Here is a 57,671-nt window from a genome sequence, read left to right as displayed (position 1 = left end):
GCTCAGGCGACGCCTCGGCTGTATGAATTTGCGTAAGCAGACGCAAGCCGAACGTTAAGAACAATAACAAACAAAATGCCCAAACGATGAAATGACGATTCGCAACAATACTCATGACAACACCTCTTCCTAATCTGATGATGGTCATTCGCTACGATATAGGATAGATTGTACACATGAGCACCTGAAAAACGTGTCAAACGGTCTGCAAGGATCGCTTGTTTATTTGTCGCTACGGAACATTTCTTGTCCCAAATTGGTAAAAACGAATGATTTCGATGATTTTTTTTCGCGAAGAAGGTGAAGAAACGTAAAAACGCCCGCTTAACGGACATGGATTCCGTCATGCGGGCGTTCTTATGATCTAACGTCTGGCAATCACTTGCCCGGGCAGCTCGCCGGTTATTTCACCGTCCTTGAGAACGAAGCGGCCGTCCACCAAAACATGATGGATGCCTTCCGGCGCAACCCTCGGGTCCGAGAAGGTAGCGTCGCTTTTTACCGTTTCCGGGTTAAACACGACGAGATCGGCAGGCCTTCCGGCAGCTACGAGGCCTCGATCGCGAAGCCGGAAGCGCTCTGCGGGATACCCCGTCATTTTGTAAACTGCCTGCTCGAGGCTAAGCCATCCCTGTTCTCTGACGAAGGTGCCAAGCACTCGCGGGTATGTACCGTAGCCCCTCGGGTGGGGAGCCCCTTCGGCAAAAATACCGTCTGTCGAAACCATATGCAGGCGATGTTGATAGGTTGATTGAAGGAATTGCTCCCGCTCCGGCGCCCAATGATAAATGAAGAGCGCCTGCAAATCAGACTGCAGCAGCATGTCGCAAATCAATTCCGGCAGCGAGAGTCCGGTCTTCACCACGATGTCGCTAAGCAGCATGCCGACGAACGGCTTGTAGGCTTCCGCCTTCACCGATGCACAGCGCAGCTGCCCAGGCGGGAACGCGCGGCTCAAATGATCCGCCATTTGGGCTCTTTCCTTGCCGCTGGCGAGTCTGGCCTTAACCTGCTCCGGCGAACCTGCTTGCGCCCAAGCCGGCAAATAGTACAGCAGATGCGTACATCCTGCCGTGTAAGGATACATATCGAAGGAAAGATCGATGCCTTCGGCCTCGCCTCTGCGCAGGTTTTCCGCTTGAACGGAATCGACGGTAAAATGGGAAATATGAACCGGCAGCCGGGCTTGCCTGCCTATTTCCAGCGTTTCTTCGGTACCGTAAAGCAGCGGTCCCGTATTGCCCCGTTGGTGGGCGACATATATTCCGTCATATTCGTGCGTGACCTTAGAAAGCTCTACGAGCTCGTTCAGGTCGGCGTGCACAGTCGGCTCGTATTCAAGCCCCGTACAGAATGCCACAGCACCGGCTTCCATCCATTCCCGGACGTAACCTTTCATTTGGTTAAGCTGCTTCTCGCCTGCTACAGCAGTCGACCATCCCATCGCCGCCGCACGGATAGCGCCATGCGGGACCTGAAGAGCTACATGGCTCGGAATGCGGTCTTTGAACAAGGAGACGAAATCGCCGACCGTTTCACCGCCCCAATCGGCAGCGGTATCCCCATAGAAAACTTCCAAATAACTTCGCATTTCCTCCCGCATTTGACCAGTCAAATGGCACCATGAAAATCCGTCGGGCGCGATCAGCTGCGTCGTAACGCCCTGACGAATCCCGGCAAAACGGTCGAGGCCTCCGACAAGCTCTTTCTCCGAGTGGACGTGCACATCTATAAAACCCGGCGCAATACAGCAGCCGTCTGCATTCAGCGTTATTCCCGCGGTAACGCCGGAAGTGTCCCCGACTAGAGTCATTATTCCGCGGTCGATTGCGACGTTTCCTTTATAGCCGGAACGGCCGCTGCCGTCAATGATCGTCCCGTTTTCGATCAAGATTTCGCATTCCAAAGCCCTTCCTCCTCAGCAAACGACCGCCATTACTTTGCTTTTACCGCGATCGCATCAATCTCGACCAGCAAATCGTAATTTAAATCGCAATAAATTGTCGTACGCGCTGGAAACGGAGCTTGAAAAAAACTGTCATACACACGATTGAACTCATTATATAAAGCCCGATCCGATAAATACACCTGAACTTTGACGATATGGGCCAAATCCAAACCCGCAGCCGTAAGAACCTCGCGGATGTTTTCCATCGTTTGAACCGTTTGCGACTCTATATCTTCACCGACGATTTTCCCGTCTTTAATGCCACCCTGGCCAGAAACAAAAACGTACGATTCCGTTTCAATACCCGAAGAAAATGGCTTATCCAACTTCACACCTGTACAAATTTCCTGTTTCATTACACACCTCCGGATATTCGGAATATTTTTAGTGAAAAGCAGCTGTTAGGTCAGCTTTCGCCCCCCTCGTTCATTTGTTTCGTGATATGCAGCAGCCATTCGCTGAGCGCGCTCACGATGGCGTCCAAATATTTGGCTCCTTTGTCTGCCGTAGCCAGATTTGCAGCATCCGTGTACCCGTCATAGCCCGTAAGCTCTTTATGTCTGCCGATGAAAGCGCCGGGAGGCCCCGAATTGATCCACGGCCTTTGAATATGCGTATCCGTAATATGTTCATGTTTAACGAGCTCGGGCGCAATCGCCATAATAAGCGACGTTTCGAAGCCTCCGGCGTGACCTGGAACCATGCCTACCTCGCTCGCCTGAACTTCCTGAAGCGCCTCTGCAGCCACGCTCCAATAAGAAGCGGAAGCCGTCCAGACCGGATGCTTGACTGCAATGTCCGACGTAATTTGGTGCATGATTTTTTCATTGCCGCCATGACCGTTGACGAAAATGATTTTGGTAAAGCCGCAGGTTACAAGACTTTCCGCGATATCGTTCAGCATGTGCAGATAAGTGGACGAGGTAAAGGAAATCGTCCCGCTGAAACGAAGATGATGCTCCGAGCAGCCGACCGTAAAAACCGGGGTAACCAGCATCGGCGTTTGCTCATTTGCGCGGCTGACTGCGCCATAAATGACATGTTCCCCGATCAGGCTATCCGTAAAAACAGGCAAATGCGGACCGTGCTGCTCCGTTGCCGCCAGCGGTATGATAACAGGGCAGCCTGATGCTGCAAGACGTGCGACTTCTTCACGCGTATGGTGGTGAAATAAATATTCCTTCATCTATATACTCCTTTATCCGATGACTTCTTTTTTCTAATAATGAATACGAAGTGCCAGCGTTTCCAGCTTCTTATGTTCATGCAAGGCATCCATCACATAGTTGATCAAGCCGCTGGACATAAGAACCCGCTCGGCCGGGAACGGCTCCGTGCCGCTAATGACGAAATCTTCAACGATGCGGGTTAGCGTTTCAAAATGGCCGAAGGGCCGCGCGAGTTCGCTGAAGCTGATCGCCGATACGACTTCACCATGCCCGTCCCGGAAGGCAAACCGCCATTGTTCGGAAACGGTATTTTGCTGAAACACGTAACCTTTCGTTCCGTCTTCGTAATCGACGATGAATAACCACGGCGTTTCTCCGCGCTCGCGAGGGTGGACATTGCCGCTATCCTCTTTCACGATATTCAAAGAACTCAAGAGCAGATCTTCCGGCCATTCCTTCCTGTCCATCGCTTCCCACACTTCTTCGCCCTCCAGCGCGCTAACCGAGCGTACGCCCGTTTCGCCGCCTGCGCGTTTCTCCGCGAGAGACTGAAGCAGCTCCAAACCGTGGTAACCGTATGCTTCAACAATCGTCGAGTAGCTTAGGACCAAAATCTCTTTTGCATCCTTAAGTTTGTTTACATCAAACGCCGGGACATACGGAGCATGAGGGATCGACGATCCGCCCAGGAAAGGAATGTCGCGTTTTCTCAACTCCTCATACATCCAGACCGTATCTTCAATTTGATAAGCGAAGTGTTTATCCGAGAAAATCGGGATACGCAGCTCCAGCTCGTCAAGCGATTTCAACGTTTCTTCCAGCAATCTTCTTCGCGGATAATGCTTGCGCCCTTTTTCGTCTTCCGGATAGTCGCCGTGCTCGCCGATGATGACGACACCGTCCAATCCGCCCTGCTCATGAGCATAACGAATCGTTTCTTCGATTGTCGAATAAATCGGAATGCGATTGCGCTCCGCCGCTTCTCTGCTCATATCGTTATCCGGTACTTGATCCGTATATAATGAAGCAACTTGAATCCGCGGCTTATAATCGAAATCGCCGAGCAAACGACCCAATATGACATCGGCATGAGAATTGAACCTATATTCCGTTACGATAACGGCTACCCGCTTGGCTCTTGATGCAGCCTGCGTTTCTGACATGTGAATGTTTCCTCCTCGGATGCGAGTCGTTTAATTACAAGCGGTCGGGCGATACCCAGATGCCCCCGGTAGCCGGATACAAGGAGCCGGTTACGTAAGATGCGGCATCGGACAAGAGGAATGCGGCAACCTCATTAATCTCTCGTGCTGAACCGCTTCTGCCGACAAGCGAATCCGCCTTCATGGTTTCGTTATGCTCCTGCGACATGTTGGCGAGCACTTCTTCGGATTTGAAATCGCCGGGGACGACCGTATTGGCGCGAATGCCATATTTCGCATACTCGACCGCGACGACGCGAGTCAGATGCTCCACTCCCGCTTTACCCGCACCGTAAGCGGCATTATGCTTCCTCGCATAAGAGCCTAGAACGGAAGATACGTTTACAATCGAACCGCCTTGCGACTTTATCATCAGTTCGGCTGCATATTTCGACACGAGAAACGTACTGGTCAACGTGCCCCGGATCGAACCCTCCCAATCCTCTAGCGACTGCTTGGCAATCAGCTCGTAATTGTTTACATATGTCGTATGGTAGCAGCCGTTAAGTCTGCCGAACGCCTGATCGGTTTGACGCATCAGATTTTGTACTTGATCTTCCTTCGTCATATTCGCTTGAATATAGATGAGACGATCGGAACCGTACTGCTCTTTCAGGTTTTGGAAATCCCGGAAATCGCCTTCGGGACGGATGTCGCAAGCCGCGACGAAAGCCCCCCGCTCGAGAAACATTTTGGTTGCATCGCTTCCCGCCGCTCCTTGCGCGCCGGTAATGACTATGACTTTATTCTCCAGTTGTAAGGTCACTGACCCTTTCGCCTCCAGATGACTAATTTACTGCAGCTTTACCCTTTGACGCCGCCTAACGTAGCGCCCTCGGAAATTTGACGCTGGAATATAATGTACAGAACGATCGTCGGCAGCATCGCAATCGTTACGCCGGCGAATAGTGTAACCCAGTCGGCTTTGTACTGCATAAGCTGGTTGGCGTTATACATCGCAACCCCGATCGTATACTTCGCCTGATCGCCGAGATAGATGAACGGCCCAAGGAACGCATTGTACAGTCCCAAAAATTTGAAGATCGCTACCGTAACGATACCGGGCGTCGATAACGGAACAATGATCCGCAAAAACACTTGCATAAGCGACGCGCCGTCCATATAGGCGCTTTCCTCCAGCTCTTTAGGCAGCGACTGCATAAACCCTCCAAGCAGCATGAGGAAGAATACGCTTTCTCCCAAACTGTCGAGGATGATCAGACCGGTCAGACTGTTCGTCAAATGCAGATCGCGCATCAATACGTACTGCGGCACGAGCGCGTTGATCCCCGGCAAGAAGAGCGAAATCATAATCGTCGACCAGATCAGCGTTCTCCCGCGCCATTGAAGACGGGTTAACGCGTATGCGTTCAACGTCGTCAGGAAGGTGCCTAAGAGCAAGCTGACCCCGACGAAGTAAAGCGTGTTTAAGGCAGTAGGACCGAGATTATAGGATTTCCAGGCAGTTTTATAGTTGACCCACATTAATTTTTTCGGCAGCGCCCACACGTTTGCGAAAAATTCCTTGTTCGTCTTTAGCGACTCGAGAATGATCCACAGAAGCGGCACTAAAATGGAAAGCGCCCATATAAACAAGAGAATACGCCAAACCAAATCAACCCAGGTACGCTTGTTGTTTTCCATGCGTTACCCCCTCCCCGATTGCTCCTTGATTAGAATTCGATTTCATCCCTCTTGCTGAACTTATCGATAATCATTTTGGCAACGACCATGATGACGAACAAGAACATGCCGATTGCCGACGCATAACCGTAATTGTGAGAGTTTTTACCGAATGCCATGTTGAACATATAAGAACCGATAACTTCCGTCGATCCCGAAGGACCGCCATTGGTCATAATCAGAATCAGCTCGAAGCCCTTAAACGCGCCCAGAACCAAGAATAAAGCGCTGACGCGTATAACGGGATTGATGAGCGGCATCGTAATTTTGAACAATCGCTGCATATGAGTGGCCCCGTCCAATATGGCCGACTCGTATAACGAAGCGGGGATCCCCTTCATCGCATTCATGAAAATAATGATGTAAAGGCCTACGCCGCTCCATATGGAGACCGGCAGGATCGCCCATAAAGCAGTCCTCGTATCGCCCAGCCAGTAGAAGTTATTCGTCTCGATGCCGAACAGTTTAAGAAAAGCGTTCAGCATGCCGTACTCCCCGTCGTATATAAATCTCCAAAGCAGCGCGACCACGACAATGGCAAGTACGTTCGGCAGGAAAAACAATACTTTATAAAAGGCAGATTCCAAATATCCTTTGTTATTTAGCAAGTAAGCAAGAAATACCGAAATATATATGGTAAGGATCGGAACCGTAATCATCAAGATCAGGTTATGATAAAGCGATGTCCAAACGAAATTGTCTTTGAACATATAAATGTAATTATCCAGTCCCACAAACTTCGAAGCGCTTATTCCGTTCCATTCCAAGAGAGAATAATAAACGGACAAAATGTTTGGATACAAAGTAAACAGCAAATATCCGAGAAAGCTTGGGCCGATCGCAAAAAAAATAAATATGCGTTTCTGGACCTTGTTTTTGCGGAGAAGTCCGCCGCTCCCTGCCGTATTCACTCCCGGTTGAGCCATGTAATGTCCTCCCTTCACCCTGACGGGATATATGCAAGAGGGAAGGCGCATACCTTCCCTCCGCATGCTATCTTACCTTATTTCTTTGTTGAGTCGATCGCTTCTTTCAAGAGCTTTTCCGCTTCTTCAAGCACCGCTCCCGAATCTTTCTTGCCGGTAGCCATATCGATAATCGAGTCCTGGAGCAATTTCGTCGCTCTCGCCGCAGACGGATGAGAGAAGCTTACGTCTTGTACGGTTGTGCCGTATTGCGATTTGTTGTTTTTAGCGAATTCCAGCACCGCTCTTGGCGCCGATTGTAGCTGCTCCAAGTTTTTCGGATCGTCGGCGAAGTCTTTACGGATCGGCGAAATGCCGAATTTGCCGTTGAACGCTTGGATTTCGTTCGTCATCAAGAACAAGTTGAATTCTTTCGCCCATTTCTTGACGTTTTCAGGCTTGTTCTTCCAGATCATCATGCTGCCTGCGCCAATTCCGTTTTCGATCCAGATTTTGTCGTTCGGCGAATCGCCGAAAGGAATCGACATGAAGCCCCATTTAAAGCCGTCCGGAATCGAATCCTTCATCTCGTTCTCCACCCAGTCGCCGGTTGCCGCCATTGCCGCCTTGCCTTGCAGCAGCTGCATTTGCGATTGCGTATGGTTAATCGCCGCTACGCCGTCCGGGTAAGCTCCCATCTTGCCCAATTCCGTAATTCTATTCCACATTTCCTTATATTCCGTCGATGTGTAGAAAGGCTGTTTGAACGATCTGTAATCTTTCGTAAATTGGTCAAGCGTCCCTTTCTTCTCGGCCATTTCAAACATTTTGATTCGGAATCCGAAGTAGATGTAATCCGGGTAAACGCCTGGATACGTAATCGGAATGATGCCTTTGGCTTTAATATCCGACACCAGCTTCTTGAACTCATCCCATGTTTTCGGATTTTGATTCCAGCCGTTCTTTTCGAAGAGCGTCTTGTCATAGAATAATCCGAGTGCGTACGCGCCCATCGGGATCTGATAAAACTTCCCGTCGATTTTCGCCGAATATTCCATCGTGTTCGGCAGAACGACATCCTTCAGCTTAACGCCCTTCTTATCCGGAACTTCACGCTCCCAAAGATCCGTCAGTTCTTCGAACAAACCTTCCTTCTGGGCAATCGTTCCCGCGTCGCCGTTAAACGACGGCGAGATGATGTCGAACATATCGTTGTCGTTTTTTGCCGCCATCTTCGTTCCAATAAGATCTCGAATAACCGGGGAAGAGGTTACTTCGAACTTGACGTTAGGATATTTTGCCGTAAATTTCTTGATGGCGTTGTCCGCCCACTCACGGCCGTACCCGTTCTCCCAATACCCCCACTTGATCGTTACTTTTTCCGTCTTGGAAAGCCCGTTCTCTGGATAGACATCGCTCTTGTTGTCGCTAGGTGCGGAGCTTGGCGCCGCGCTAGCCGCTTTCGTAGGTGATGGAGATGATGAACCACTACCGCCGCCCGAACAACCGATTACTGCTGCCATTGGTAATACTGCTGCCATAAGACCCGCGACCGACTTTGCTGTTTTCTTCATCTGTGTTCTCCTCCTCTTTTTGAAAACGCATACAACACTGCTTGGAAACGCATACAACACTTTGACTGACTGTGATACCTTACTTCTTGTAAAGCACCCCTCATTCATTCACTCTTCAGATGTCTTAGCAACTTGTTGTTACCCACATAGTAACTTGTCGAACCGTCGTTGTCTAGATATTTTTTTCAGTATGTGAATATTTTTTATATACATGAATGTTTTTCGGGAGATTTCGAGCTTTTTCGGTAAATAAAAAGCCGATGTATTTGCCCACACCGGCTTGCCAAAAAAAACTAATTATGTCCGTATACGCGATAACTCAACTCTTTGCTTCCTTGCAAAACAAGCTCCTTCGCTTTTGCCCATACTTCTTCCGTCTTGCGGAAATCGGGAATCGAAACGCTGATCGAAGCGATAACGCTGCCGGCAAGGTTGTAAATCGGGCCGGAAACGCAGCTCACCCCTTCGACGGACTCGCCCCTGTTGTATGCAGCTCCTTCAATGCGTATCGTCTCCAGCTCGCGCAGCAATTCCGTAACCGTTCGAATCGTTTTTCCTGTCAATGGCTGCAACTCCTCATTCGGGTAAATTTTCTTGATTACCGCTTCAGGATAGCTGCTTAAAATCATTTTGCCCGACGCAGAGGCGTACAAAGGCAGCGTTTGAGCCAGTTGAATTGCAAAACGACGCGGATCAGGCGGATTTTTCTGGGAAAGATAAACCAACTGGTCGCCGCCCCGAATGCCGAGCATGACTCCTTCGTTCAAGTCCTCGGCAATCTTTTGCCCTACTTTCTCGAATTCCATCGTCAATCCGGTATTTCTCATATATTTATTACGGATTTCGAATATTTTGTTCCCGATGCTGAACATTTTGCCAGACTTATCGGTTTCAAGAAATTCGCGTGAAAGCATATTCTGCAAAATCAGATAAGTGCTGCTGGGCGGCATTTCCAATATCTTGGAAATCTCAGACAAGCTGTATTCTTCTCGCTCGCTGGTAAACAGCTCCAATATTTCCATTACCCGATCCGCAGATTTCACCCTCGGCGAATGATTGGCCATTTTCGCACATTCCTCCCGATTGCTCCATTGCATGATGAGACCACTATACATTATCCGACGAGAACCTGTCTACGCCGCAATTCCATTTATCAGTCAAATTATTTATAAAAGTCCGCCATTCGACACAATCCGGCAAATCTGCAAATGCATTCGCAGCGTTCATTCCATCGCACATAAATGTAATAATTATACATATTTTCCCCATTCGAAACAATCCCTTTTTTTTGTTTTCAGGGTATACTACTGTTGGTTACGTTCCATTACAATCCCGCTTTAACATTCGATGTATGTAATTTTTCATTTTCATTTCATTTTTATCTTCCTCTAATGATTTTCATGATTTTCATTCGGTAATCGACCAATTGTAAAATAAACGCTTTTGTTGCAAAAAAGCCGATTGGCCCCGTCAACGGGCTCCAATCGGCTTCGGCAAACATCGAATTATTTTTTTGCACCCGTATAAATGTGGATGGCATCTCTCAGAAACTGTGCCGTCCCCGGCTGTTTAGCGTCATAATAGGACCGGAATCTTTCGTCATCCACATACATTTGCGCAAGACCCGCATGAGCTTCCTTCGTGTATTGGCTCCAGTAAAACGTCAGCCATTGCTTATGCAGATCCGCTGCTTTCTGTGCAAGTTCGCCGGCAGGATCACCTGTTGCATATGCTTCGGATAACGCGGCGATTACTTCGTCAGCCAAACGCGTTACCTCTTCATGCTCTTCTTTCGACATGTTTTTCAGCTTGGCATTCGATTCGTCCACCGTTTGGTCGCCGTATTTCCCGCGTATTTCCTTGCCGTATTTTTTCTCGTTATCGTCGATCATTTTTTGCTTGAATCCTTCGAATTTTTCTTTATCGGTCATCGTAATTCTCCCTTCGCTCTCGGCTATCGTTTTTTCCACATTGGCAATAAGCAGGTCCAACTGCTTTCGTTTGTCGAGGAGTTGTTCGCGATGCTCCAGCAGAGCTCCGGCTCCGTCAAAGTTTGGGGCGCTGACAATATTTTTGATGTTGTCCAAGCTGATCCCGAGTTCTCTGTAAAACAATATTTGCTGCAGCATGCTTACCTCCGCTTGACCGTAAATCCGGTACCCCGACGAGCTCGTTCTTGCCGGCTTCAGAATGCCGATCTCATCGTAATACCGAAGCGTTCTGGTACTCACGCCCGCCAATCGCCCCAGCTTCTGTACGGTGTATTCCATGTCTTCGCCTCCTGACACATTTAGGTTACACCTTTCCGTAACGTCAAAGTCAACACTATTTTCAAAGAAAACAATATCGTAAATCCGATTGTTCGTGTCGCGTTTTCAGATGTACGGAATCAAGACATGGTTAGGCAAACCTGTCATTCTGAACAAAAGCAGCAAATTGGTTGCATTGTCCTAGTACAAACTTCGACCGAACGCCATATGATGTATTACGTAAGAGTCCTCCTGCAGGGAGGTGATGCAAAATGACATTTACGCTCACAGACTGGATGCTTTACTCTATGTATGTCGTACTCGGACTCATGGCACTCGACTTCTTGCTCGGCCTTTATAAGTCGCTTAAAGCCGGCAATTTCTCGAGCGCGTTGATTCTGAACTACCTGAAAGATCTGTTACATTACGTCTTGCCTCTGTTCCTTCTGGCCAATCTCATGTATCTTGACTCCACCGGCTTTCTGGTATTGACAGGTTATTATATCGGCGCGTTCGGCGTTGCCCTCAAATATGTGTACGATTTAAAAAACAAATTGTAATTCTCTCCATTCGCTAAATAGCCAAGGACCGTAGGGGTTTCCCCGACCGGTCTTTTTTTATTTTCCGTGAGCGCCTCCATGTCCATAACACTTCCCGATTCTGCAGAAAAAAATAATCTCGCAACCGGCATAACCTGCATCTGATTCGGATCGCAGCTTTATTCCGCAGCTGGTAATCCTAAGGCTCGGCCGCATGTATTTCATTTTTGCGAATATCCTTTTATATCGGCAAATTTCAGGATGGAGATGGAACTCATGGAAATGCGCAAGCAATCCTTTATCCGGGGAACGGTCGTTTTAACTTCGGCTGCCTTTTTCACTAGGGCGCTGGGGTTTATAAACGGCATCTTGTTGGCCCGAATGCTTGGCAAAGAAGGCATCGGACTGCTTATGACCGCCCACCCGCTTCTGCCTTTATTCATTACGCTGACCGAGCTCGGGCTGCCTGCAGCCATTTCCAAGCTTGTGTCGGAGGCGGAGACACAAAACAATCCGGCGCGCGTCAGAAAAATTTTGGTCGTTTCGCTCACGATAACGGGCGTACTTAGCGTCGTACTAACTACATTTGCGCTGCTCGCTTCCAAATGGATCGCGGCGGTGTTTTTACCCGATCAAAGAGCATACTACGCAATGCTTGCCTTGACGCCGATCATTCCGCTTGTGGCGATCACGGCTGTTTTACGGGGTTATTTCCGCGGCAAGCAAAATATGAACCCGCTCGCTTTTTCCGATATTATCGAAACGCTGGTGCAGATCGGATTCGTAATCGGCCTGGTGCAGTGGCTGCTGCCGTACGGCGTCGAATATGCGACCGCAGGCGCTATGATCAGCGTCGTCATCGGCGAAGGCGCGGGCCTTCTGTATTTATTTTTAAGATTTTCATGGTACCGCAAAACAAAATCCGGAACCGTTCCGCCGCGCGTACAGAGCGATGAAAAATTTTATCCCACCATGCGCGATTTATTGCATCTAGGTTTACCGCTTACGGGAAGCGGCTTCGTCCACTCCCTGTTCCGCGCCTTTCTCCCGATGCTGGTCACTCACAGTTTATTGCTTTCCGGGGTCAGTTCAGCAGCGGAAGCGACCAAAAGCTTCGGTTTATTGACCGGATACGTACTTCCTTTACTATTCTTGCCTAGCTTCTTTACGCAGTCGCTTTCGACGGCGCTTATTCCTGCCATTAGCGAGGCGTCGGCGAGCAGCAACAGCAGACTCATGCACCGCCGAATGGATATTGCGATGCGGATCGCATTATTTGTCGGGGTGCCTTGCACGATCATCCTATACGTCTGGGCCATTCCGCTCGCGACCGTGCTATACCGCGCGCCGGAAGCCGGGCCGATCCTGCGGCTTATGGTTCCATTGTTTTTCCTCTACTACTTCGAGGCGCCGATGCATGCAATCTTGTTAGGACTGGGCAAATCGTCCACGGTCATGTGGAACTTGATTATCACGAACTTGTTTCAAATCGCCGTCATTTTCGCATTGGGCTCCAAGTTCGGCATACAGGGTGTGGCACTCGGCTTCGCGTTCGGCATTTGTTTGCTGACCGTGCTGAATTTCCTTTCCATCTCGAGCACGATCGGCTTTTATCTCGATTTTCGCATGATTGTGAAAGCGGGAATCGGCGCTGCCGCGATGACGTTCTGCGGACTTGGCACATACGCGTTCATGCAGCGTTACGGCTCCGCATTGCCGCTTAATGTGCTCGGAGCGGTTTGCGTCTCCTTGCTCGCCTATGTGATGACGCTGCGAATCGCCCGCGTTTTCCGCGAGGTCTAAAAGCTGCGCGGCCTGTCGGACATTCCGCCCAAGAGTATTTCGACAGTTCAACAAAAGGGGAGTGTCCCAAAAAGAGCTTCTTCCCCATCACGTGCTATAGTAACTGGAAAATCTACATCAATTTTGCTGCTTTCACGGCTTCTGAACGAACTAGATGGAAAATCTGCAGTTGATTTTATCCAATTCGGCTATTATTGATGAAATCAACGAAATTACCTGTAGTTTTTCCATCAAGATGCCGATTTTTCATTTTTCAAGTAAACTTAGCTGTAGTTTTTCCATCTAGAACCAGGACCCGGGGCACGGCATGAACCGGACTAGCCCGAAAGTCATTTCCATTTTTATGCCCCGCCTGACATTACTTAAAATGCCAAATCGGCAAAAAAATGCGCTTCCATCCACTTTTCCAGTGTGTTAGAAGCGCATTTGTTTCCATGCTGGGAATTGTCCATTCGAAGCTAACCTTCTAGGACAGCTCCTTTTCACCCAGCAAGCCATCACCTATTTCTTCCATTTCAATCTGTTTATTTCCTCTTTCATTTCGAAGCTTCTCTCCAAATCGATTCCGTACACATTCGCAAGAGCAAGTACGTAATAAAGCACATCATACAACTCTTCTTCTATGGTCCCTTTTATGCCGTCCTGCTCCGTCATCCGTTTATTTTTCCTCAAAACTTCCGATAATTCGCCGACTTCTTCGTTATTTTCTATCCCCGTAGCTTTTGACATGCTTGATCCCTTCGATCAAATTCAGCGCCTTCAACTCCGGTATGACAAACTCGGGCACGATGCGGTAATGATCGAGATCGTCCATATCGATCCATTTGTTGACAAATCCGTTCTCGACACCCGCAAACTCGTCTTCTTCTATGTAAATGGGGTGGCCATCAGGTAAATCGACAAGATAAAACATGCCGATTTCATGCACTAGTCTATCGGGGAACGACACAAAATTTTCTACAATCCAGACAAGTCTTTTTGCACGGATGCGTACTGCGAATTCTTCAGCCATCTCGCGCTCGATCGCACTTTCGGCAGTCTCATGAAACTCCACGCGCCCGCCGGGAATAAACCATACGTCATCGCCTTCCGCTTTTTGCATAAGAACCTTCCGATCATGGATGACGATGCCTGCTGCCCGAAATTGAAATCTGTCTCTTCCATTGTCGAATGAAATCATCATTGTTATTCCGCCTTTTTTAGGGGCAGAAGCACCTCCGTTTCATCCGGCCAAACCGGATTGGCCAACGAATAGATTTCCAGAGCCAGGGCTCGTTTGTCGCTCTGCAAACCGATTGAGCCAAGATAGTCATGTATGACTTGATAGGGATCGCCTTGGCACTTCGTTGTGGCATATCGGTGCGGCGGAACCGTAAAACCGATCATTCCTTCCGGTACTTCCGATAAATCCGACACCTCCATGCAGATCAAATACGTAAAAAGGACCTCTGAAGAAAAACAGGGACTTATATATCGCTCAGGGTGCACTTTGTTTCGTATCTCCTCCTTACGCTCGTAAAACTCACGCTTCATCTTTTCTACTCTTTCGTGAATATGTCCGTTAAACGAGCATGTAACCGAAAATCCTACCAGCTTTATTTCTGGGACCTCTACGATTTGAACCGAATTGCCGGAATTCATGAAAAACCGCCCTTCTCCCGTTATATAGATAATAGTTTCTCCAGCCTGCGATACCCTTCCTTCTCCAGCTCCCGAATTTGGATCAACCGATCGACCGCTTCTTTTCGGCGGTCCGGATCCTCTATCGGTTCGTGAGGCTGACTCCAAGGGAACAAAAGACTTAACGCCTGAAATTGTTCTTTTACAAGTTTATAATGATCCGCTGCTGCGCTCAGCTTTTTGCCGAGTTCGCCGTCGAATCGTTCGCAGGCTTCCCGCAAAAACAGAAACGCATTATGACGGCTCTCGTGAAAATTATCGGCATAGTAACCCATGTAAAATCCGAGAATGTTATTGGTCCGCACCGATTCGATCCAGCGATCATAAGCAAGCAAACCGCTGTATAACGTACGTCCTCCCCATTCGTATTTGCTTAACTGGGAAATATCAAGCGCGAGACCAATCCCGGCACGCAGCGCCGTAAGATCGTCGGTCGGCGTGCACGGAGTCGCCCAATGCAGGGAAATAAAACCGCCTCTATCGGGGTCTCCGGTATAAACCGAATCGTTCGCCCGCTCACCGGTTCGGGATCGCGCACGGCATTGCGCGCACGGGCAATAGTTACGGCCGAGCATTTGCCATGGTATGACCTCATCGAAGCCCTCATGCCCGCTTCCTCCATGCCAGGAGTGCGTAAAATAACCTTCGTCGTTATAGGCATGTATGATGGACGTTTCATTGCCCAGGTCCAATTCTTTGGCGAAAACCGGCAGCCCCCTGTCAATTGCGTTACGCGCCGCATCCCAAGCCTCGCGCTGCAGCCGTTCGAAATCGGCCGCTTCCGCAAACGCATGCAGCCCCCGGATATCAAGTCCGATATGACAAGCGGCTTCGAACATCCTTTCCTCAGGCTCTCCAATATTGGGAGCTGCACAATCCTCATCCATAACGGACATGAACGCACTTCCGGTTATGCCGTAAACCCAAGCGGCCGAACAGGGGATATTCAAGTAGTCCGCACATGACTTGATCGCGCCGACATGCGATTTATGAAACCCGGCAAACCGGATTCGCTCCAAACTTACTTTGGCCATCTTCACAGCCTCCCTATTACTGTCTGAATAATTCGAATCGGAATGCTTCAAGGCGATTTGCAGAAAGCAGCAGCCGGATTCGTTTCACGCTTCTTTAGCTTCGTCCCAAACCGCCTCATAGCGCGTTAACAACACGCCGAAAGGTTTCGATCGCTTTCGCATCGTACGTTTTCGCCTGCTCCAGCAGCTTCGCGGCTTCAAGCCGGCGCTCCGCATCCTCGATCAATCCCCGCGGCTGCTCCCATGGAAACAGTTCATATACTTGATGAAACGCTTCGCGAACGCGGTCGAAGCAGCCGATCGCTTCATCGAGCGCTTCAGGCGCATGTTCGCCAAGACGCCGCTTCGCCTCCAGCAAAAACTTATGCCCATACGTGCGGCACGTATCCCATTCATGCGTGTTGTAAGCAAAATACCAGCCGTCGACGGCCCCTCTTCGCAGCTCCGCCACCCAATGTTCATAAGCACGCGAGCCTGCAAGCGTCCGGCTGCCCGTAAGCTTTCCTTCCGCGAATTCGACCGCCAAATGCAGCGCTTCCTTCACGGTTCTGCAATCGTCCTCCGCATAATCATTCTTCATCATCCAATAAACGTCGACAAGTCCGTCCCGCTCCCCCAGCGTTTGCCAAGGCTCCGCCCTCGTGCCGTCCCAACAGCTGCAAATATATGCTTCATCCGTTAAATCATAGCCCTGAACGACGCTTGTCTCGCCGTAGTTGAAAGCGAAACCTCTGCCAAAGCAAGGGTACCCGGCATCGATCGCATGCCGAACCGCATCCCACGCCTTCCTGCGAAGCGCATTTAAGGAATCGCCTTCGGCAATGGCGCTTATTCCCGCCACTTGGACGCCTATATTCCCCAATAGCCCGGCTATTCGGTCATGAGGCAGTTCATGAAGTACCGGAGCGGTATTCACCTCGCCGCCCACGCGAAATAAAAAAGGGACGCCAATCGCTCCATATAACCATGGACTTAAAGGATAAGGGCTATCCAGCTGCTTCAAGCATGCGCTGTACGCGTTAATATTGGACAAATTGCTTCTGCCGCCGTCATAACGAAGCCCATTAATGACTTTTACCTTCTGACCTTTCAAAATGTCGCCTCCATTCTACTCTTCTGCAGCGTTCCGATGCTTCGGATCAGTCGTTCCAATACCGCCGCCCCCTCTTCCTCCGCCGCCTTTGCATTACCCAGCAGTCCGATCGCGGCGATTACGGCTTCCGGCTCGCGCGGATTTCCGCCCGACGGCATCGGAAACATCCGGCTGAGCGAGCCAAGCGCATCCGCAGCGGCTTCATAACATTCGGCCGCTTCCGCCGCAACGGCTGCCGCTTCCTCCCAGCCTTCAGCGCTTAGCTTATTTTCCAAGCCCCGCAAAAAAGAGACTGCGTTTATTCTAGCGTCTGCGGCAATTTCCGCGGTATATGCGTTGCCGAGCGGATCGACGCTCCCGTTTCGAAACGCCGCTTTCCAGCAGTCGTAAGCGGATAGCCCGGTAGCGTATCCGATAAATGTCATTTCTCCGTAGGTATGCCGAACCGCCATATGGAGCGCATTCCGTACCGCTTGCCACTCCTCGATCTGAGCTTCCCCCGTTATCGAGAGTACAAACAACCCGCCGGACAGGCCGCGGCCGAAACGGTCATAAGGAATCGTCCCTTTCGCTCGCGCATCTACGGCGTGCAGGTGCTGCTCCGCATCGTCATAGCCGTAGATCAGTCCGAACTCGGGCGCGAACAGATCCCATGCGATAACCGGCATACCGCGTTTGATCGAACGGCGTATGTGCATGACACCTTTGTTCAGCATGAAGGGCGTAGGGGGCGCGCCTCCGTCGCCCGTATGCTCGCTTTCCAGCCCCAGATTCAATAGTCCCTCGCGAAACTTCGACTCCCAGAAATACATGGACGGACCTGTCGCATCGATTGTTTGCTCCTCCACCGTGAGCCGAAACGCCTGTCCGGTCAGCCCCATTACATCGGTTAGCGAATAACGTCCCGGCATGGCATAAAACAGCGCGGCATAGACCGCCCCTGCGAAAGAGGTTTTGCATCGTTTCCATTCCGCCGATTTCGGGCCTTTTACCGGTGAAAGCGCCGCACGCTCCGGCATATTCGCCTCTCTTCGCTCTTTCACGTAATCCCTGAGCCGGACACGTATGCGTTCTTCCTTCACCTTGTACCTGGCGCGGGTGAGCGATTGATAGACGCTGTCCGTCGAAGTCCGGAACAACCGGGCGATTTCGGCCGGCGACAATTGCCGGAAAAAATGAGCTTCAAAAACGGCTCGTTCTTTGGGAGCAAGGCAGCGGAGCATCTGTCTTAACGTCACAAGGAATTCTTTGTACGCCAGCTTTGCGGAAGGATCCCCTTCCTCCCCTCTGTTCGCGCCGCCGCTCAAATATTGCAAAATGCTATCGACATCCGACCAATTTACGCGTTCTTTATCGCCGGCAGTCGAGGAGAGTCTCGTGAACGTGCGTTCCTTGCCGGAATGTTCTCCTTTCCTCATCTTCATCAGCGCCTCATTACGGACAATTTTATGAAGCCAAGGCAGAAAACGGTCCATGTCCGCAAGTGTTCCCACATGCAGGAAAGCCCGTAACAACGCCTCCTGGACGATGTCCTCCGCCAAATGAGGATCGCGGGCAACGCAACGCGCCCAATCGAACGCTTTGGAGCGATGCCGCCTGACGAGCTCGCCGAAAGCATCGCGGTCGCCGCCGCGCGCCTTTTCAATCAAATCGACGTCCGACCATGCGTTCCCCATCTATTCCCCTCCCTAATTATATAGATGCATGAACCGACCGATTTCTGAAGCCGAAAAGCGATTATTCCAAAAAAATTCTCATAAACGATATCTATACGCTGTCCGCCGCCGAATATCCTTGTTTCTCATAAGAACAACGCGCTTCTAGCGCCGCTATTCGCCGATAAACCGGCTCTTAAGAAGGGATATTCGCACAGTTTGCCGAATAATGTTGCTATGATGACAAACAGAAAAATGATCCTTTACAGCCTCATCTTTTTGATCCTTCTTACCGGTTTGCGCTTGATTTTGCTAAACATGAGCATGCCGCCCAACCACCCGGCTCCGAATCAGGGCGTGCTCGATTTGCGGCACTGGGACTTCAATAACAACCGAACCATCCCTTTGGATGGAACGTGGGAATTTTATCCGAATCAATTTATCGAACCTCAGGAAGGCGGGACAACCGAACGCCCGGCCGGCCAGACCTATATTCAAGTTCCGGGCGAGTGGAATGCATACATGCCGTCAGAGGGAGGATCCTCTTTCGGGTACGGTTCTTATCGGCTGCGCATCTTGATCGGGGATCATGCGGGCGAATCGTTCGGCTTATTGGTTAAACGCATTCATGCTTCATCTACAGTTATCTTCAACGGACAAACGGTCGCGGAATGGGGTCGTCCGGCCGAGCGGAAGGACATCTATACGCCCAAACTTAATTCCTACAGCGTTTCCTACATTGCGGACGAGCGGCAGGAAATCGAGATCATCGTTCATGCCGCAAACTTCGATAACAATTCATATGGCGGGATTACGAAATCGCTCAAATTCGGCTCTCAGGCAGCGACCGATTCGGAAAGAATGTACGCCGTAGGATTCCAATTTACAACCTTTATCGTCCTGATTCTGCATGCCGTTTATGCGGGGATCTTGTATATATTTAACCGCAGGCAGAAAACGCTCGGTTATTTCATCATGCTGCTGCTAAGCGCATCGTTCAATATTATTTCGGACGACGATATCCTGCTGATGATGTGGGTTCCGATCGGCTACGTTTGGGGAATCAAAATTGTGGCGCTCTCCTATATCAGCTCGTCGTACTTTATGCTGAAGCTTGCCTTGTCGCTTTTTCCGGAATATAAGCATAACGGTACTTTTCGCTGGTTTTTTGCCTTGTGCAGCCTTTTTGCCGGAGTCATTTTACTATTTCCCGTGCAAACGATTTTTGATTTGCGCACGGTACACACGTTCATTTTTCTTTTTTCTCCGGTCGCCGTCATGTTCATCATCATTCGAATGGCATTGAAACGGCACACGGACGCCATCTACCTGATTTTTTCGGGGATCAGCATACTATCCGGCATCCTTTGGGGATTTTTCGAAACACAAGGCTGGGTTTCGTCGATTTATTATCCGTTCGACATCATCGCCGCCATTTTAGGCTTTGCGGCGTATTGGTTCAAGCGTTATTTTCGCAATGCCGAGCAAACGGCCGAACTAGCCAAGCAGCTCCAGAAAACGGACAAGCTGAAGGACGATTTTCTCGCCAATACGTCCCACGAGCTAAGAACCCCGCTGCACGGAATGATTAACATCGCCCAGTCCGTCGTCAGCAGAGGAGGAAGCAAGCTTGGTTCGCAAAACGGCAAAGATCTGGAGCTGCTCATCACGATAGGCCGCCGGATGTCGTATTTGCTGAACGATCTGCTCGACTTGACACAGCTTAAAGAAAATAGAATAAGCCTGAATCCGGCAGCATTACGCGTTCAATCCGTCGCTTCCGGCGTACTGGACATGCTGGACTTTATGACGGAGGGCAAACCGATTCGGCTGGTCATGGAAATACCGGATCACTTCCCTCCCGTCGTGGCCGATGAGAAGAGACTCGTGCAAATTTTGTTCAACCTGCTTCACAATGCGATCAAATATACGAATGAAGGTACGATCGTCATAGATGCCGAAGTCAAGAACGGAATGGCCTATGTTCATGTTTCCGATACCGGAATCGGAATGGATCCCGTTACGTTGAGCAAAGCTTTCCAGCCTTACGAGCAAGGCGAAAACGGAAAAACGGCCGGCAATGGTGGAATCGGACTGGGGCTCAGCATTTGCAAACAGCTGGTTGAGCTGCATGGAGGTTTTTTGGCAGCCGAATCTTCGTTGGGTTCAGGCTCCGTATTCACGTTCACGTTACCTTTATCCGAGGCAAACGCCGATTCGGATGAAGTCTCACGTAAAGAACCGGAATTCAAACATCTTGCCGGACAACACGATTCGAACGATGTCGCCGAGAAGGAGCTCCGTGCAGAAGCACGTGCCGTTCAGCATGCTTCCGCTTCATCGAGGCCGAAAATATTGGCGGTCGACGACGACCCCGTCAACCTTAAAGTGCTGAGCAACATTTTGTCGACGGAGCGTTATGACATCGTAACCGCCATGAGCGGCAAAGAAGCGCTTACCAAGCTCGATAAAGAGCAATGGGATCTTGTCATTGCCGACGTCATGATGCCTCAAATGTCCGGCTATGAATTTGCGCGAATCATCCGCGAACGGTTTTCGATCTCGGAGCTGCCCGTTCTGCTGCTGACTGCACGCAGTCAACCGGCCGATGTGTATTCCGGCTTTTTATCGGGAGCCAACGATTACGTAACGAAGCCGGTCGACGCCATGGAGCTGCAATACCGGGTAGACGCATTAACGGCGTTAAAGCAATCCGTAGGCGAACGCCTGCGAATGGAAGCCGCTTATTTGCAAGCGCAGATTCAGCCGCATTTTCTGTTCAACACACTGAATTCGATTATGGCGCTGGCCGATATCGATCAAGCCAAAATGCGCGATCTTACCGAGTCGTTCAGCTCTTATTTGCGGATCAGCTTCGACTTCTGGAATTCGGAGAAAATGGTCCCGCTGGAGCATGAGCTTGAGCTGGTCCGCTCTTATTTATATATCCAGAAGGAACGCTTCGAAGAGAGATTGGACATAACATGGGAGGTCGGACCCGGCGTTCGCATCAAGCTTCCACCTCTCACCATTCAGCCGCTTGTCGAAAATGCGGTCAGTCACGGCGTCCTGCGCAAAGCGGAAGGCGGAACCGTTCGCGTACAAATCGCGAAAGGGAGCGGGAACGTCAAAATCGTCATTTCGGACGACGGCGTAGGCATGGAAGAAGAACGGCTGAGACAGCTGCTTGACGGCAGCGCGGTTTTGATTGGAAGAAGAGGGATCGGGCTGCTCAACACCGACCGCCGCCTTAAGCAGCTATATGGCAAGGGGCTTGAAATCCGGAGCAAGCCGGGAGAAGGAACGACCGTATCGTTCGAAATTCCCGTTTAGCTTTCTCCGAGAATGATATATTTTCTTTTCGCTAAAGAAAAGAGCCTTCCCTATCCGCATAAACGGAAATGAGAATAGCTCCAAGAGTCCGTTCCAGTCCTGAATGCATGCTAAGCGTGCAGCCCGCCGGTCAGGCGAGGACCTTGACGATAGGCGCCGACCGGAACTTGGATCAGACCGGTTATTCCCTGTGTTGGCATCCGGTAGATCTCGTCGCTTAACATGGCATCATAGCCTAGAAGCGGATGTCCGGCCATGCCGATCGCCGAAGCCGTCAGCAGCAATCGCTGCAGGAGCATGCCGGCTTCCATTTGTTGGATACGATACCCTCTGAAACCCAGCGATCGACGCAGATGCCCTCTGTCACCCGCCACATGGAAGCATAAGGGAACCTGCAGCAGGTTGACGTTATCCGCCGTCATCCCGAGCTGCAGCTTCAGGCGGTGATCGCCTTGGCGCATTAGCAGCAGCGAATGGGCAACGCCGTCATAGCCGTAAGCGCCGTCAGGAAGACCATCGACGTTATGCGTGCAGCAGAAAAGGGATACGCGATTGAGATGGGGATGGTCCCGGTCCCGCTTATCCAAATCATTCGCATAGGAGTAAGAAGTTATCGTCTCTCGCAGCAGTAATGCCAATTGCTCTCGACTTACTTTACTAAGAACAAAATCACCGTTCGGCGAATAACGCCGTCGGCTCACCGATGCCAAATCATAATGCAGCCGCTCCGCGGATGGCAGCGGTGTCTCCCCGTATTGGCGAATGAAGCGCGTTTGGCCGTCTATACTTGCGGGCGGCGTTCCCATCGAATCCAGTATCGCAGCCTCGTTCATACGGGTCAGCAGCGGAGAAACGCCGACCTTTACCGACCGGACATACTGCCGGCGGTAAAGAGCAGGCAGCTCGCTGCACAGCTCGGAGACGCGAGCAGGCTCCACATGGCTTCCGTCATCGTTTATCAAGTCGGCCCAAGGCTTTGTGGAAAGGGGAACAACAGCGTAAACGCACTCTTCCCTTTCGGATAATCCGATAAGATGATTGATGGGCCGGTCAAGAAACCGGTACATCACCCCGGTCTCGAAGCCGAACCGTTTGGCCGTCTCCAGCATCTGTCCGAGCAGCGCGCCGGCATCCAAGCCCTGTAGCCGGTATGCGAAATGATTGTATTTAAAAAAGTTTTTCCAGAACATCGTCGAAACAAATACGAGGCCGAAGCAATCCGAAACCTTGCACCGGCCGCCTAACGCGCTCGTCAAGTAAGCGTCGAAAGCACCCTCCCGAAGCAAAACCAATCGGTGGTGTGCCGCATTGTAATGGTAGATGCCTTCCGGCAGCTCCGCCGCCTTAAGATACATGTAAATTTCGTTCGGATACAGCGCGCCGCCCGACGGGGCAAACCGCCGGTACATTTGCATGAGGCCTGCGTCCCCGTCCGAATAGCCCACAACGGACTGGGACAACTGGCTGAGTCCAAATGCATACCATAAAAAGTGGCCGATTTCACGAAGACCGGTTTTTCCCGATTCGTGCGCAGTGCCGTCAAGACTCAGCGGAACGTCCGGACTTAACGGCATCTCGGGCAAGCCCCGGTAAAGCTTATACGGAAGCGGGCTGTCTTCCCAATCCACGGCCAAGTCCGGCGGTTTCGTCTTCGCCACGTCAAAATGCAAATTATACAGAAACTTTTCCAAGCTCAAAGCATTCCCCTCCCCTCCGAGTCCGGCGCCCCTTCCGAACGTCTTGTCGCCTTACGGAAACGGATGGGGAAAAGGATTCAGCTCCTCGTAGGTAAGCGGCCGTTCGGCATACCCGAGCGCCACCGGCACGGTACGCACCCTCTCCAAGCCAAACAACCGGGTATAGTGGTGGCCGAATGTCATCGGCAGCATGCCGGGTATCAATACTTTAACGCAATGAAGCCCGTTTCGGGCGAGTTCAGGAGCCGTCAGGTCTACCGCTATCACATCCAGATTATGCCGTTTGAACCGGAGAAGCATATCTTTCAGATCGTCAGTCAAATCCGCGTGCCGTTCTTTTTGTTCGAAGGATTCTGCGAACGATCGCATCGGACGGGATTCGTCAAGAATAAAACGCAATCGCTCTTGAGCGGACGGCAGTCCGTACAGCAAGGCGTGATCCTCCATCTGCCGGACATTGGCAGAGTCGTGAAACATGGCTTCCGCCTTTTGTTTGTTCGCTTCATAGCTGTGATCAAGGTTCGACACCATTCCTGACAATTCATGAACGGCGCCTTTCGCCGCCCGCACCGGATCGGGATGAGCGCCGGCAGCACAAATGAGCTTTGCGCCTTTCGGCTTCCGATTTACGGCCACCGCCCAAATGCTCGGTATTCCGTATTCCATCGTCGAATTATAAAAATGCACGTCATAGCCGGCCGCTGCCCGCAAGCGGTCAAGCATCAGCGTCAATTCCGGATCGCCGGCTGTAGGAGGATCAAGTCGCGGCAGCGGCAAACGGGCATACCAGGTCATTAGGAACGCATCCCGCTCGGCCGTTTCCAATATACCGTACAACACCGCCTCCTCCAGGCTTCCGCCCAGCGCGCAGCCGTTTGAAGATTCGAACGCAAACCGCCGCTTGGCTCCCGTACCGTAATAGGCAAGCTGCTCCGGAACCAAAAGAGGCCTTTCCTGCAGGAACGAATACCCCCAAACCCAATGGATCGGCTCGCTTGCATCGAACGGCTGATAACGATAACCCGGCATGGCATACTGCTCCTTCGAATGAACCCCTACTTTTACAGGATCAAGCGCGTATGCCTCCACTTCCCGATAGCTGCCGTAAACGGCCGTTCGTTTGCTTCGCGGCTCCAGGCTGGAGTACCGCTCCAAGCCTTCGAGCATGGCCGTCAGTTCGCTCGCTGCGAACGAATGCGTTCTCCCCGCTGTGCCGACATCTTCGGAAAATAGCGGCAAATTTACGCTGGCATCTGCAAACGATGAAGACATATCGCTCATTTTGCCGTTGAAAATGCCTGTTCGAACGTCCAAATAATCCCGCGCCAAAACTTGTTTCAACTCATCCGCCGAGCGGCAGCGATAGCTGTCGGCGCTTATTTTCGGACTAGGTCGAAGCGGGATGTTTGCCGCCTGCATCGTATCGTCGGACATCCGGCTGCAAAACCGGCATAACGAATCGGGCACAAAAACATGCAGCTCGCTGTTCATCGAACTTAAATTAAGTATTTGAAGCTTATCGGCGGTTTGCGGAATTTCGCCGCTCAAAATATTCCTCGTTTCGGCCAATACCAAATGAGCGGCTTGCCAAAGTCCTGTGCGAGACGCCCACGCATCGCGCTCCGCTCCTCCGCGCTCGGACAACCGCTGCTTAAGCCTCCACATATCCTTCCTTTCGCGTCCCGCCATCAGAAGTCTTCTGTCCGCACATTGGGAGCATCCCGGCATGCCCGGTTGAACCCAAGGTCCGATTATCGCCTCCCCAAAAGCTACAAAACCGCGGAGCCAAGGCGTTCCATTCGACTGAAACAGCTCTTCTGCCTGCAGATGAACGCTTGGATGCCAAGCATCTTGCAGCACGAGAACGAAGTCCGCAGCCTCCGGAACCCCTTGCTCGAAATCTTTCCGCCTTACGAGTTCATAGTCCGCTGACAACCGGTCGCTAACGAAATCCGCCAGCAACCCTTCTCCCATGACGGCAATGACGGCGCTCAACGGGATCCCTCCTCGCGCAGCAGGACGCCGAACACGCCGGCAAGCGCCTTTCTAAACAACGGCTCAGGCGTCATGTCGAAAACGAGCAGCTGTTTGCGATTTTGTTTGATCAGTTTTAATGCGGCGGTTAGATCGTCCGCTTGCACGGCCATTTCGCAGTTCGGAATGATGACGCCAAGATCCCCTTCTTCCTTGCGAAGCACCGATCTAAGCTCAAGCCTTGAATGCGCAGCGCGGTTTTGGTTTTGTTCCTTCATCAACGCCTGTTTCAGGGCATTTCTTAAAGCAAACGTCACATTCAGCCCCGCCCCCCCGAACCAATACCCGTTCGAGTTGACCCATACGGATGGAAAACCCGCCGCCTTTTCGCCATGACCGATCATTACCGGGCCGTTCAACGTTTCCAACGCTCGCAAGTAATATTGACAGCGCTCGTCTTCAATAACAGGCGAGTACGCCGTTAACACGAGGGGAAGCCGCTGACCGCTTTGCTTTTCCAGCTCGTCGTTCAGCCATTTGTGCAGCCCTCTTCCTACGCCTTCCGCAATCGTCAATCCCGCCCCCACACCGACGAATTCCTGCGGCATGATCCTATCCCATGGATCCGAGTATAGCTCAGACAGGAAACTTTCGCTCATCCGCGCAGCGTATGCTTCAATCCCGGATAATCCGGCTGCATGCCGCGCATCCAGATGGGACATTTCCGCACAAACGATTTCCGCCAGCAGTCCGGCAGGCCCTTCGGATAGAGGGTCGGCTGCTTGAACACGGCACTGGGAGAGCGGAAGCTGCTGAAGATCACCTTCGTCCCATATATGAAAAATACCTGCATATTCCGATGTCATTCCGCCGAAAAAGGAAAATAATTCGTCTTTGCTTCTGCTTGCGTCCCCTGAGACTTCCCGGTCTAACACGCGAATCCATTTGGCCTCGGCACGTCCTTCCGCCAAGGGATGCGGGATGAACGAGTGCCAGCTTCCTTCCAGCGTTTCTAAGTTCAACAAATATACGCGGCTGCCCTCCGCCTCACCGGATATGCCCGATATTTTCTTCATCCCTTCAAATACGATCATGTTTGCCAGCAGCGCTCCAGCCGTGGACGAGTAGTCTTGAACCTGCGTATGGATGCCGAGCGCAGACCGGTGGACCCGTCTCCACGCCGACTCCCAGTCGCCTTCCGATTCCGGATGGACGATAGGACCCGCCCACCCGACTTGCTTCAAGCATAGGGCAGGAAGAAATAATTTATTTTCCTCCTTACATGCCGTATGGATGGTTCGCAGTTCTTCGACGTTTTCCTTCGGTGACACATACAAAACGGCGTCGAAGGCTTTAACCGTTTCCCGCCAACCGCCCGCCGATTCCGTATCCGTCGGAACGGGCACTTCCTCCACCGTCACTTCGCCATCCGTTTTGCGTGCATGCGAAACCAAATCAGCCAGACGTTTCCTGTCGGTCGAAGCCGAATCGAGAATCGACACTTGGAACCTCGGCAATCCCGATTCTAGCAGCGCAGATACCAAAGAAGCCATAAACGGTCCTGATCCGATCGCCAGCACCTTTGCTTGACGGTAAGTTTGAAACCGGAATGCGCCCGATCCGCCGAAATGATCAAGAAACTCGATTTGCGAAGCATATTTTGTCAACAGTCCTTCAGAAAGCCGATATGGCGCATCTTGACTTACATCGCGAACAAAGCCGTTCTTCAATAACGCATCCGCTATTTCGACAACCCGCTTCCGGTATGGCTCCGGCAAACCGTCCGTCAATTCCGCAAGCGATTGCTCGCCATTAAATGCAGGCAGCAGCTTTTCTATCCATTGATCTATCCCTTCGCCCTCCATGCGGAACGAGCTTAGATTGTTTCGAAAAAACACGCCGCTGACGGGATCAGGCATATAAAAAGTATCCCTGTTCACTTTCAGTCGCATGGAAGTCTTGTAGTTTGACATTCGCACCCTCCTTCCGTATACAAATCGATGTAACAAGTAAATTTTATGCACGATTATTTGTCCGTCATGTCAGTTTTTTCAGAAACGAACGGCACAAGAATAAACGCCAATCGTCGACCCGACATTGGCGTTTACCGAAAGCTTATAGCCGCTGACTCGCTTTTCTTCAGACAAGGATAAACGGCTTCTCCATCCATTAAAGGACTGGCGTGTTATCCGGATTATTGAACTTTCCGGTGAGACAAGTAAGGCATACTCAGCCCATCTATATAAAAGCCCGCCGCTATTGGTAGCGGCAGGCTTTCGGCTTTTATTGTTCCGGTCTGCAGTTATGGCAATTATGGCAGTTTTGGCAGTTATGACAATTGTGGCAGTTATGGCAATTATGACAGTTATGACAGCGATGGCAGTTAAAGCAATTTACGCAATTGAAGCAATTCACGCAGAAGAAGCAGCTGGTACAGTTAAAACAGCCACCGACACCGCCAATGCCGCCGATACCGAACAGACGCGGATCCTGCTGGTTCTGAACTTGCCATTGCGACGCTTCGGTCACATTGAAATCGGAAACGTTCAAATTTTGCAAATCATTTTTAAAATCATTCATCTTAACACCCTCCATATCGTGTAGAAGCCTTAGTGGCATTCGCCTAATTGATCACACGACAACATATGAAGGTGGTTACGAAGTTGTTACAAACGCCCAGTAATTTATTGTTTTGACAGGGAACAGTCTTGCTAATTCCTTAACCCGCAAGCCGTTGGCTCAGGATAATGCCAAGAGCTCGCCATACGTTTGTTTGAGCATGTCGTCATTCGTCGCGTCATCGCCGGTCAGTACGAATTCTTTAAGCAATTGATCAGGATCGTTCCTCCCCAATACGGAAATAAGAAACGTGCTCATAAACCAGCTTCTCTTCCGATAAACACGAATGACGTACCGCCTGTCCTTGCCGTCCCAAATAAAGCGAATCAACCCTCTGCCGCCCTCGTACACGGAGTATATATTGCCGAACGTTCCCGGGTGATGCTGATGTTTCGTTCTCAAATATCCTTTGGGCTGTAATCGCGATTCGATTTCTTTTTCTACAATGTCGAATGTTCCTTTGGCATCGAATTGGTTCATATGCGGCAGCTTCCTCTTCTCGTCTTTTCTCGCAGTCGCTTGGAATCTATCATGTCTTTCAATCGTACGTTCCACACTTTACTATAGCATTTTTTGCATGATTAATAACCTTCGTCGGTCTAGTCTTAGTCATATAGAAAAGCCGCTTCGCTTCCCGACAGGGAAACAAAGCGGCCGTGGCGTATCGCATTTTTTCGTTTCAAATTGATTACATTACTCTAAACTATCCAGTTCAATGACTGCAACATCATCCAAATCGACCTGATCGGCATGAGCCGCATCGCCAAACCCATACAATCTGAAATAAACGAGAGCGGCTTTTACTTCCGGCGGGGCCGTTATATGGAACGTTATTTTCTCCCATTCGCCCGGGTTGGATTTATTAAAATTACCCAACTCCGTACTCACGTGTGTACTCGAGTTTTGCGTTTGTTCATCCCGGTAATATTCCGAATAAATTCTAAAGCCTTGGCCCTTCAAAGCGTTTGAACGAACCCAGGCCGAAACTTCATACGATTTGCCCGCCTCGACCAGTATCTTTTGATTGACAAGCACCCCGTTGCTCGATTGTTGAGTCCTTAGCCTCATGCCGTAGCTGCCGGTTCGGGCGCTTTCGCCGCTTGCCGTAACACTGGTCCCCGAGACAAAATATAAGCTCCAATTTACGGGTTTTCCGCCGGTCAAATTCTCAAAACCCGGATTTGCAAGCATGTTGGCCTGAACATTGACGGTAAGCGGCAGGGTCGCATATAAGGCCCCCCCAACTGTAAGCTGAACCACCGCCTTATATTGGCCTTCTGCTAGGGAAGAAGCCGGCGTTATCGTTCCTTGTACCGAACGGTTTTCCAATGCGCCCAGGACAATTTCGCTCGGCATATCGATCGTTAATCCTTCCAAGTCCGTTTGAGAAAGCTTTATGGTCAATTCTTGGTCCGTATTATTAGTCAACTGGATCGCGAACGGAGAACCGGCTCCCGGCTTGACCCTCATATCGGCCGGTTCTATCGATGCGCTTAACCATCTCTCTCGAAATTGCAAATCATCCGCCCACGCCGGTCCGTTTACCGTTTGATTCGCTTTAAAGTACGCCTGAACGGTCTTCGTTTGCGGCGATGCGACGAATATCACTTCGTATCGCGTCCAATCGCTGTTATTGATCGTTTTCGTCCATGTGTAAGATCCGACTGTACTCCCGGCAGCGTCTACTTGCCTTATGCCTAATTCGACCGCGCCTGCCGATGAACTGTTTTTAATCCATCCCGACAATACGTACTCCTTGCCTGCGGTTACCGGTATACTCCATTTATTATCGGTACTAATCACGTTCCAAGCGTTCGCGGGATTCGGGTCCAACCGGACGGAAGCTAAACCATTATGCGCTACCGAACGATCCCAGACAGCGGACACCGTATACCAGCCGTCCGGTTTCTCGGTACCGGAGGCCTGCTTCTCGAAGCCTCCGTTATACGCCAGATTCGTATCGATACGAATGCCGAGCTGCATGGATGCCCGAACCTTACCGCCAACACTTGCATCAACATTCACATGATAGACGCCTTCGGTAACCGAATGCGGGATTGTGATCATGGCTTGAACGTTTTTCGTCTCGTTCGGCGTCAGAGTGACGGAAGGGTCGAGCGTAACCGCTATGCCTTCAGGTGAAGTATGCGACAACTCTGCTGCGATTGCCCGCGAGGAGTTGTTTTTCAGCTCGAACAAGACAGGATATGTGCCATATTGACTTACTTTCATGCTTTCCTGACTTAACGCCGCTTCGAGCAGCGGATTGACCTGCAGCAGTCTCTTATCGGTTACCGTTACAAGCTTCCCATCGTACTGGAATTGAACGCTTGCAGTCACCGGATAAACGCCGGGTTCAAGCTCAAGCGGAATCTCGAATGAATGATCGGAAGAACGGCTCTCTCCGATGCCCACATTGCCGATATTCGTAACAAAGGGAGGAACGGCGGCTGAGTCCGGCAGCGCAATTTGAAGCGCCGCTCCCTGAATAACTTTGTCAGAAACATTGCGGACTTGAACGGAAACCTCCAAATCATCGCCTGGAACCGCCTGTCCGGGTACAAACTGCATATCCGATTGCAGGATCGTTTGAACGATCGGTTGTATATTCGAGCCGGACTTGTTCAGGGAATCGAGCAGCTGCGTCTTTCGGCCTCCCAGTTCGCTATCCTCCTGCTGTTCGACCCATTCCTTCGCTTGACCCAATTCCCGCATAATAAGAATGGCTTTCCCCAGAGATTCGCTTACATAGTTCTCCTCGCCGTTTAATCCTTGCTTCATTTCCTGCATCTTCATGATTAGCGTCTCCAACATCGCTTTCCATCCGGTATGGTTGGGAATCGAGTCTGTCGCAACCTGCAGTTCCTCCATTGCCGCGTCAACTTTTGCCGTAAACGGTATGATTCGATAAACAAGCGTCTGTTCGGACGATAACGCGACGGTTTGGTTTTCCTCCCAGCTTTCCCATTGTTCAGGGCTTTCCACATACAACTGCTGCATCACATATCCATGCAAACCAATCGGAAGAACGGCCGTTTTGTTCTGCTTGGTCAAATTGATTGCGACCGCAAAACGCTCTTGCCCCCGTTCCCATATGCCCCACTGCACTTCGTTCCCGATGTTCTCCTGAAGCTTTGTTCCACTCGACGCAAGTTCGCCAATCAGCTTCAATTCTTCCTTGAACCGGACAAGTCCAGGCCACAGCTCGGAATCCTGCAGCTTCCAATTCGGATCGTTTATGGAGTAATAAGCCAAACCTTTGCTCCCCGCCAACAATGATTGATAGGCCATATTGCGGACTTGATCGATTGTCGGAAGATAATTATATACGGTATTCGGAAGCCTGAACGTTTGTAATACGGTCCAAACCGGCTTCACTCCGTCTACTTCCGCGATCGCTTGCCTTACGCTGTTGCCTACGGCGGAAATTGGCTGCATCGCGTCGCTCCGGTACGGATAAACATCGGTCACCATGACGTCCGTCGCTTGACCGACCGACCGGAAAGCGCCGGGATCGTATTCGACCATGTATGTCGGATGATCGGGGTCGATCGAATGAATCAGCTTGTATGCGTCAAGCAGTTCTTCTTGCGGAATTTTGTTTAAGGCCGGTTCATCCATAATCATCCACGCAAGCACTGCGGGGTGGCTTTTAAACCGGTCAACGAATTGGCGCATTTGCTCGAAATTTTCCTTCACCTTCATGCCGTAATACAACGGCACAAGCATTTTCAGCCCGTGTTGCTGCGCCGTATCGAGCTGCAGCTGCAGATTATCCGCACTATTGGTGAATTTTCCTTGAACAGTATTAACGCCGATTTGCTGCATATTCGGATAATCGGCAAACTCCGCGTGATAGGCTATAACCGGGAAGAACGGTTGGCCGTCCACATACACGGGGCCATTCTCCGGAATTGCAGTCGGACGCGGCCAGCGATAAATCGTCTTCTCAAGCTGATCGACCGTCTGCCCCTCGGCATCTTTCAATTGTATGGTAAGCACGTACGGCTGCTTCAAACTCATGACAGCCGGATCGAAAGAAATCTCAACTTCTGCAGCGGCGGGTATGCCCGTTTGCTCGAAGACGGTGCCTTCGCTCCCTTCCGCAGTAATACGAATATCGACGGATTTATCTGCGTAAATGCCGTCCTCCGGACGCAGCTTGGCGCGAACGGCTGCTGTCGTAACATCCGGATAATAATAAATTTGATTCGTTTCCATGTTGACAAGCTGCGGCGGATTTTGCGTTTTTATTGCGGATGCGTCGTCGAAATATACTTTCCCCTTCCCATATAAGCGTAAGTATACGTACATATACTTCGACCTGGGCGGCGCCTTAGTCTCATGCTTCAGCTCATGCCATTCGCCGTCGTTTTGGGAGGAAGGGGCTTTACTGTCGTATCCGGTTACCCAATTCTCTACGGTGTTCTCTTTATTCGAAAAAAATTCGATCTTGTATCCCGGATTGCCGGTTACGCCAATCGCTTTAAACCAGGAAGTCAGCTCGTAAACGGCGCCTTCCTCCACTGGAATTGCCTGCATGATCCATGGATTGTTCGACTCGCTCGTTTGGATTGCCACTCCGTAGCTCCCCGTCCGGGCCGCCTCCGAAGCAACATCAATATAGCTTCCCCATCCATTTTTTATCGGCGACCAACCGGGTGCGATTCCGCCGCTCACGTCTTCAAAACCGCCGTTAATAAGCAGCTGCTCCTGGACGAGCGTTACCGATACAGTCGCCGTTCCGCCATCCGTAACGGTAAATTCGTCTGAAAGGCCATTGATAAAGCCCGGCTTCATTGCCGATAGCGTATAGCTGCCGACCGGCACGCTTTGTAACGTATACATGCCGTTCTCATCCGTTACGGCCCGATATCCGGTTCCGGTAATTTGAACTTTAGCTGAAGCAATAGGAGTATTGTCCGTGCCATAAACGGTTCCGGTTACACTGCCGGTTTCAATCGCAGGCGATTGGGAAGGCCCTGGAGTTTCCGTCGGCTGCGGCGTGTTCGTTTCTGTCGGTGTTGGGGTTGGGGGCAACGTCGGGGTTGAGGTTGGCACTGAAGTAGGCGTCGATGACGGCTTCGGCGACTTCGTCGGTTTTGGTTCTTTCGTCGGTTTCGGAGACTTGGATGGTTTTGGTTCTTTTGTCGGTTTCGGAGACTTGGATGGTTTTGGTTCTTTCGTCGGTTTCGGCGACTTCGTCGGTTTTGGTTCTTTCGTCGGTTTCGGCTCCTTGGACGGTTTCGGTTGCTTCGCAGATTCCAATTCTGAAGACGAAAGCGGGTGCTGCACCTCCGCATCAGCGCCATAAGCTGCAAGCCCGCTCCCCCATGTTGAAGCAAACAAGGAAATAATCAGGCATAAGGTCATCAGCATTGCGATTTTTCGGAAAAATAGCCGATTATGTTTCATGGTCTTCCTCCCTAATGAAATACTCACTTAGCAATCGATTTCTTTTTGTGTAAAAGTATACTTACTTTCTTTCCGTCTGAAACGCCATCAATCGATAAAGCGCTTACATCCACTTGTGCCGCTACTAACGCCGTATATAATACGAATAGTAAAACGGATAGCTGGTTGACGATCAACAGCAGGAGCCTTTTCCGTACGGAGACCGCACCGAATTGTCTTCGCGGTTTAAACCAAGCCGCCTGCTTAAACCGCGTCATCAATTCAGTTTGTACAACCAGTTGGAAGACTTCTAAACCGCTTTATTTTTTGAAAACCACGCCTTGCTCGCTCAACCGTTCATGCAGCGTTTCCATGGAAACGTTTTTTACGGAGCACGAGTTGTTTATGGCGATCGACGCCGCGATGCCGGCTGCTTGTCCAAGTGCATAACACGTCGGCTGTACGCGCATCGATGACATGGCTACATGCGTTGCGGAAATGGACCTTCCGGCAACGAGCAAGTTGTTGATGGCGTCGGACACCATACAGCGGTATGGAATATCGTAGCCGCTCACATGACGCTCGTCTGTCGTTCCTTTGCCGTCGGGGCTATGAATATCGATCTCGTAATTCGTTTGCGCGACGACATCCTCAAAGCGCCGTCCGCCCACGACATCCTGCTCCGTCAAGGTGTACAGCCCTTGAATTTGATTCGTTTCCCGCACGCCGACTTGCCCTGGGATATGCGATAACGCATACGTCTCGAAACCGTTATTCTGCAAGTAATAAGCGATGGAGAATACCTGCTTGAGCGATTCCGTCTCCGCGAAATTAATGTCTTCGATTTTGGCGCCGTTGCCTTTTACCCTCGTCATATTGACAAGAAGCATACCGTCGTTATTCCTCTCCCAGAACAGATGACGTCCCTGCGGCAGCTCGGATTTATCCTTGTATTCGTAGCAGCCTTCCGGAAGCATGCTCTTCACAGGCTTGCCGGTATTTTGCATCATAAACATCAGCGTCATCGGTTGAGTCAAGCCGTCCGATTCTCTTCCGGAGCAATACGGAACACCGGCGTCGATCGCCGCCCTCGCATCCCCCGTGCAGTCGATGAATTGCTTCGCTTCGAACGCTTTTAAACCATCTCTCGTCGATACGATGACAGCCTGAATCTGCCTTTGTCCGCTTATTACGCCTATAAATTCCGCATGATAATAGACGTCCACGTTTTCTTTTTTCATTTTTTCATTCAAATAGTATCGTAGAGCAAAGGGGGAATATTGCGGCGCGATAGATGTATCATGATTATCCGGCAAGTATTCGGCCAGCACTTCTGCGATCATCTCGCGGTAGATTCCCGTCACATTTCCGATCGGCATAAAAATGCTCACGTTTCCAAGCGTTCCCATGCCGCCCAGCTGACCCGATTGCTCCAGCAAAATAACTTTTTTACCGCAGCGGGATGCGCTGATGGCTGCCGCCGTACCGGCCGGCCCCCCACCTAAAACGACTACATCCGCCTTAGCGTGTAAATCGACTTGTCTTTGAAACCCATAAGATTTGTTCAAAATCGTTATCCCCTCCAAATTGTATTTGCCTTCAGTTTAACGTAAAATATAAGTTAATTTTAGTTTCAATTTACCTTTAATTTAAGCAACACATTCTAGTTTGCGAGGGATAGGGACACGATGAGAAAGAAAAAAGACATCACCCTGCAAAAAATTGCCGACGAGCTCCAATTGACAATTCATACGGTATCCAAGGCTCTTCGCGGTATGCCCGGCATGTCGGAAGGAACAAGAAAGCAAATTTTCGAAACCGCCCTCAGGCTCGGCTACAAAACAAAGGACCAGGAATTGAGTGTCGGCTACGAGAAGCTTCCGCTGCTTTCGACGAAACGCCGGCGGTTTACTATGATCTTGTCGCATGACGCCCCCTTCTACCAAATCCAATTTCTTGGCATACAAGAACGTATTCAGGAATGGGGCCATTCGCTTACCGGTTCATTTTTGCCATACCTGAGCCGGGATCAATCCGAAATCGATCGCTGGATCGACAGCCTCGATTTGCAATATTACGACGGTCTTTTCATTCCGCCTATCTATTCCGAGCAGTTGGAGCGCACACTGCTGCAGCTTCCGCTTCCCAAGGTGCTGATCAACTTCCCGCCGCCTCTGGCTAATGTAGACAGCGTCATTTGGGACGTCTCTACCGCCGTGCACCAATCGGTAAACCACTTCTTCTCCATGGGCCACAGGAAGATTTTATATATCGGCGATATTTATAAACAGCGCGGCTTTCGGCTTCGTTGGACGGCTTTCCGGGATGCGATGCGGCAAATCGGCGTGGCAGCAGAACCTCATCAGCATTTGACGGACAGCTCCGTACCTTATGAGCAATGGCTAGAGGAACTCAAAAAAAAGCTCGCAGATGGAGACTTTACCGCCATTTTATGCGGCGTCCGGCAGGATTTGCCCAGCATCATCTATACGTTGCAGTCGATCGGTCTTTCCATTCCGAAGGACATTTCCATCATCAACGTCGAAGACTTGGCGAACGAACGGTTTCCTCATCAATCACGACCGCTCTTGCTTATGAAAGAAGCGGGACGGCGCGCTGCCGAGCGGCTGCTTTGGCGTATAGCGAATCCAGCCGAGCCTTACGAGCACATTCGTCTGCAGGGAACTTTCTACGAAGGCAATACGGTCAGACGAATAAGCGAATAGCAAAGCGCCCAAGCTTTCACATCTATCGGTAAAGCTGCGCCTGCGAGCGTTCTTTGTCATATTCCCGCGAATCCCGTGATACACATTAAACAATCAAATGCGAAACGGGAGGAACGCCATGAGAACGAAAGCCCTCCTCATACTGGGCGCAGTATTGGCCGCCGCTGTCACAGCCGGCTACACCTGGAAAGCTTCGGCGGATTTTCCCGACAAAACGACTGCGGCCGCCGGCAGCTATCTGGTCAGCATCGAGCTGCTCCCCCATCAGGCCAAGGTGATGAAGCCGGCAGCCTTAAGCGTTACTATATCGGATCAGGATGGGCGACCCGTCGAAAATGCCGCCGTCGAAGCAAAACTATTCATGCCGAATATGTTTTGCGGTACGATCGGGGCAGCGCTCGAGCCTGACGATAGCGGCGTTTTCATCGGCGAAGCAATTGCCGTTATGCCCGGTACCTGGAACGCCGATGCCGCTATAACGATCGACGGGCAGACCTATACCGTCAAGCATCGATTCGAAGCGGTACGATAGGCTGTCAAGGCGCCAAGCAGACAGCCATCTTTGCTTGACTCCGCAGGCAGCCAAGCTTGCCGCGGGGGATGCATGACAACGCCCTGCAATCTTACCAAAGCCATGGATGCAGGGAAGAAATCCAACCGTTAGCCGCCATCCCGCGCAAAACGGACAAAATCCCCATTGTCACCATAAGCAAATGCCCCGCTTTCAGCATAAATAACCGGTGCGGCCTGCCGATAACATGGGCGAACAAACCCACGGCAAGCAAAGAAGGTATTGTCGATATTCCGAAAACAGCCATAATAGCCGCTCCGGAAAAGATGCTGCCGCTTGCCGCCGCGTTCATTTGCATCGCATAGGTAAGTCCGCACGGGATAAAGCCGAACAACAACCCGCTAACCCACGCGACCGTCAAATCGCCTTTCCCGCCTAGCTTATCCCTGATGGAGATCCGCGATGGAACCGGCAAGCGGAACGGAATTCCAATCTTTCGGAACGTCCATAATAAAATCAGGACGCCGCCCAGCATACTGGCAGCGCTTTGCATGCCGCTCCAAGTGCCGGCAACGTTCAAGAAAGAGCCGATCGCGCCCATGACGCCGCCAATCATCGTATAAGTTAATACCCTTCCCGCATTGTAAGACAGAAGAATGCTAACCCCTCTGCCTTTCCCCTGTATAGCCAAACCGGAAACAATCCCCCCGCACATCACGATGCAATGCGGCGCGCTGAGCACGCCCGTCAACGAAACGATCCAAAGCTGATGACCGGACATCGGAATCGCCCCCTTTTTTACCAGGAATCGCAAGTGAAACAAATGGCGCATATGCTTCAAGAAAGCATAAATCAGCCTATGCGCCATCCGTTAGGAAAAGCACGACTCGTTAGAGCTATTTATGCCGAAAGCGGCAAGAAAAACCAGCGGTCACCGTACGGCATTTCGGCCGAAATATACCGTCACCTTTAACTGTAAAGCGCCTAAGCATTCTAGCTGAATATAAAAAAAAGCCTGCACGCGGCCTCTCCGCGATGCAGACTTCATTAACGTTATTAACTATCCATTAGCAGTTCATTACTTAAGGCCATTAACCATCTGTAGGCGCGACGCTTCTTAAAAGCTCCTTTACTTGCTCCGCGCTTATCAATTCACCCGTTACAACCTTAGCCAAGTTCCCGTCCGCATCGATGAGAAAGGTCGCAGGCAAGCCGCTCACTTGATAAGCTTTCGCCGCTTCTCCTCCCGCATCCGTAAAAAGAGGGAAATCCAGCCCGTTCGCGGCTGCGAATTCCTTTACGGTTCCCCGCGATTGACCGACGTTCACGCCGATGACGTCCACATCGGGAATGGAAGCGCGATAAGCTTCGTTCAGCCGCGGCATTTCGTTAACGCAAGGCTCGCACCACGATCCCCAAAAATTGAGCAGCACGCCTTTGCCGCGATAGTCGGACAGCTTGACCTGCTTTCCGCTCATATCGGCGACCGTAAACTCAGGCGCCGGCTGCCCCGTACGAATACCGCCGCCTCCCGAACCGCGCCCGTTCGCGTAAATCGAATACGAAGCGGCTGCGACGACGACAAGCAAAACAGCAAAGCTCATCCAGCGTTTGCTTTTGACGCTCATCTCGTCATCTCACCATCTCCTCCGGCTCGGCGCGCCTATCTCCATAGAGCTCCGAAAATGCCGTTTGCAAACCGTGCTTGCCGAACGTTTCGCGAGCGCCTTCCCGTACCACCGTACCTTCCTGCAAAAACACGACATGATCCGCTACCGCTTCCGCAACCTGCAGCTGATGCGTCGAGAAAATAACGGCGCGTCCATCCATTTTTGCCGCATTGACCAAATTTACGAACGAATCCATCCAATAAGGATCAAGCCCGTTCGTCGGCTCATCCATGACAAGCAAAGGCGGGTTCCCAAGCAGCGCCTGGGCGAACAGCAAACGCTGCCGCATCCCTTTGGAAAAGGCGGTGACGGATTTGCTTCTCACTGCGCTCAATCCGACAAGCTCGAGCGTCTCCATCACCCGTTCCTTCGACACTTTGCGCAGCGATGCCCAAAACGTTAGCGTTTCTTCCGCAGACAGCCCTTGTCCGAATAAATAATCGTCCGGCATATAACCGAGCTGCTCCGTATATTTCTTCCTGTTTTCTTGCCACCGGATGCCATTTATGCGAATTTCCCCGCCAGACGGCCGCTGGATGCCGACAATCATGCGCAATATCGTGCTTTTGCCGGCTCCGTTGCCCCCGCAAAGCGCGAGCACCTCGCCGCTCCGAACCTGCATGTCGACTTTGCGGACGATCGTCTGCTTCTGAATGATTTTTTCCACGCCCGAAAGCTGAAGTACGGCATCAGCCACGCGACCGCCCCCTCTCCCATAATAAATATGCCGCGCTTACGGAAACCGCGATCCAGGCAAGGCAAGCGGCAATAAACAGCCAAGTTCCTCCCGGCCGGGCTACCCAGCGCACCCAATCGTAATATTCGGGTCCAAGCGCAGAACCTCCGCCCAGCTTGATGACGACGAACAGTCTGACAAGCTCGGCCGGATTCAAAAACGTCAACGTTACCAGCGCGGGCTTGATCCAAAGATAAGGCATGATCCCTAAAGCTGCGATCAGCAAGGTCGGCCAACCGATTACGGCAAAAAACCAAACGGCAACGCCGATCGTAAGCGCCTGCCAGCGGTTTTTGGCCAAAGTGCCGATCCCGAGCGCGACTGCGAGAAACAGAAGCACGAGCCCTACGGAAAACGTAAGAAACAGTACAAATACATCGAAAGCGAAAGCTCTGCCGAATATCGTGCCGACGATCCCCGTCAGCCCGAAGCCGAAAGCGATGATCGCCATCAAAACCGCTGCAAGCCCGATATATTTCCCCATTACAAAATGCAGCGTGCTTAGCGGATAAGTCGAGAGGAGCTGCCAGCTCCCCTCCTCCTTCTCCGCGGTAAGCGAGAACGAGCCGATAAGCAGCGTCATTAGCGGTAATAGGTATAAAATCAGGTTTAGCATGGAAGAGGTCATGCCCGAGTAGCCTTGTACCGCATTTTGGCTGTTAATGAGCAGCAGCGCCAGACTGAATACGGAGAAGAGAGCAAGAAACGAATACGCCCAAATGTTACGGAAGCCGATTTTGACCTCTCTTAGCGCAACGTGTAAGACGTCCATTTTAATGCTTGCCCTTCATGTCGCCGCTTGTACCGTTCGCATCCGTAGTCGAATGAGCGTTTTCGTCGTGGCCGTGGCCGGACATGTTTTTCATCATATCGGTGTTTTGTTTCCACGAATGGCTTTTCAGATCGGCGGCCGTCATCAGCGTCCCTTTCTTCTGTTCGTCGATAAACGATTGAGCGTCGCTTTTGCTCTTGAACGAATAAACCCCGTATGCCATCGGCGACTTCAGCGAAGCGTCATATACATACGATGCTTCCTCGTATGTAATCCATTCCTTGTTATTGTAGTCCCTAACGAAGGACGCGCCGATATTGTCGGTCCCGTTTTTTTGCTTCCACTCGTTCATGCAGCCCAGATCGTCGAATTTATAGGTTTTGCCGTCTTTCGTCGTCAGCTGCACTGCGAACGCGTCGTCTTTCACCTGCATATTGCAAATTTCGCACTTGTCGGTTTCTTCATTAATGGCGACCGGCTTGTACGTTTTACCGCCGCCGCAGGCCGAAAGCACAGTAAAAACGATGGCCATAATCGTAAATGTCATCAGCTTTTTCATGATTTTCTTACCCCCGCTAATAGAATGATAGTCGTTGCCGCACCTAACAAAAGCAAACTGATCGCCGCTAGGCGCCAATCGTTCGAGCTGCCGCCCGCCTCCGAAGCCGCATCGCCCGGACCCATCAATGGGGAAATGTCCGTCGTCCATTCGGCTCTGCCCGAAGCGAGCATGCTTTCCAGAAATACCATCCCCGGCGACTGGAAAAACAATTGATAAGCCGGCGTATCCGCAGTCAGCCGCTGAAAGAAGGGATTGATTCCATACGAAATATCGCTTAATCCGTCCTTATCCGTATCGATGCCGCGAAAGGAATCCCAAAAATTACCATATAACTCATTGTCGATACTGTCCGTCGCCTCCGCTTCGATCACGTTCGCGATGAAACGGTTTCCGCTAAACCGGTTTCCATCCGATTCAAGCAGCTGAATGCCAATAAAGTTTTGATTCACATCATTGTTCCAAAATTCGTTTTCCTGCGACTGCTCGATGTATAAGCCGACGCGATTGCCCTCGACCTTATTGCTGTGAATGCGGGAAGTTTGCACGTCAAACAGCAGCAGCCCTTGCGAGTTGACGCTTTCGCTCTGCTTGACGAACGTATTTCCCGAAACCTCCGCACCCTGAACGCCCATGATCATCGCGCCGGTAATGTTAAACTTGCCGCTGTTGTCACGAACGACGGTCCCTTCGGTGTACATGCAATGAATGCCGTACCTGGAATGGTCGACCCGATTGTTCTCGACAAGGTTCCGGTGGCTGCTTTCCAAATAAATGCCGTCATTCATGCCGGCAACCTCGTTAAATTCGATCCTGTTGTCGTTAGACTGGTAAAGATCGATGCCGTTTCGCTTCTCGGACATTTTTACGGCGGGCCGGGACGGATCGTCCAGCCATACGATCCGGTTATCGCGAATGTCGTTCCGTTCCGCATCCCTCAGTAAGATGCCGAAGGTGCGCGTTTCGATTTTCAGGCCGCTTACTTGGCTGTCCTTTGAGGAGATCAGCACTGCTGCCGATTCCTCCTTGGAATCCTGCGTAATGCGCAGCCCTTCGATTCGTACATCATCGGCATAAACGGTAATTGCCGGCTCGTTTCCTTTGTTCACAATGTGTACGTCCTCTTCCGCTACTATATGAACGGACTTATCGATCGAAAGCTTGCCTTCGTAAATCCCCCCGGGCAGCTTGACCGTCTCTCCCGGCGTTGCCCGTTCAATGAGCTCCTGCAGCTGGCGAATATCCGACGTGCCGGATGCTGCGGCATTTTGCGGAAATCCGATTACGGCCCCTATGCAAAACAGGCAGGCAATCAAAAAGAAACTTAACCATGTTTTCTTATTAATCATGACACATCAAATTGCTTTTTCTTTGTAATATGCAGCTCGCCTTGATACAAATGAATGTAGATCGTGTACTTGCCGTCCCTGTCGAACGTTTTCTCCGTCGAGTACCCGCCTTTCCCATCCGGCTCCGCTGTTAGCAGCTCGGGCAATCCGTTGCTTCCTCTGCGTATATCGAATTGCACCTTGGCTCCTTCCTCTTTTACCAATCCCGTTACCTGAGCCGTAATTTTCACCTTCTGCTTCGTCGGCACCGGCTCCGGATCCGTAACGAGCTCGATCGTCACCTTGGAAGGGTCCTGTCCCTGCGGAGCCGAATTGGACGAGCAAGCAGACAGCATGAATGTCAATAGCCCGCAAATCAACAATGCGGCTATCATCCTTTTCATCGTCTTCCTCCTCCTTTCGGTCAATCGTAATTCTTTATCATTGTATCCCGTTCAGCCTCCCTTTAAATGACTCCTCGGGGCTATACCTGTTAACAATGTGTGAAGCGCCTGTTAACAAACTGTGAAACCTGCCCGCATGATAAACGGTTGGAAACAAAAAAAGCCCCGCAAGCCTTCGTCTGTTGCGAACGCCGCATGACGAGGATAGACTTTGCCGGACATTTTTCATGACGCTATGCAGTTCCTTCTATTTAAAAAAACGCGATCACTCGCGTTCACCGTGCAGCTTCTGTTCGACAGAGCGCAGCTTCTGCTCCATCGTCCCTTTGACGTCTCTGCGATCATCGATTGTTATGGAAGTCGAGACGCGAACCGCTCCCCGATCGAACGGCACTTCATGCATTCGCCGGACTACGGCAAGCAGATCGTCCAACTCCCCTTCGATAATCGTGCTCATCGGGGTAAGCTGGTACGATATCGCTTCGGCCGCTTCCTCAAGCACCTGCTGGGTTGCCGCCACATAGCCGCTTACGCTAGTCGTCCCCGTGCCGAGCGGAACGATAGTGACTTGTACGATGGCCATTTTCACACATCCTTCTGCATGTTTTTCACTGGTATTACCCGGACATTTCCCAGGCAAGCGCAAAAATCGATAGAAACAGCCTGCAGTTGACAGAAATCCGACATATTTGTAGAAGCAAACAATAAATTGACAAAAAAGCCGAGACCGGCACGACTTCCGTACTACCCGGCAATGTAGCGCTCACGACTGAAGTCGCATGTTTGTATGGATAAACGATTACCGGCGTCTTAGAAGTCTGCGGTTATCCAATTAGAGACAATCCCGCGAATGGCTTGCCGATCAACGAAACTAGCTTCCGTTCGTATGGCGAATTCCCCTCCACCCCGTATCGGGAGCCGTTATTCGATGCTGAACACGACGGACTCGCGGCCGGCCGCATCACCGATAAGCCGTTCATGGTATTGGCTTTTGTTCAAGACGACATAAAATTCCGATTGCTCGTCTCTCATGACATAATAGGAATCGCCGGATTCCCGGTAATATCTCTTCGCTTTGTCGATTGCCTGATTCTTAGTCATCTATTCACTCCCGGAATTCTCTCATTATTCTCCAATTCGTATCATACCATGAAAGAACGTATGTTTGCACGAATTAATTTTTATCCGTTCTACAAGCTTCTGCGTTCATATAACGCAACTGCCGCAAACCAAGAAATCACCGTTAATACGAGACCGAAGCCCGCCCCGCATAAACCGATCGTCGTCAGATCAAGCCCGGAATCCGGCGATAACCAGTCGCGAAGCAAAATCCCCGTTCCTCCGTTCGTCCATTCGATGATACGAAATGTAATGACGACGGCGCCGCCAACCGCAAAGATGACGACTAAATCGAGCACCTGGGAAATTCGGGAGCCATAAGCAAAAAATAGCGGGAAATATATCGAATAAAAGACGAGCAAAATGGCGATAGTCAGCAATGTAGAAGGCAAATCGAACCATGGCAATTCATTCGCAGGCAATACCGAGGCGGACAACAATCTCCAAAAGGCAGTCAATGCGAACGCAAACGCCGCAAAAACGAACATACCCAAATATTTCGCCGTCACGATGTCGCGTCTTCTTAACGGCATAGAAGCGAGCAATCGACCGTTATTGTTCTTTTCATCGGATTTGCTCGCAACCACAATGAGGAAATGGCTGAAAATAGCGGCCGGCATCGAAAGAGGCAGCCCTTCGAAAGCGCCGAGCGCAAAAAAGACAAAACCGACAAAAAGAAAGCCGAGCAAAATGTACTTTTTCTGAATCCGGATATCTTTCATAATGAGCTGTCCCATCGTCATTTCCCTCCCTGCGTATACACCAGGATATCGTCTAACGTAGGCCTTTCCGCAGCAACACCGGCACCCGTCAGCTCTTCGCTATAATGCTCGATCGGAAGCAGTCCTTCGAACCCGAGCGCCGTTTGCAACATCCCCGCAAATGGAAGCTTCATACGCTCAAGCAGGCCGACCGGTCCTTTGACAAGCATATAAGTATCCAGCAGCTGCTCCTTGCTGCCGGTAAACCTTATTTTCCCGTTTCGGACATAAACGATGTAATCGGCGATACGCTCCAAGTCGGCGCTTATATGCGTGGAAAACAACACCGACCGTTCGCCGTCCCGAATATACTCGCTTATTATCGAAAGCACCTCTCTGCGAAAAACGGGATCCAGCCCCGACGTCGGCTCATCCATAATCAGAAGCTCCGGTTCATGGGCCAGCGCAGCGGCGAGCGCGAACTTCGTTTTTGTTCCTTTGGACAAATCGCCGACCTTCCGCTTTTCCGGTACGCCGAACTGCTTCAAATAGGAATGGAACACCGAATCGTTCCAGGACGGATAAAAGGATGCGATGATTTTCCTCATTTCGTTAATCGTCAAATGATCATAGAAATAATCCTCATCGTACACGAAGCCGATCCTGCGTTTGATTTCCCGCTCCTTAAACGCGTAGGAATCGCCGAACACAAGCACCTCGCCCGCATCCGGACGAACCAAATTCATCATGGAGCGGATGAGGGTCGTTTTACCCGAGCCGTTCGGGCCTATCAAGCCGGTAATATAACCTTGTTCGACTTGGAAGCTTACATCCTCCAGCCGGAAATCTCCGTTGCGTTTGGAAAATCCGCGAAATTCAATAATGGGCATCATTCATTCTCCTCGCCAAAGAAAATGTCAAATAGCTGCTTCACTTCCGCGCGTTTCAAACCGAGCGCTCTGCTTTGCGCCGCAATCGACTTGATTTGCTCCTCCAGCTCCCGGTATTTGATCTCGCGCAGCGAGTGCGCATTGGTGCCTGATACGAAGGTGCCTTTGCCCGATACCGATACGACGAGACCTTCCTGCTCCAAATCGTCATAGGCTCGCTTCGTTGTGATCACGCTTATTTTAAGCGTTTGAGCAAGCGTGCGGATCGAAGGCAGATGCTCGCCTTCCTGCAGCCGTCCCGTCAATATCTGATTTTTGATTTGCTCCTTGATTTGCGAATAAATCGGTTCCCCGGACGTTAGGGATACGGATAGATTCATGATAACACCCCATCAAATCGTATATCGTATATATCGTATATATACAGTATATACCGAAGAAACGTTTTTGCAAATAAGTTTGACTTCATTTTTGCCAACAAAAAAAGGCCCGCATTCGCGCAGGCCCCATACTTTACTATGGCTCGGTTATTAGGTCTTTACTGGCCAGCAAATAGTAATTTTGCTGATCATGCCCTGTGATGATTACCCGATCCTCATCATCATACTCCATATCCAATATATCGTTTGGATTCATCGTTTTCACTTCAAATGTTCGCGTATGAATGACATGATATAACATCCGGATCCCACCCTTCGCTTCAAGAATAACAAAGAAACGAACGGATGAGCACAAGTAATATTTAGTAATCTATGCGTTCTCTACCTATTAACCAGATGTTATGCCGGGCGATTTCCTCCTCATCCAGACTATTTCTATTATAATAGCATGACATTCGAATATAGCCTCCGGATCCGCTGCAATAAACGGAATGGGAGGCTATATTCGATTTACTCGCGAGGGGTTCTCCGATTTATAAGGGGAATGGTTTATCCGTACGCTATATGACAGGGAACGACATGAAAATCTCTTCACAACAACTTCATTTATTTCATTAATAGTTAACTTCATTAATTATAGAACCAAACCTTTCAGCTTACTCCTTGCCCATAACCGCCAGCTTGTTGACTGTCTCCCAATTGCGAGTCGTAGCGATAACGCCCAGCTTTTTCTCGACAAAGTTGTTGGAAATAAGCGATTTGCCGTAGCCCTGCCGGCTCAACAAGTAAACCTCGCGTCCGATGATCTGGAAATCGTCCGCTTCGCTCCGATATGACATCAGCTTTTCCATTGCCTCAGCTGCCGGCTCCTTGGACAAGAAGGAGACATATAATTTCTCGCCATCCTTAAGCATGTCGACAAGGAACGGATTCCGGGCGATTATCGCGTCCAGGTCGCCTACGGACCTGATGACGACGGAAACATCGAAGCCATAAACCTCCTTCAGCTTGCGCTCGATCCGAACGCACAACTCGTCCGTATTGCGATCGTCCGATTCGAACAGCACATTGCCGCTTTGAATATACGTGCGTACCCGGCCGAACGGCATCGTTTCGAAAACTTCTTTTAGATGGGCCATTTTGATCAGCTTTTGCCCGCTTACATTTATGCCGCGCAGCAGCGCGATGTATGTATTCATATCGAGTACCCGCTTTCTAAAAGTATGACCGCAAACAGTATACCATAATGCAGGGCTTTCACTTCAACCTCTACCAATGATCCGTTAGTTTTGGAAAAAGCTTTTTAAGCAGAATAACGGGCGTGGCTTCCTTTAGAACTCGCCTCACCTAAAGAGACGTTATGTTCCGAAACGATTTAGCGCTCAACTCGTTGACAAGCTTCCCGGCATGTAGAAGCGACAGGGTGTTTGTATAGTTTGCCATGGCAATCACAACTTTCTTCTATACTTTGATCCCCCCCCGTTACTTGTATACAAAAAAAGCCGTCCCCAGTCGATTTCATCGCGACCGGATAACAGCTTTTCAACCATTAGCGATAACAGCCTTAGCCCAAACGCCTCCATGCTGCCAACCGGATACAACCTTCCGAATCCGGTTCGATTCTACCCGGACCGGTTTTCCTCCGCATACACATGCCGCAGCGTATCCTCCTGAGCCGGATAAGCCGCCTGATCGGCGTAAGCCGTCGCTTCGTCGATTTCCCGCATGACCATTGCGGTCAACGCCTCGTCCTCCTCATCCGTCAAAATACCGCAATCGAGCAAGTAACGCCGGTACTGCAGCACCCCGTCCTTTAGCTTGTGGTAATCCACCTCTTCCTTTGTCCGATACAGCATGTCGTCGTCCGCCGTCGAGTGCGGCGACAACCGGTACAGCATCGTTTCGATCAAGGTCGGCCCGTCGCCGCGCAGCGCGCGCGCAGCCGCATCCTTCACCGTACGGTACACCTCGAACACGTCGTTGCCGTCGACGCGCACGCCGGGAAAGCCGTAACCCGCCGCGCGCCCGGCTACACTGCCTGCAACCTGCTTGTGCGCCGGTATGGAAATCGCATACTGGTTGTTTTCGCACATGAAAATAACCGGCAGCTTATGGATCGCCGCAAAATTGAAGCTTTCATGCACATCGCCCTGGTTGCTCGCGCCTTCCCCGAACGTCACGAAGGCGACGCGGTCATCGCCTTTTCTTTTCATCGAGAAAGCGACGCCCGCAGCATGCGCCACTTGGGTCGACACCGGACTCGAGCCGCTAACGATATTCAATCGTTTGCAGCCGAAATGTCCCGGCATTTGCCTGCCGCCGCTATTCGGATCCTCCGCTTTCGCGAATACGGACAGCATCAGCTCTCTCGACGTCATGCCGATTGCCAGAACGAAGGCATAATCGCGGTAATAGGGCAGAAACCAGTCATGCCGCTTTCGCAGCGCATAAGCCGCCGCCACCTGCGCCGTTTCTTGGCCGATGCCGGAAACATGGAAGGCGATTTTCCCGGCACGCTGCAGCGTCAGCGTCCGCTCGTCAAACTTTCGGGCCAGCAGCATGTACGTATACATGCCGATCGCTTGTTCATCCGATAATCCGTACTGCCGATGCCTCTTGAAACGATGCGGCTGCATGGCGCTCCCCCCTACATATTTCTCCGATACCGGCCCCCGACCTCGTAAAGCGCATGCGTAATTTGACCGAGGCTAGCCGCCTTGACCGTATTCATCAGCTCGGCGAAAATATTGCCGCCCTCCAGCGCCACCCTCTGCAGCTCGGATAACGCCGCCTGCACCGTCCCCTTGTTTCTTTCGTGAAAAGCTTGCAAATTGCCGATTTGCTGCTGTTTTTCCTGCAAGGAAGCGCGGGCGATCGGAATGCTCGTTTCCGTTTCCGCGTGACGATCCGCCCGCAAAAACGTGTTGACGCCGATGATCGGCAGCTCGCCGTTATGCTTTTTCGTTTCGTAAACTAGCGACTCGTCTTGAATTTTACCTCGCTGATACTGCGTTTCCATTGCGCCGAGCACGCCTCCCCTATCGCTGATCCGCTCCAGCTCGAGCAGGACGGCCTCCTCGACAAGCGCGGTCAGCTCCTCGACGATAAACGAGCCCTGCAGCATATTTTCGTTTTTGACAAGACCAAGCTCTTTGCCGATAATCAGCTGAATCGCCACCGCTCTGCGGACCGACTCCTCCGTCGGCGTCGTAATCGCTTCGTCATACGAATTCGTGTGAAGCGAATTGCAATTGTCCAAAATCGCCATAAGCGCCTGCAGTGTCGTGCGAATATCGTTAAAATCGATTTCTTGCGCGTGCAATGAACGGCCCGACGTCTGGATATGATATTTCAGCTTCTGGCTGCGCTCGTTCGCTTTATATTTCTCCTTCATCACAACCGCCCAAATCCGCCTGGCCACCCTGCCGATAACGGTATATTCGGGGTCCAGCCCGTTGCTGAAGAAAAACGACAAATTCGGCGCAAAATCGTCGATCCGCATCCCCCTGGACAAAAAATATTCCACATACGTAAAACCGTTAGCCAGCGTAAAAGCGAGCTGGGAAATCGGATTGGCGCCCGCCTCCGCGATATGGTATCCGGAAATCGAAATCGAATAATAATGGCTCACCTCATGCTCGATAAAATATTGCTGCACGTCTCCCATCATCCGAAGCGCAAATTCGGTGGAAAAAATGCACGTATTTTGCCCCTGGTCCTCCTTTAAAATATCCGCTTGAACGGTCCCGCGCACCTGCTTCAGCGTTTCCTTGCGAATGGCATCCGCCTCATCCTCCGCCGGCTCCCGCCCGTTCGCCTCCCGGAAGCGCTCGAGCCGGTACGAAATCGCCGTATTCATAAACATGGCGAGAAGAATCGGCGCGGGTCCGTTAATCGTCATGGATACCGATGTCGCCGGATGGCACAGGTCAAAGCCTGCGTACAGCTTGTTCATATCGTCCAGCGTGCAGACGCTGACGCCGCTCTCTCCGATTTTTCCGAAAATATCCGGCCGCACGTCGGGATTCTCGCCGTAAAGCGTTACGGAATCGAATGCGGTGCTCAGCCGTTTGGCCTCATCGTTTTGCGATAAGTAATGAAAGCGGCGGTTCGTTCTTTCCGGCGTTCCCTCGCCGGCAAATTGGCGTTTCGGATCCTCCGCGGTCCGTTTGAACGGAAACACGCCGGCGGTGTACGGGAACCGGCCGGGAACATTTTCGCGGTAAAACCAACCGACGAGATCACCCCAATCCCGAAAGGCCGGCAAACTCACCTTCGGCACGCGCAAGCCGGACATGGTGACGGTCGCAAACGCAGCGTTTTCTCCTTTCACGGAAACAGCCGAAGCCTCCAAACCCGCATACGACCGAACCAGCTCCGGCCACTGTTCGAGCATACGGCGCGTTTCGGAATGAAGCCGCTCTTCGTGCTTGCGTTTAAGCCGTTCCAGCGCTTGAATCGGCTCCGGCTGCAGCGGCTCTTCCTGCCGCAGCGCTTCGATCGCCCCTTCGATCCGGTAGCACGCTCTGGCGCATGCCGCCTCGCGTTCGACAAAGGCCCGGTAATCGCGTAAAGCGCGCACGATTTCGCTCAAATACCGAGTCCGCTCGCCCGGAATGACCGTATGGCGCTGCCCCGCAGCTGCTGCAGCTGACGCCGGGGACAGCTCCGGCAGTTTAAGGTTGAACGCACACTTCCGGTTCAGCACACCGATAAGCGCGGCAAAAAGCGAATTGACGCCGTCATCATGAAATCGGCTGGCGATCGTCCCGAACACGGGCATCGTCTCGTAAGGCTGTTCGAACAAGCCGCGGCTCCGCTGCATCTGCTTCTGGACGCTGCGAAGCGCGTCCGCCGATCCTTTACGCTCGAATTTATTGATAACGATCAGATCGGCTTCGTCGATCATCTCGATTTTTTCCAGCTGAGTGGAAGCTCCAAACTCGCCGGTCATCACATAAACGGAAACGTCGGCGACTTCCGCTATGCTTCTGTCGCCTTGCCCGATTCCGCTCGTTTCGACAATAACGAGGTCGAAGCCCGCCGCCTTCAGCACGGCTATCGATTGGCCGATTGCGTCAGGCAGCTCCTTCCCGGATGCCCGCGTCGCCATGCTGCGCATATAAACGCGTTCGGAAAAAACGGCATTCATCCGGATACGGTCGCCGAGCAGCGCGCCGCCCGTCCGCTGCTTCGTCGGATCCGCCGACAAAACCGCGATCGTCACAGCCGGGTCGTGTCTCAGCAGCCGGCGGACAAGCTCGTCGGTCACCGAGCTTTTGCCCGCGCCGCCCGTACCTGTGATGCCGACGACGGGAGCGTTACCGGAGCGCTGCTTCAAGCCATCCAGCGCTTTCAGCACCTCCATGGGGACCGGCTCGCCGGCGGCGGTTTTTTCCGCAGCGGTGATCCACTCGGCGACGCTCCGGTGATCCTTCCGGAACAACGCCTCCAAATCCGGAACAACATCTTTGGAACGCGGAGTTACGCACTGCTCGATCATCACGTCGATCATCCCTTGCAAGCCGAGCGTTCTTCCGTCCTCCGGCGAAAAGATGCGGGACACCCCGTAAGCGTGCAGCTCTTTGATTTCCGCCGGCAAAATGACGCCTCCGCCTCCGCCGTAAATCCGAATATGTCCGGCGCCCTTTGCTTGAAGCAGGTCGATCATATACTTGAAATATTCCATATGACCGCCTTGATAGGAGGAAACGGCAATCCCCCGTACATCCTCCTGGATCGCCGCCTCCACGACCTCGAGAGCGGAGCGGTTATGGCCGAGGTGGACGACTTCGGCGCCGCTCGCCTGCAGCATTCTGCGCATGATGTTGATAGAGGCATCATGACCGTCGAATAAAGCGGAAGCGGTAACGAATCTTGCCTTATGCTTCGCGCGGCCCATGGCGGACCCCTCCTTCTTGCGGCAGCCGCTTCAAATGACGAACATATCGACAAAACGATTCACCGGCATTCGCTCCAGCTTCTCGCGGTCCCTGCATATATGCTCGATCTCCTTCGCCTGCCTGGAAGGGAACCGGGTCGACAAATTCGCCGCAAATTTCCGCTCAAGCTGCGGAATTCCCTCTCGCCGTCTGAAGCGGTGGCCCAGCGGGTATTCGACCTCCGCTCTTCGCCCGGCCGTACCGTCCTTGAAAAAGCACTGAACCGCGTTGGCGATCGAGCGTTTGGCCGGATCCATATAATCGCGGGTATACCGCGTGTCCTCGACAACCTCCATCTTCTCCCTCAGCGCATCGATGCGCGGATCGCCGGCAGCTTCGTCCTCGTAATGATCGGCCGTCAGCGAACCGAATACGAGCGAAGCCGCCACCATATATTGCAGGCAGTGATCGCGGTCGGCTGGGTTGTGCAGCGGACCCGTTTTGTCGATAATGCGGATCGCGGATTCATGTGTGGTGAGCACGATCCTGTCGATCTCGTCCAGCTTGTCTTTTACCTCCGGATGAAGCGTCAACGCGCATTCTACAGCCGTTTGGGCGTGAAATTCGGCGGGGAACGATAGCTTGAACAAAATATGTTCCATCACGTATGTTTCGAAGCGTTTAGCCAGCTTCACCGGCTTGCCGTTGAACAACACGTCGCTAAAGCCCCATGTTTGGGCTGACAAGGCCGCAGGATATCCGATCTCCCCCTTCAAGGTCATCAATGCGAGCCGTACCGCCCGGCTTGTCGCATCCCCGGCGGCCCATGACTTGCGAGGTCCCGTGTTCGGCAGATGCCGGTAGGTCCGCAGCGGATGTCCGTCGATCCACGCTTGCGAAACAGCGTTGACGATTTCCTTCTTCGTCCCGCCTAGCATATGGGTGACGACCGCTGTTGAAGCCACCTTCACAAGGATCACATGGTCCAGTCCGACCCTGTTGAAGCTGTTTTCCAGCGCGAGCACACCCTGAATTTCATGCGCCTTGATCATGGCTGTCAGCACATCCCGTACGGTCAAGGACGGCCGTGCTTCCGCCGAATCAATCCTGCAGATGTAATCCGCAGCTGCCAGTATGCCGCCCAAATTGTCGGACGGGTGGCCCCATTCAGCGGCCAGCCACGTGTCGTTGTAGTCCAGCCAGCGAATCATGCAGCCGATGTTGAAGGCGGCGGTTACCGGGTCCAGCACAAACTGCGTGCCCGGGACCCGGGAGCCGCCCGGAACGACGGTGCCGGGCACGACCGGCCCGAGAAGCTTTGCGCATTCGGGATAACGAAGCGCTAGCAAGCCGCAGCCAAGCGTATCCATCAGGCAAAGGCGCGCCGTCTCGTAGGCCTCTGAGCTTTCGACCGTATAATCGGCGACGTAATCGGCAATTTCCGTAAGCAGCGCGTCGGGCTCCGGTCTCGCGTTGCTGCTGCGTTCTGACATCGCGCACCTCCGTTCTTCGTTCAAGGACGCTCGGCAAGAGGCAGCCAAGCCAGCGGTTCAGGACCCGCGTAGTCCGCGCTCGGCCGGATCAGCCGGTTATTCGCGCGCTGCTCGATGATGTGCGCCGCCCAACCGCTGATTCGCGAAAAGACGAACAGCGGCGTGAACATCCGGGTCGGTATTTCCATCAAGCGATACACGGATGCGCTGTAAAAATCGAGATTCGGAAACAGCTTTTTCTCCCTCCGCATCACCTCTTCGATCCGTTCGGAGACTGCGTACATCCGGTTATTACCCGCTTTCTCGGAAAGCTTCTTCGACCAGTGCTTGATGATGTCGGATCTCGGATCCGATACCGTATAGACGCGATGGCCGAAGCCCATGATGAGCTGCCTTTGCTCCAGCAAACGCATGATGCCTTCTTCCGCCTCGTCAGGGTTTTGGAACCGCTCGATCAGCTCCATCGCCGCTTCGTTCGCCCCGCCGTGCAGCGGTCCCCGCAGGGTGCCGATTCCCGTCGTGACTGCGGAATACATATCCGACCGGGTCGATGCGGTCACCCGCGCCGCGAAGGTCGATGCGTTGAATTCATGCTCCGCGTACAGGGTCAGCGAAACGTCGAGCGCTTTGACATGCTCCTCCTCCGGCTCGCAGCCATGCAGGAGCCGGAGGAAATAAGCCGCGATACGCTCATCCGCTATTACCGCATTCGTTCTGTTTACATTCGCATGATGATTGTGCCAATAAAGCAGCATCGTCGGGAAACACGCCAGCAGTCTGTCCGCGATGTCGGTTTCGCTCCAACCGTCCTCCTCCGGCTCGAACGCCGCAAGGGCGGAGCAGCCGGTCCTCAGCACATCCATCGGATGAGCGGTGCCGGGAAGCAGCTCCAGTACTTTCCTCAGCTTATCCGGAAGCCTTCTCAGCTCAGCGAGCTTGTTCCGGTATTGCCGAAGCTCCGCTTGCCCGGGCAGCTTTCCGTAAATGAGCAAATACGCCGTTTCCTCGAACGAAGCCGAAGCGGCCAAATCCGCGATGGAATAACCCCGGTAGTGAAGATTTTTGCCCGATTTGCCGACTGTGCATATCGCCGTTTGTCCGGCTATGACGTCCGCCAGCCCTCCCGTTTTATTCGCCGTCATTTTCGTCCCCCCTAGCCATTCCGAACAGCTGGTCAAGCTTCCGCTCGTAGTCGTAATAACGAAGAACATCGTAAAGCTCGGAACGGGTCTGCATGCTGTCGATCGCATTCCGCTGCGTGCCTTCCGTGCGAATGATGCGGTAAACCTGTAATGCAGCCGCGCTCATCGCGCGAAACGCCGATAACGGATATAACGCAAGCCCGACTCCCGACTCCTCCAGCTCCTTTACCGTGAACAGCGGCGTTTGCCCGAATTCGGTCATATTCGCGAGAATCGGCACCTGGACAGCGTCCGCAAATTTGCGGTACTGGTCGAGCGAAACGACCGCTTCCGGAAAAATCATATCCGCCCCGGCTTCGACGCATGCGCAAGCCCTCTCGATCGCCCCTTCCAAGCCCTCTACGGCAAGGGCGTCCGTGCGAGCCATGATGACGAATGCCGGATCCTCGCGCGCATCCGCCGCAGCTTTGATCCGGTCGGTCATTTCGGCAAGACTAACGATCGCCTTGTTCGGCCGATGTCCGCATCTTTTGGCGGCGACCTGGTCCTCGATATGAATGGCCGCCACTCCCGCCCGCGACATTTGCTTAACCGTACGCGCGATTTGAAAAGCGCCTCCGAAGCCTGTATCGGCGTCCACGAGCAGCGGAAGACCGGTTACGCTTGTTATGCGCCGAACGTCCTCCAGCACATCGTTCAACGTCGTGATGCCGAGATCGGGCATGCCGAAGGACGCATTGGCGACGCCCGCTCCGGACACGTACAGGGCGCGAAAGCCGGCCTGTTCCGCAAGCATCGCCGCAAAGGCATTAATCGCCCCTGCGACCTGCAGCGGTTTTTCCGCTGCCGCCGCCTCGCGAAGCCGTATACCGGGAGATGTGCTCATTCGATTCGTTCACCGCCTTCTTCATTTATTCAAAAGCTGATTTCCGATCACGATCCGGTGTATCTCATTCGTGCCCTCATAAATTTGCGTCACTTTGGCGTCGCGGAAGTACCTTTCTGCCGCAAGCTCTTTTGAGCAGCCGGCCGGTCCAAGCAGCCGCACCGCTTCGCCGGCGATCTTTACGGCGGCATCCGAGGCGAACATTTTGGCCATCGACGCCTCCGCCGTACAAGGCTCGCCTTCCTGGCGCATGCTGGCGGCACGATACACAAGCAAACGCGCCGCCTCCGCCTCCGCCGTCATTTCGGCCAGCTGAGCGTGAAGCGCAGTCGGCCGCACGGCCGTGCGATGTGGCCGCAAATGACGCTTGGCGGTTTGAAGCGCCGCTTCCGCAATACCTAGCGCCTGCGCTCCTATGCCGATTCGCCCGCCGTCCAGCGATCCTTTGGCAATGTCGAAGCCTTGGCCTTCATCGCCCAGCCTCTGGTTTTCCGGAATGAACATATTGTCGAACAGAAGCTCGCACGTATTCGAGCCGTGCAGCCCCATCTTTTTTTCCTTTTTCCCGATGCGAAATCCGGGCGTCTTATTCTCGACGATAAACGCCGTAATGCCCTTCGCCCCTTTGGCTGGATCCGTGAGGGCAAAAACGACATAAACGTTTGCCGCTCCTGCATTCGTGATGAACATCTTCGATCCGTTCAACCGGTAGCCGTCTCCATTCCTTACAGCCGATGTCCGGATCGAACCGGCATCCGAGCCGGCCTGGGGCTCCGTTAGTGCAAACGCGCCCAGCCACTCCCCCGAGGCGAGCCTCGTTGCGTATTTGCTTCTCTGCGCATCCGAGCCGTACTGCAAAATCGGCAGCGTTGCAACGGACGTATGGACCGATACGATCACGCCGACCGCAGCGCTAACTCTCGATATTTCGTTTATGGCGGCGATATACGAAATGAAGTCTTCGCCGGAGCCGCCCCATTCCTTCGAAACGGGAATGCCCATCAAACGTTTCCCGGCCATTTTGCTCACCAGCGCCTCCGGAAACTCGTCGTATGCTTCCATTCGTTCGACGGCTGGGCCGATTTCATTGACCGCAAACCGCTTAACCGCCTTCTGCACCGCCGCTTGCCGATCGTTCAAACGGAGCTCCATCATCCGCGCCCCCTTTCCCGAGGCTAGCCAAACATCCGGATACCGCTGCATCATCAAAAGGGCAGATTTGGATAGCTTACCCGCTTTGCTGTTCGTACGAGTAAAAGCCTCTGCCCGTTTTGCGACCGAGCCAGCCCGCCGCGACGTATTTCCGCAGGAGCGGACAAGGCCTGTATTTCGAATCGCCGAAGCCTTGGGCAAGTGTCTCCATAATGGCAAGACATGTATCCAGCCCGATAAAATCCGCAAGCTCGAGCGGCCCCATCGGATGGTTCATGCCCAGCTTCATGACGCGATCGATCGCATCCGGCTCCGCAACGCCTTCATAAACGGCAAATATCGCTTCGTTGATCATCAGCATGAGAATGCGATTGCTCGCAAAGCCGGGAAAATCTTGCACCTCGACTGCCGATTTCCCAAGCTCCTTCGCAAAGGCCATAACTCTCGCGCAAACTTCGTCCGATGTCGCCAAACCGCGGATCACTTCGACAAGCGGCATGACGGGCACCGGATTCATAAAATGCATGCCGATCACGCTCTCCGGCCGCTTCGTCGCCGCCGCGATATCGGTAATCGGCAATGACGACGTATTCGTCGCCAGAATGGCATGCGGCGGACATAAGCGATCCAGCTCTTTGAAAATCGCCCGCTTGATATCCGGCCGCTCCGGCGCCGCTTCAATGACAAAATCGGCACCGGCCGCAGCCGACATATCGGTTGAAGGAGAAATCAGCGATAAACAGGCCGATTTTTGCTCCTCCGTCAATCGCCCTTTCTTCACGAAGCGGGATAACGAATGGCCGATCGACGCCATTCCGCGGTCTGTCGCCGCCCGGTCGATATCGTAAAGCGTTACGGCGAATCCGCGGGCCGCTGCCGTTTGGGCAATGCCGCTGCCCATTTGGCCGGCGCCGACGACCACCATGCTGCGGATATTCATACCATCACCCCGGTTTTATACGCTGTTTTCCGGTTGACTGCCGGCACTTATCGGCCTACTGCGGGGAATCGCAGTTTTCGATTTCCAATACGCACCCGATAATTGCCGGGCAAACTCGAGATCTGCAAGCACAGGCGCGGAGCCGCAAGTACTCATCGACCACGCTCGGCAAAGCAGGATTGTCGCCGCCGCTCATCCGGTTTTACCCGTCCACCTGCAGCAATACCGCATCGCCCTGCGCACCCCCGCTGCAAATCGCCGCTATGCCAAGTCCTCCGCCCCGGCGCTTCAGCTCGGCGATCAAAGTCAGCACGATTCTCGCTCCGCTTGCTCCGATCGGATGTCCGAGGGCGACAGCGCCGCCGTTTACATTCACTTTTCGTTCATCCCAGCTGAGCATTTTGCCGCAAATTAGCGGCACAGCCGCAAAAGCTTCATTCACCTCAAACAAGTCGATATCATCAAGCTTAAATCCGGTCTTATTCAAAAGCTTGCGGATGGCAAGCGCAGGCGTTACCGCTATGCCTGAAGCTTCCGTACCGACCGCCGCATGGCCTATAATGCGGGCAAGCGGGGCATATCCGCCGCGTTCGGCAAATGCACGCGAAGCGGCAAGCAAAGCCGCAGCACCGTCGCTTGTGCCAGGAGCATTTCCTGCCGTAATCGTCCCTTCGCTGTCATAGACAGGCCGCAGCCGGGCAAGCTTGGCTGCATCCGTATCGGCGCGCGGACCTTCATCCGTATCGATGACGACCGCTCCATCCTTGCCCGGAGCCGTTACCGGAACGATTTCTTCCGCAAGCTTACCTTGCCGGATCGCTTCCATCGC

At 52.1% G+C, this 57,671-nt stretch carries 50 protein-coding genes (2 of these 50 running past the window's edge); 5 read left to right on the top strand and 45 right to left on the bottom strand.

The annotated features are described in order from the left end of the window. The 11 genes from DQG23_RS01385 to DQG23_RS01335 form a co-directional block, all read right to left on the bottom strand. On the bottom strand, positions 1–115 hold the beginning of the coding sequence (locus DQG23_RS01385; protein WP_158560242.1) for a glucosaminidase domain-containing protein. The gene continues 896 nt to the left of window position 1, outside the view; only the first 115 of its 1,011 coding nucleotides appear in the window; it begins with the start codon at positions 113–115; its stop codon lies off the left edge, out of view. A 249-nt stretch (positions 116–364) separates the two neighbouring features. Then, a complete protein-coding gene (locus DQG23_RS01380; protein WP_113028997.1) occupies positions 365–1,906 on the bottom strand; it encodes an N-acyl-D-amino-acid deacylase family protein in 1,542 nt (513 codons plus the stop codon). A gap of 29 nt (positions 1,907–1,935) precedes the next feature. Continuing rightward, complete coding sequence (locus DQG23_RS01375) at positions 1,936–2,304, bottom strand: RidA family protein (protein ID WP_113028996.1); 369 nt, start codon at positions 2,302–2,304, stop codon at positions 1,936–1,938. 50 nt (positions 2,305–2,354) lie between these two features. Next, entirely contained in the window at positions 2,355–3,134 is a 780-nt protein-coding gene (locus DQG23_RS01370) for a creatininase family protein (RefSeq protein ID WP_113028995.1), read from the bottom strand. 33 nt (positions 3,135–3,167) lie between these two features. Further along, positions 3,168–4,280 carry a hypothetical protein gene (locus tag DQG23_RS01365; RefSeq protein WP_113028994.1) on the bottom strand — a complete coding sequence of 371 codons (1,113 nt, stop codon included), beginning with the start codon at positions 4,278–4,280 and terminating at the stop codon, positions 3,168–3,170. A 34-nt stretch (positions 4,281–4,314) separates the two neighbouring features. Next, positions 4,315–5,085: an SDR family NAD(P)-dependent oxidoreductase gene (locus tag DQG23_RS01360; RefSeq protein ID WP_113028993.1), complete on the bottom strand. Its 771-nt coding sequence runs from the start codon at positions 5,083–5,085 to the stop codon at positions 4,315–4,317. Between the two features lie 38 nt (positions 5,086–5,123). Then, on the bottom strand, positions 5,124–5,963 hold the full coding sequence (locus DQG23_RS01355; RefSeq protein WP_113028992.1) for a carbohydrate ABC transporter permease: 840 nt from the start codon (positions 5,961–5,963) through the stop codon (positions 5,124–5,126). 29 nt (positions 5,964–5,992) lie between these two features. After that, positions 5,993–6,928, bottom strand: a complete 936-nt coding sequence (locus DQG23_RS01350) for a carbohydrate ABC transporter permease (RefSeq protein WP_113028991.1) — start codon at positions 6,926–6,928, stop codon at positions 5,993–5,995. Positions 6,929–7,005: 77 nt separating this feature from the next. Beyond that, positions 7,006–8,481, bottom strand: a complete 1,476-nt coding sequence (locus DQG23_RS01345; protein ID WP_113028990.1) for a type 2 periplasmic-binding domain-containing protein — start codon at positions 8,479–8,481, stop codon at positions 7,006–7,008. Between the two features lie 293 nt (positions 8,482–8,774). Next, positions 8,775–9,545 carry an IclR family transcriptional regulator gene (locus DQG23_RS01340; protein ID WP_113028989.1) on the bottom strand — a complete coding sequence of 257 codons (771 nt, stop codon included), beginning with the start codon at positions 9,543–9,545 and terminating at the stop codon, positions 8,775–8,777. A 441-nt stretch (positions 9,546–9,986) separates the two neighbouring features. Further along, complete coding sequence (locus DQG23_RS01335; RefSeq protein ID WP_113028988.1) at positions 9,987–10,751, bottom strand: MerR family transcriptional regulator; 765 nt, start codon at positions 10,749–10,751, stop codon at positions 9,987–9,989. A gap of 251 nt (positions 10,752–11,002) precedes the next feature. Between DQG23_RS01335 and DQG23_RS01330 the strand changes: the two genes are divergently transcribed. Further along, positions 11,003–11,290, top strand: a complete 288-nt coding sequence (locus DQG23_RS01330) for a hypothetical protein (RefSeq protein WP_113028987.1) — start codon at positions 11,003–11,005, stop codon at positions 11,288–11,290. A 255-nt stretch (positions 11,291–11,545) separates the two neighbouring features. Beyond that, a complete protein-coding gene (gene spoVB, locus DQG23_RS01325; RefSeq protein ID WP_113028986.1) occupies positions 11,546–13,072 on the top strand; it encodes a stage V sporulation protein B in 1,527 nt (508 codons plus the stop codon). Positions 13,073–13,573: 501 nt separating this feature from the next. On the opposite strand, the gene DQG23_RS01320 is transcribed toward spoVB, so the two are convergent. From DQG23_RS01320 to DQG23_RS01295, 6 genes are all read right to left on the bottom strand, one after another. Continuing rightward, on the bottom strand, positions 13,574–13,801 hold the full coding sequence (locus DQG23_RS01320; protein WP_113029547.1) for a MazG nucleotide pyrophosphohydrolase domain-containing protein: 228 nt from the start codon (positions 13,799–13,801) through the stop codon (positions 13,574–13,576). Further along, positions 13,773–14,255, bottom strand: a complete 483-nt coding sequence (locus tag DQG23_RS01315; protein ID WP_113028985.1) for an NUDIX hydrolase — start codon at positions 14,253–14,255, stop codon at positions 13,773–13,775. Before DQG23_RS01315 ends, DQG23_RS01320 begins: the two co-directional genes overlap by 29 nt. Positions 14,256–14,257: 2 nt before the next feature. Then, a complete protein-coding gene (locus tag DQG23_RS01310; protein ID WP_113028984.1) occupies positions 14,258–14,713 on the bottom strand; it encodes a GyrI-like domain-containing protein in 456 nt (151 codons plus the stop codon). Positions 14,714–14,733: 20 nt separating this feature from the next. Next, positions 14,734–15,786 carry a hypothetical protein gene (locus DQG23_RS01305; RefSeq protein ID WP_113028983.1) on the bottom strand — a complete coding sequence of 351 codons (1,053 nt, stop codon included), beginning with the start codon at positions 15,784–15,786 and terminating at the stop codon, positions 14,734–14,736. Between the two features lie 115 nt (positions 15,787–15,901). After that, complete coding sequence (locus DQG23_RS01300) at positions 15,902–16,879, bottom strand: hypothetical protein (protein ID WP_113028982.1); 978 nt, start codon at positions 16,877–16,879, stop codon at positions 15,902–15,904. Continuing rightward, a complete protein-coding gene (locus DQG23_RS01295; RefSeq protein ID WP_113028981.1) occupies positions 16,876–18,555 on the bottom strand; it encodes an RNA polymerase sigma factor in 1,680 nt (559 codons plus the stop codon). The genes DQG23_RS01300 and DQG23_RS01295 overlap by 4 nt, the downstream gene beginning before the upstream one ends. 216 nt (positions 18,556–18,771) lie before the next feature. On the opposite strand from DQG23_RS01295, the gene DQG23_RS01290 reads away from it, so the two are divergent. Beyond that, a complete protein-coding gene (locus DQG23_RS01290; protein WP_113028980.1) occupies positions 18,772–21,867 on the top strand; it encodes a hybrid sensor histidine kinase/response regulator in 3,096 nt (1,031 codons plus the stop codon). A 110-nt stretch (positions 21,868–21,977) separates the two neighbouring features. Here the strand turns inward: DQG23_RS01290 and DQG23_RS01285 are convergent, their stop codons facing one another. The 7 genes from DQG23_RS01285 to DQG23_RS01250 form a co-directional block, all read right to left on the bottom strand. Continuing rightward, positions 21,978–23,564, bottom strand: coding sequence for a SagB family peptide dehydrogenase (locus tag DQG23_RS01285; RefSeq protein WP_113028979.1), 1,587 nt, complete (start codon positions 23,562–23,564; stop codon positions 21,978–21,980). A 51-nt stretch (positions 23,565–23,615) separates the two neighbouring features. Further along, positions 23,616–25,559 (bottom strand): TOMM precursor leader peptide-binding protein, encoded by a 1,944-nt coding sequence (locus DQG23_RS01280; protein ID WP_113028978.1) that lies wholly within the window; start codon positions 25,557–25,559, stop codon positions 23,616–23,618. Continuing rightward, the gene (locus tag DQG23_RS01275; RefSeq protein WP_113028977.1) at positions 25,556–27,511 is read right to left on the bottom strand and encodes a putative thiazole-containing bacteriocin maturation protein; all 1,956 of its coding nucleotides are present in this window, start codon (positions 27,509–27,511) and stop codon (positions 25,556–25,558) included. Before DQG23_RS01275 ends, DQG23_RS01280 begins: the two co-directional genes overlap by 4 nt. Before the next feature lie 310 nt (positions 27,512–27,821). Then, positions 27,822–28,118 (bottom strand): heterocycloanthracin/sonorensin family bacteriocin, encoded by a 297-nt coding sequence (locus DQG23_RS43655; protein ID WP_158560240.1) that lies wholly within the window; start codon positions 28,116–28,118, stop codon positions 27,822–27,824. A gap of 159 nt (positions 28,119–28,277) precedes the next feature. Beyond that, positions 28,278–28,637 carry a hypothetical protein gene (locus tag DQG23_RS01265; protein ID WP_113028975.1) on the bottom strand — a complete coding sequence of 120 codons (360 nt, stop codon included), beginning with the start codon at positions 28,635–28,637 and terminating at the stop codon, positions 28,278–28,280. A gap of 213 nt (positions 28,638–28,850) precedes the next feature. Further along, entirely contained in the window at positions 28,851–33,572 is a 4,722-nt protein-coding gene (locus tag DQG23_RS01260) for a carbohydrate binding domain-containing protein (RefSeq protein WP_113028974.1), read from the bottom strand. A gap of 299 nt (positions 33,573–33,871) precedes the next feature. Next, the gene (locus DQG23_RS01250; RefSeq protein WP_113029546.1) at positions 33,872–35,119 is read right to left on the bottom strand and encodes an FAD-dependent oxidoreductase; all 1,248 of its coding nucleotides are present in this window, start codon (positions 35,117–35,119) and stop codon (positions 33,872–33,874) included. Between the two features lie 120 nt (positions 35,120–35,239). Here DQG23_RS01250 and DQG23_RS01245 point away from each other — a divergent pair, with 120 nt between their 5' ends. Both DQG23_RS01245 and DQG23_RS01240 read left to right on the top strand, forming a co-directional pair. After that, positions 35,240–36,277, top strand: coding sequence for a LacI family DNA-binding transcriptional regulator (locus DQG23_RS01245; protein ID WP_113028972.1), 1,038 nt, complete (start codon positions 35,240–35,242; stop codon positions 36,275–36,277). 118 nt (positions 36,278–36,395) lie between these two features. After that, positions 36,396–36,809, top strand: a complete 414-nt coding sequence (locus DQG23_RS01240) for a FixH family protein (protein ID WP_158560238.1) — start codon at positions 36,396–36,398, stop codon at positions 36,807–36,809. A 91-nt stretch (positions 36,810–36,900) separates the two neighbouring features. On the opposite strand, the gene DQG23_RS01235 is transcribed toward DQG23_RS01240, so the two are convergent. The 21 genes from DQG23_RS01235 to DQG23_RS01135 form a co-directional block, all read right to left on the bottom strand. Next, positions 36,901–37,569 (bottom strand): sulfite exporter TauE/SafE family protein, encoded by a 669-nt coding sequence (locus DQG23_RS01235; protein WP_113028970.1) that lies wholly within the window; start codon positions 37,567–37,569, stop codon positions 36,901–36,903. Between the two features lie 310 nt (positions 37,570–37,879). Further along, positions 37,880–38,416 (bottom strand): redoxin domain-containing protein, encoded by a 537-nt coding sequence (locus DQG23_RS01230; RefSeq protein WP_113028969.1) that lies wholly within the window; start codon positions 38,414–38,416, stop codon positions 37,880–37,882. Between the two features lie 4 nt (positions 38,417–38,420). After that, a complete protein-coding gene (locus DQG23_RS01225; protein ID WP_113028968.1) occupies positions 38,421–39,155 on the bottom strand; it encodes an ABC transporter ATP-binding protein in 735 nt (244 codons plus the stop codon). Next, positions 39,148–39,966 (bottom strand): ABC transporter permease, encoded by an 819-nt coding sequence (locus tag DQG23_RS01220; protein WP_113028967.1) that lies wholly within the window; start codon positions 39,964–39,966, stop codon positions 39,148–39,150. The genes DQG23_RS01225 and DQG23_RS01220 overlap by 8 nt, the downstream gene beginning before the upstream one ends. 1 nt (position 39,967) lies before the next feature. Continuing rightward, positions 39,968–40,525: a nitrous oxide reductase accessory protein NosL gene (locus tag DQG23_RS01215; protein WP_113028966.1), complete on the bottom strand. Its 558-nt coding sequence runs from the start codon at positions 40,523–40,525 to the stop codon at positions 39,968–39,970. Continuing rightward, entirely contained in the window at positions 40,522–41,874 is a 1,353-nt protein-coding gene (locus tag DQG23_RS01210; protein ID WP_113028965.1) for a right-handed parallel beta-helix repeat-containing protein, read from the bottom strand. Before DQG23_RS01210 ends, DQG23_RS01215 begins: the two co-directional genes overlap by 4 nt. Beyond that, complete coding sequence (locus DQG23_RS01205) at positions 41,871–42,257, bottom strand: FixH family protein (protein WP_113028964.1); 387 nt, start codon at positions 42,255–42,257, stop codon at positions 41,871–41,873. The genes DQG23_RS01210 and DQG23_RS01205 overlap by 4 nt, the downstream gene beginning before the upstream one ends. Positions 42,258–42,522: 265 nt before the next feature. Further along, positions 42,523–42,840: an MTH1187 family thiamine-binding protein gene (locus DQG23_RS01200; RefSeq protein WP_113028963.1), complete on the bottom strand. Its 318-nt coding sequence runs from the start codon at positions 42,838–42,840 to the stop codon at positions 42,523–42,525. 338 nt (positions 42,841–43,178) lie between these two features. After that, positions 43,179–43,358: a hypothetical protein gene (locus DQG23_RS01195; protein ID WP_113028962.1), complete on the bottom strand. Its 180-nt coding sequence runs from the start codon at positions 43,356–43,358 to the stop codon at positions 43,179–43,181. 89 nt (positions 43,359–43,447) lie between these two features. Beyond that, on the bottom strand, positions 43,448–44,113 hold the full coding sequence (locus DQG23_RS01190) for an ABC-2 transporter permease (RefSeq protein WP_158560237.1): 666 nt from the start codon (positions 44,111–44,113) through the stop codon (positions 43,448–43,450). 2 nt (positions 44,114–44,115) lie between these two features. Then, on the bottom strand, positions 44,116–44,967 hold the full coding sequence (locus DQG23_RS01185) for an ABC transporter ATP-binding protein (RefSeq protein WP_202865846.1): 852 nt from the start codon (positions 44,965–44,967) through the stop codon (positions 44,116–44,118). Then, positions 44,967–45,347: a GntR family transcriptional regulator gene (locus tag DQG23_RS01180; protein WP_113028959.1), complete on the bottom strand. Its 381-nt coding sequence runs from the start codon at positions 45,345–45,347 to the stop codon at positions 44,967–44,969. Before DQG23_RS01180 ends, DQG23_RS01185 begins: the two co-directional genes overlap by 1 nt. 656 nt (positions 45,348–46,003) lie before the next feature. After that, positions 46,004–46,546, bottom strand: a complete 543-nt coding sequence (locus DQG23_RS01175) for a DUF1697 domain-containing protein (protein WP_113028958.1) — start codon at positions 46,544–46,546, stop codon at positions 46,004–46,006. 423 nt (positions 46,547–46,969) lie between these two features. Further along, complete coding sequence (locus DQG23_RS01170) at positions 46,970–47,983, bottom strand: thiamine pyrophosphate-dependent dehydrogenase E1 component subunit alpha (protein ID WP_113028957.1); 1,014 nt, start codon at positions 47,981–47,983, stop codon at positions 46,970–46,972. Between the two features lie 11 nt (positions 47,984–47,994). Then, on the bottom strand, positions 47,995–51,249 hold the full coding sequence (gene icmF, locus DQG23_RS01165) for a fused isobutyryl-CoA mutase/GTPase IcmF (RefSeq protein WP_113028956.1): 3,255 nt from the start codon (positions 51,247–51,249) through the stop codon (positions 47,995–47,997). Between the two features lie 30 nt (positions 51,250–51,279). Then, entirely contained in the window at positions 51,280–52,722 is a 1,443-nt protein-coding gene (locus DQG23_RS01160; RefSeq protein WP_113028955.1) for a bifunctional 2-methylcitrate dehydratase/aconitate hydratase, read from the bottom strand. Between the two features lie 20 nt (positions 52,723–52,742). Further along, positions 52,743–53,864 (bottom strand): bifunctional 2-methylcitrate synthase/citrate synthase, encoded by a 1,122-nt coding sequence (gene prpC, locus DQG23_RS01155; protein ID WP_113028954.1) that lies wholly within the window; start codon positions 53,862–53,864, stop codon positions 52,743–52,745. Next, the gene (gene prpB / locus DQG23_RS01150; RefSeq protein ID WP_113028953.1) at positions 53,851–54,750 is read right to left on the bottom strand and encodes a methylisocitrate lyase; all 900 of its coding nucleotides are present in this window, start codon (positions 54,748–54,750) and stop codon (positions 53,851–53,853) included. Before prpB ends, prpC begins: the two co-directional genes overlap by 14 nt. A 21-nt stretch (positions 54,751–54,771) precedes the next feature. Further along, on the bottom strand, positions 54,772–55,902 hold the full coding sequence (locus DQG23_RS01145) for an acyl-CoA dehydrogenase family protein (protein ID WP_113028952.1): 1,131 nt from the start codon (positions 55,900–55,902) through the stop codon (positions 54,772–54,774). Positions 55,903–55,978: 76 nt separating this feature from the next. Next, entirely contained in the window at positions 55,979–56,842 is an 864-nt protein-coding gene (locus DQG23_RS01140; protein ID WP_113028951.1) for a 3-hydroxybutyryl-CoA dehydrogenase, read from the bottom strand. A 202-nt stretch (positions 56,843–57,044) separates the two neighbouring features. Then, positions 57,045–57,671, bottom strand: partial view of an acetyl-CoA C-acetyltransferase gene (locus DQG23_RS01135; protein WP_113028950.1) — the 3' portion only. Its footprint extends 555 nt past the window's final position; 627 of the gene's 1,182 nt are visible here — the last part of the coding sequence; the start codon falls outside the window, past its right edge — the gene reads right to left on this strand; the stop codon is at positions 57,045–57,047.

Origin of the sequence: Paenibacillus contaminans (assembly GCF_003285015.1) — a bacterium.
Lineage (GTDB): Bacteria > Bacillota > Bacilli > Paenibacillales > NBRC-103111 > Paenibacillus_V > Paenibacillus_V contaminans.
Note: the sequence above shows the minus strand (reverse complement) of the source record. Positions and strands in the feature narration are given on the sequence as shown.

What these genes read in the sequence shown, in the direction of transcription:
- DQG23_RS01375 (WP_113028996.1), bottom strand. Translation starts at nt 2,304, where the DNA reads ATGAAACAGGAAATTTGTACAGGTGTGAAGTTGGATAAGCCATTTTCT.
- DQG23_RS01370 (WP_113028995.1), bottom strand. Translation starts at nt 3,134, where the DNA reads ATGAAGGAATATTTATTTCACCACCATACGCGTGAAGAAGTCGCACGT.
- DQG23_RS01365 (WP_113028994.1), bottom strand. Translation starts at nt 4,280, where the DNA reads ATGTCAGAAACGCAGGCTGCATCAAGAGCCAAGCGGGTAGCCGTTATC.
- DQG23_RS01355 (WP_113028992.1), bottom strand. Translation starts at nt 5,963, where the DNA reads ATGGAAAACAACAAGCGTACCTGGGTTGATTTGGTTTGGCGTATTCTC.
- DQG23_RS01350 (WP_113028991.1), bottom strand. Translation starts at nt 6,928, where the DNA reads ATGGCTCAACCGGGAGTGAATACGGCAGGGAGCGGCGGACTTCTCCGC.
- DQG23_RS01345 (WP_113028990.1), bottom strand. Translation starts at nt 8,481, where the DNA reads ATGAAGAAAACAGCAAAGTCGGTCGCGGGTCTTATGGCAGCAGTATTA.
- DQG23_RS01340 (WP_113028989.1), bottom strand. Translation starts at nt 9,545, where the DNA reads ATGGCCAATCATTCGCCGAGGGTGAAATCTGCGGATCGGGTAATGGAA.
- DQG23_RS01335 (WP_113028988.1), bottom strand. Translation starts at nt 10,751, where the DNA reads ATGGAATACACCGTACAGAAGCTGGGGCGATTGGCGGGCGTGAGTACC.
- DQG23_RS01330 (WP_113028987.1), top strand. Translation starts at nt 11,003, where the DNA reads ATGACATTTACGCTCACAGACTGGATGCTTTACTCTATGTATGTCGTA.
- spoVB (WP_113028986.1), top strand. Translation starts at nt 11,546, where the DNA reads ATGGAAATGCGCAAGCAATCCTTTATCCGGGGAACGGTCGTTTTAACT.
- DQG23_RS01320 (WP_113029547.1), bottom strand. Translation starts at nt 13,801, where the DNA reads ATGTCAAAAGCTACGGGGATAGAAAATAACGAAGAAGTCGGCGAATTA.
- DQG23_RS01315 (WP_113028985.1), bottom strand. Translation starts at nt 14,255, where the DNA reads ATGATGATTTCATTCGACAATGGAAGAGACAGATTTCAATTTCGGGCA.
- DQG23_RS01310 (WP_113028984.1), bottom strand. Translation starts at nt 14,713, where the DNA reads ATGAATTCCGGCAATTCGGTTCAAATCGTAGAGGTCCCAGAAATAAAG.
- DQG23_RS01305 (WP_113028983.1), bottom strand. Translation starts at nt 15,786, where the DNA reads ATGGCCAAAGTAAGTTTGGAGCGAATCCGGTTTGCCGGGTTTCATAAA.
- DQG23_RS01295 (WP_113028981.1), bottom strand. Translation starts at nt 18,555, where the DNA reads ATGGGGAACGCATGGTCGGACGTCGATTTGATTGAAAAGGCGCGCGGC.
- DQG23_RS01290 (WP_113028980.1), top strand. Translation starts at nt 18,772, where the DNA reads ATGATGACAAACAGAAAAATGATCCTTTACAGCCTCATCTTTTTGATC.
- DQG23_RS01275 (WP_113028977.1), bottom strand. Translation starts at nt 27,511, where the DNA reads ATGTCAAACTACAAGACTTCCATGCGACTGAAAGTGAACAGGGATACT.
- DQG23_RS43655 (WP_158560240.1), bottom strand. Translation starts at nt 28,118, where the DNA reads ATGAATGATTTTAAAAATGATTTGCAAAATTTGAACGTTTCCGATTTC.
- DQG23_RS01265 (WP_113028975.1), bottom strand. Translation starts at nt 28,637, where the DNA reads ATGAACCAATTCGATGCCAAAGGAACATTCGACATTGTAGAAAAAGAA.
- DQG23_RS01260 (WP_113028974.1), bottom strand. Translation starts at nt 33,572, where the DNA reads ATGAAACATAATCGGCTATTTTTCCGAAAAATCGCAATGCTGATGACC.
- DQG23_RS01245 (WP_113028972.1), top strand. Translation starts at nt 35,240, where the DNA reads ATGAGAAAGAAAAAAGACATCACCCTGCAAAAAATTGCCGACGAGCTC.
- DQG23_RS01240 (WP_158560238.1), top strand. Translation starts at nt 36,396, where the DNA reads ATGAGAACGAAAGCCCTCCTCATACTGGGCGCAGTATTGGCCGCCGCT.
- DQG23_RS01235 (WP_113028970.1), bottom strand. Translation starts at nt 37,569, where the DNA reads ATGTCCGGTCATCAGCTTTGGATCGTTTCGTTGACGGGCGTGCTCAGC.
- DQG23_RS01230 (WP_113028969.1), bottom strand. Translation starts at nt 38,416, where the DNA reads ATGAGCGTCAAAAGCAAACGCTGGATGAGCTTTGCTGTTTTGCTTGTC.
- DQG23_RS01220 (WP_113028967.1), bottom strand. Translation starts at nt 39,966, where the DNA reads ATGGACGTCTTACACGTTGCGCTAAGAGAGGTCAAAATCGGCTTCCGT.
- DQG23_RS01215 (WP_113028966.1), bottom strand. Translation starts at nt 40,525, where the DNA reads ATGAAAAAGCTGATGACATTTACGATTATGGCCATCGTTTTTACTGTG.
- DQG23_RS01210 (WP_113028965.1), bottom strand. Translation starts at nt 41,874, where the DNA reads ATGATTAATAAGAAAACATGGTTAAGTTTCTTTTTGATTGCCTGCCTG.
- DQG23_RS01205 (WP_113028964.1), bottom strand. Translation starts at nt 42,257, where the DNA reads ATGAAAAGGATGATAGCCGCATTGTTGATTTGCGGGCTATTGACATTC.
- DQG23_RS01200 (WP_113028963.1), bottom strand. Translation starts at nt 42,840, where the DNA reads ATGGCCATCGTACAAGTCACTATCGTTCCGCTCGGCACGGGGACGACT.
- DQG23_RS01195 (WP_113028962.1), bottom strand. Translation starts at nt 43,358, where the DNA reads ATGACTAAGAATCAGGCAATCGACAAAGCGAAGAGATATTACCGGGAA.
- DQG23_RS01190 (WP_158560237.1), bottom strand. Translation starts at nt 44,113, where the DNA reads ATGGGACAGCTCATTATGAAAGATATCCGGATTCAGAAAAAGTACATT.
- DQG23_RS01185 (WP_202865846.1), bottom strand. Translation starts at nt 44,967, where the DNA reads ATGCCCATTATTGAATTTCGCGGATTTTCCAAACGCAACGGAGATTTC.
- DQG23_RS01180 (WP_113028959.1), bottom strand. Translation starts at nt 45,347, where the DNA reads ATGAATCTATCCGTATCCCTAACGTCCGGGGAACCGATTTATTCGCAA.
- DQG23_RS01175 (WP_113028958.1), bottom strand. Translation starts at nt 46,546, where the DNA reads ATGAATACATACATCGCGCTGCTGCGCGGCATAAATGTAAGCGGGCAA.
- DQG23_RS01170 (WP_113028957.1), bottom strand. Translation starts at nt 47,983, where the DNA reads ATGCAGCCGCATCGTTTCAAGAGGCATCGGCAGTACGGATTATCGGAT.
- icmF (WP_113028956.1), bottom strand. Translation starts at nt 51,249, where the DNA reads ATGGGCCGCGCGAAGCATAAGGCAAGATTCGTTACCGCTTCCGCTTTA.
- DQG23_RS01160 (WP_113028955.1), bottom strand. Translation starts at nt 52,722, where the DNA reads ATGTCAGAACGCAGCAGCAACGCGAGACCGGAGCCCGACGCGCTGCTT.
- prpC (WP_113028954.1), bottom strand. Translation starts at nt 53,864, where the DNA reads ATGACGGCGAATAAAACGGGAGGGCTGGCGGACGTCATAGCCGGACAA.
- prpB (WP_113028953.1), bottom strand. Translation starts at nt 54,750, where the DNA reads ATGAGCACATCTCCCGGTATACGGCTTCGCGAGGCGGCGGCAGCGGAA.
- DQG23_RS01145 (WP_113028952.1), bottom strand. Translation starts at nt 55,902, where the DNA reads ATGGAGCTCCGTTTGAACGATCGGCAAGCGGCGGTGCAGAAGGCGGTT.
- DQG23_RS01140 (WP_113028951.1), bottom strand. Translation starts at nt 56,842, where the DNA reads ATGAATATCCGCAGCATGGTGGTCGTCGGCGCCGGCCAAATGGGCAGC.